Source organism: Streptomyces sp. NPDC043952 (genome assembly GCF_056435325.1).
In genome coordinates this window covers 134,199-191,137 of sequence record NZ_JBWKES010000009.1, presented here as the reverse complement: position 1 = coordinate 191,137, position 56,939 = coordinate 134,199, and the positions used below count along the sequence as shown (strand labels likewise).

The window sequence follows — 56,939 nt, the reverse complement described above, 5'->3', positions numbered from 1 at the left end:
AGGAAGGCCGGGTCGGCGTCGGCGAACACCAGCTGCTCGGCGCGGCCCGCACGGGTCCGGGCGACGCCGTCGGGGCCGGCGAGGACGGAGAGGCCGACGAACTCGAACTCCCCTTCCTGGCCGACCCGGTTGACGTACGCGACGTACATCTGGTTCTCGAAGGCGCGCACCGGGATCATCGACTCGGCGACGAACTGGTACGGGTGCATCTGGGCGGTCGGGACCAGCAGCAGGTCGGTGCCGGCCAGGGCGTGGGCCCGGACGTTCTCCGGGAACTCGACGTCGTAGCAGATCAGCAGGCCGACGGTGAGGCCGTTCAGCTCGGCCTGGACGACCTGGTGCTCGCCCGGCGTGAAGTGGTCGCGCTCGAAGCAGCCGAAGAGGTGGGTCTTGCGGTAGTTCGCGAGCCGGGTGCCGTCGGCGGAGATCAGCTGGGCGGAGTTGTAGACCGTGTCGCCGTCGCGCTCGGGGTAGCCGTAGGCGATGGCGAGGCCGTGCCGGACGGCACTCTCGCTGATCGCGGCGGCGCAGGCGCCGTCGGCGGGCTCGGCGAGGCGGCCGATGTCGTCGCCGATCGCGTAGCCGGTGAGGAACATCTCGGGCGCGGTCAGCAGTGCGGCGCCCGCGGCCGCGGCCCGGCCCGCGGCCTCGTCCAGAACCCGCAGGTTCTCGGCGACGGAGCCGGGGCGGCCGGAGCTCTGGAGCAGGGCGGTGCGCATGCGTCTACCTCACCGGTCACGGAGGGGGTTCGGGGTCAGATAGACGGTACGGTCGGCGCGCGCGGCGGGACAAGGAGCAGCCGTTGCGCGCCGGTGCGCGGTTCGTTGCGTGCGCGGGGGATGCGGCGGCGATTCGTTGCGTGCCCCCGGCGGGATGCGGTCCGGGGGCGCTGTGCGGGCGCCCCCGTGCGCGTCGGGGCCCGCGTTACTTGCCGGTGCCGACCGGGTCGACGGTGATGTCGGGGCCGCTCTCGGTGACGGGGACGTTGATCCCGGCGTTCAGGGTCGTGGAGTGGGTCTCGTTCGGCGGGGTGACGACGAGCTGGGTGAAGGTCTCGCCGGAGCCGCCGGAGTTGTTCGGCTGGTAGTGCAGGGTGAAGCGGGTCTCGGCGCCCGGCTGGAGGGTGACGGTGGGGGCGGCGAGCTTGCTGCGGGAGGCGCTGACCGTGCCGTCCTTGCTCTTCAGGTCGACGCCCGGGAAGCCGTGCAGGGTGCAGTTGGCCGAGCCGGTGTTCTTCATGTTGACGATCAGCTCGCCCTCGCCCATGCCCCCGGAGGTGCTGAAGGAGAGGTGGTCGGTGGTGCAGCCGGCACCGGAGGCGCGGCCGGAGCCGGTGGGGCCGTGCGCGGAGCTGGACTGGCCGCCGTTCTGGCCGGTCGAGCCGGAGCCGCTGGAGCCGGTGCCCGTGGAGCCGGTGGAGCCCGTCGAGCCGCCGCTGCCGCCGGAGCCCTGGGTGCCCGAGGTGTCCGAGGCGGTGCTGCCCGGCGAGGAGGAGTCGCTGCCGCCGGAATGGTTGTCGCTGCTCCCGCACGCGGTGAGCGACAGGCCCGCGGCGAGGGCGACGACGAGCAGCGAGATCTTCTGGACGCGCATGATTCCCCTTAGAGGTACGGCTGACGTGCTGTTCCCTGAGACAGGCGGGGTGGAACGGGGGTTCCGGCCTGCACCGGTCCCCTACATGGCTGTTACAAAGACTAGAAGTCGCGCAGCCGGTCGACGATCTCCCGCAGCAGTGCGGGATCGGCGGTGGGGCCGCCGGCCGGGTCCCGGCGGGGCGCGGTGATGCGGACCAGGCCCGCCTCGGCCAGGTCGCCGAGCAGCACGCGCACCACGGTCAGGGGCAGGTCGGCGTCGGCGGCCAGCTCGGCGACCGGGCGCGGGCCGCGTCGCACCAGGTCCAGCAGGGCGGCGCTCGCGTGATCGACGCCGGCCGCGGCGGCGTCCGCCGGCTCCAGGGCGGTGACCCGCGACATCAGGTCGATGGAATGCCGGTCCGAGGGCCGGGTACGGCCTCGGGTCACGGTGTACGGCCGCACCATCGACCCGGTCTCGTCCTCGTACCAGTGCTCGTCGCTCACGGCGGGATCATGGGGTGGCACGGGCTGCCGCGTCCAGGTGGCTGCCGAGGCGGCGGACCAGCAAAGCCATCTCGTGGGCGAGTTGGCCGACGTCGGTACCGGCCTCGCTGAGCACGGCGAGCCGGCTGCCGTGTCCGGCCGGGGTGATGAACAGGTAGGCCTCGTCCAGCATCACCATGGTCTGCCGCACCCGGCCGGCGGCGAACCGCTCCCCCGCGGAACGGGCGAGGCCGTGGAAGCCGGAGCAGACGGCGGCCAGGTGCTCGATGTCCTGCCGGGGCATGCCCTCGGAGCTGCTCAGTGCGAGGCCGTCGGCGGTGAGCAGCACGGCCTGGCGGACGTGGTCGGTGCGTGCCACGAGGTCGTCCAGCAGCCAGCCGAGGTCCGTGCCGGGGGTTCCGGCGGGTGCGGTGGGTGCGGCGGGCCGGTCAGGCATCTGGTCGTCACCGTGCATCGTCGGTGTCCGTCCCTTCGTCGACGTGGGTGTTCACGGTGTTCACGGTGTCGTCGGCATGGTCGCCGGGCCGCGTGGGCATTCCCTTGCGCCCCTGGTCGAGCCCCCGCTGAAAGGCCCCGAAGATCGCCCGCATCTCCTCGGCATCCACCTCCCGCCGCCCGCCCTCCGCCTGCTCCCGCGGCTCCTCCCGCAACTGCCGGGCGAGGGAGGCCTGACGGACGCGGGTGGGAAGGGCGGGGACGGAGCCGCCATGCGGGGCGCCGGTCTCGTGGGGGGTGCCGGTTTCGCGACTGGCGCCGGTCTCGTGCGGGGCGGCGGCCTCGCGCGGGGCCCCGGTCCCGTGCGGGGCGATGGCCTCATGCGGGGCGTTGCCCTCGCGGGTGGCGGGGCGCCTCGTCGGGAGGGGTGGGGGCTGGGAGATCGCGGGGGCGCCGGCGGGCGGAGGTACAGGGGTGCCGGGTACGGCGTGGGGGGTGCCGGGTACGGAGGTGGGCGCGGAAGCGTGCGGTGCTTGCCAGGGGGTGGCGGACTCGGACCGGCCGGGCCTCCGGGGAGGCAAGGGCTCGGGCCGCGCGGACCGGGAGAGACCGGCCTGCGCCGGGGCATCGGGCGGCGAGGGCGTGTGCGCGGGGTCGCCGGCTCGGGAGGACATCGGCCACGGGGTCCCGGCATCCGACGGAGCCTGCCGGGAGTCTTCGGCCTCGGACGACGACGCCCCCGGCCCGGCCCCGGACTCGGTCGTGCCCGGCCTTTTCCTCGACGGCAGGGACTCGGACGCCACGTCCCACGCGGCACCGGACCCATGCCTACCCGGCTGCTCGGACGGCTTCTGCCGGCCGGCGTCGGCCCCGGACGCACCGGACCCCCCGGTCGGCCGCGGGCCGGATGCCGCCGCGCTGCTTCCCGCAGGATCGTTCCTGCGCCGGGACGGCAGCGGTCGTACCTCGCCGTGCTCACTGTGCGGCAGCGACCGTACCTCACTGCGCGCCTCGGGCGGCAGCGGTCGTACCCCGCCGTGCTGCTCGGGCGGCAGCGGGACGCGGACTCCGCCGGGCCCGGACAGTGCCCCCGCCGGCGCGGCCGTCGGTTCGGGCGCCGGGCGCGGGTCCGTGCCGCCGGTCGCCGCCAGGATCGTGTCCGGCAGCAGCACCACCGCCGTCGTACCCCCGTACGGGGAGTCCCGGAGGCTGACGTCGATGCCGTGGCGGGCGGCGAGGCGGCCGACGACGTAGAGGCCGAGGCGGTCGTGGCGGGTGGGGTCGAAGGCGTCCGGGTCGGTGAGGGTGCGCTCGGCGTGGGCACGGGCCTCGGCGTCCAGGCCGAGCCCGCGGTCGTCGATCTCCAGCACGAAGCCGCCGCCGGCCCGCCCGGTGCGCAGCGTCACCTCGGTGTGCGGCGGCGAGAACACCGTGGCGTTCTCCAGGAGTTCGGCGAAGAGGTGGACGACGTCGGCGACCGCGTCCGCCGCGATCCCGGTGTCCGGCATCGGCGGCACCACCACCCGCGCGTAGTCCTCGATCTCGCCGACCGCCGAGGCGACGACCTGCGCGATGGGCACCGGGCGGCGCCAACGGCGGCCGGGCGCCGAGCCGGAGAGGATGATCAGACTCTCCGCGTGCCGCCGCATCCGGGTGGTGAGATGGTCGATGCGGAACAGCTCGCGCAGGATGTCGGGGTCCTCGGTGCGCCGCTCCAGCGTGTCCACGAGCTTCAACTGCCGGTGCACCAGCGCCTGGTTGCGGCGCGCGATGTTGAGCAGCACCGCGAACAGCCCCCGGCGGAGCGTCGCCTGCCGCACCGCGGCCTCGACCGCGGCCAGCCGCGCGGTGTTGAAGGACCGACCGACCTGCCCGATCTCGTCGTCGCGGCCCCCGGCGGCGGCGAGCGGCGGCGCCTCGGCCGCCGCGTCCACCTCCTCACCGGCGCTCAAGCGGCGCATCACGTCGGGGAGTTGCCGGGCGGCCAGCACATCGGCGGCGTCCCGCAGGGCCTCCAGGCGGCGCGAGATGCGCCGGGCGCCGCGCACCGCGAACCACAGCGACAGCCCCGCGACGACCAGTCCCGCGCCACCGGCGATCGCCGCGCGGGTCAGCTCCTGGTAGGCGAACGCCCGTCCGCGCGCGGCGGAGTCGTCGGCGGCCGCGACGCACAGGTCGCGGTACTGCCGCACGATCCGGTCCACGGTCGAGCGCCAGCTGTCCGCCGCGACCGCCTGCGCCGCCCCGCCCGCCCCGGCCCGCAGCAGCGCGTCCTCGCCCTGGTTCAGCGAGCGGTACAGGGCGCCCTGCTGGAACTTCTCGAACAGGGCGCGCGAGTCGGCGGGCAGGTCGGGCACATAGGTCTGCTGGAAGACCCGCCGGTCCTCGATGGTCTGGGTGAGCGCGGTGTACTGGCCGGGAGTCAGCGCGGTGCCCGCCGCCCGCGCCCCGGCGACCAGCGCGTCCTCGCGGGAGACGAACTCGCGCACCCGGACCAGCTCGACGACGGTCCCGGACTCGCGGGCGAGCTGTCCGGCCTGGAGCGCGGTCAGCGTGGTCTGCACATCGAAGGCGGGCTCCACCAGCGCGCTGTACTGCTCGACCGCCTGGTCCCAGCGGATCTGCCGGGTGAGCACGCGCTGGCGCAGCCCGTCCAGCCTGCCGGTGGCCGTCACCATGGCGTCCAGCGACTGCCGCTGGCGCGCCGTGAGCCGGCTCCGGTCGCCGCCGCGGATCGCCTGCCGCATGGCGTCGACCGCCTGATCGGTACGGCGCTGCTGGCCGAGCAGCCGGCCCGCCCCCGCGGCGTCCCGGCCGCCGGCGCCCAGGTAGGCGGCGGACAGCCGGCGTTCGATCTGGATCTGCCCGACGGCGGTGTCCACGGGGCTGCCGAAGTCGTGGTACACCCCCTGGACCCGGATCAGCGCGCGCAGCTCCGCGGTGTCGGACACCATGGCGAAGCCCCACAGGGCCAGCAGCGCGATGGCCGGTGCGAGCGCGAGCGCCACGATCCGGGTGCGGACGGTGGTGGGACGGCCAAGGGGCCAGCGCATGGGAGGACCTACCGGTATTACCAGTCAGTAGAGAGCCCGCACAACCTACGGGACGGTCACCACGCACCGCAACGGCGACCGCCGGTAACCCCAGGTCAGCTCACAGGAGACACAAAGCGCGCGAGGACCGCGGCATGGTCGGAGGGCCACTCGTTTCCGGCCACGTCCGGCCAGGGGCGGGGGTTCCCGGTGACGACGGTGCGCGCGTCCCGGACGGTCAGGCCCCGGTGCAGCACGTAATCGATCCGGTCCTGCGGCTCGGCCCGGCCGCTGCCGTCCTCGTGCACCGGGTGGATCGGCGACCAGGTGTGTCCGGGGGCCGCGACGGGATCGGGATGGGCCTGCCGGTAGGCGTCGGCGAACCCCGCCTCCTCGGCGGCCCTGGTCACCGGCCAGGCCACGTCGGGCCAGTCCAGGTGGGAGGGGCAGTTGAAGTCGCCGGTGAGGACGACCGGGACGCTCGCCTCGGACGCCTTCCCGATCCGCTCCAGCGCGTCCCGCAGCTGGGCGAGCCGCAGCTCCTCGTGGGCGATCAGCCCGGCCGCCGGCAGCCCGTCGAAGGCGGACTCGTAGGGCCCGTAGGGGGTGTAGTACAGATGCGCGGTCCATACGTCGACCGCGCGGCCGGGGGCGACCTGGACGCGGACGCCCGCGGCGCCGTAGAAGCCGACGTCCGGGTCGCCGAAGCGGGCGGTGATCGGGTGGCGGCTGATGATGCCGAGGTTCTCCCCGGCCCGGTGGTGGTGCCAGCCGAGGGCCTCGGCCAGCTCCCGAGCGGCGGTGCCGGCGGTCTCCTGGAGCCCGACGACGTCGGCGCCGCTGTCCCGGATCACCCTGACCTGCTTGGCCCGGTGGTCGTCCACCTTCGCGCCGCCGAGCCACAGGTTCCAGCTCAGGATGGTCAGCGCGGGCGCGGTCATGGCGCTCAGCTCCCCGACGGTGACCCCGGCGAGGCTGTCCCGCACGGTGCGGCCGGGCGCGGCGCCGATCGGGGCGAGGGAGGGCACGGCGAGCACCGCGCACCCGGCGGCCTCGGCGGAGGCCACTCCGGTCGCGGTGTCCTCGACGGCCACGCAGGCGGCCGGCTCGACGCCGAGGGCGCGGCAGGCGGCGAGGTACGGCTCGGGGTCGGGCTTGGTGCGGGCGGTGTCGTCGGCCGTGATGGAGAGGGCGAACCGGTACGCCCCGAGGGCCTCGATGACGAGGTCGGCGACCGCGCGCGGGGACGCGGTGACCAGCGCGGCCGGGACGCCCTCGGCGGCGAGGGCGTCCAGCAGGGCGAGGGCGCCGGGGCGGGGCACGATCTCGGTGCGGACCCGGTCGGCGAACGCGCGGTGGAGCCCGGCGGCGAGGTCCGCGGCCGGCCGCCCGGTGGTGCGGGCGAGCCAGTCGGCGGTGTGTTCCACCGGGCGGCCGAGGACGTCCGGCTGGTCGGCCTCGGTCAGCGGCCGGCCGGCGACCGCCGCGACCGCCTCCCACCACAGGTGCTCGGTGTCCACGAGCGTGCCGTCCATGTCGAACAGGACTGCCTGGAGCGGGAGTCGGGAGGTGTGGGGGGTGGTCACGTGGATGTCTGTCCTCAGTTCTCGGTGCGGGGGGCCACGAGCACGGGGCGTTCCGGCAGCGAGGCGGTGACGGCGGCGCCGGCGCCCAGGCCCGCGGCCTCGTGCGCGGGCAGGTCGGCCTTGGCCTCGGTGCCGTCGGCGAGCTGGACGGTGAGCCGGACGACCGCGCCGAGGAAGGCGGTGGCGACGACCCGGCCGCCGCCCTGCTCGTCGGCGCGTACCCGCAGGTTCTCGGGCCGTACCAGGACGTCCACCGTGCCGTCCGGCGCGTCGCCGTCGGCGGGCAGGCGCTGCCCGAGCACCTCGACGGTGCCGTCCTTCAGCTCGCCGGGGACGCGGCTCATGGTGCCGACGAACTCGGCGACGAAGGCGGTGGCGGGGCGGCCGTACAACTCGGCGGGCTCCGCGCACTGTTCGAGCCGGCCGGCGCGCATCACGGCGACCCGGTCGGCGATCGACAGGGCCTCCTCCTGGTCGTGGGTGACGAAGAGGGTGGTGATGCCGAGTTCCTGCTGGAGCCGGCGGATCTCCTCGCGCAGGCTCAGCCGGACCTTGGCGTCCAGGGCGGACAGCGGCTCGTCGAGCAGCAGCACGCGGGGGCGCAGGGCGAGGGCGCGGGCGAGCGCGATGCGCTGCTGCTGGCCGCCGGAGAGCTGGTGCGGGAACCGCTCCCCCTTGTCGCCGAGGCCGACCAGTTCCAGCAACTCGTCGGCCCTGGTCCGGCGTTCGGCCGTACGGACGCCCCGCATACGCAGCCCGAAGGCCACGTTGTCGACGGCGCTGAGATGCGGGAAGAGGCTGTACGACTGGAAGACCATCCCGGCGTCGCGGCGGTGGGCCGGCACATGGGTGATGTCCCGGCCGTCGACCAGTACCGCGCCGGAGTCGGGGTGTTCGAACCCGGCGAGCATGCGCAGGGCGGTGGTCTTGCCGCAGCCGGAGGGGCCGAGCAGGGCCAGGAACTCACCGGGGCGGACGGTGAGGTCGAGCCCGTCGAGGGCGACGGTGGCGCCGAACTCGCGGCGCAGGCCCCGGAATTCGACGGTCGCGGCCTGCTCGGTGGCGGGCTTCTCAAGTGTGGTGGCGGTCATGGTGTGTTGGTCATCCCCGGGAAGGAGCGGTTCGGTTGCGTCCGCCGCCGACGCCGGCGAGCGCGAGGAGCAGGGCCCAGGTGACGAGCAGGCTGAGCACGGACACGGCGACGGACATCTGGGCCTGGTCGCTGCCGACGTTGTAGATCCATACGGCGAAGGGCTGGTAGCCGAGCAGCTGGGCGACGGTGAACTCGCCGAGGACCAGCGCCAGCGTGAGGAAGGCGGCGTTCAGCAGCGCCCCGCGCAGATTGGGCAGGACGGCCCGCACCAGCGCCTTGGGCCAGGAGGCGCCGCAGCTGCGGGCGGCCTCCACCAGGGTGCGCACGTCGATGGCGCGCAGGCCCGCGTCCAGCGCCCGGTACACGAAGGGCAGCGCCATCACGACGTAGGCGAGGACCAGGACGACGGGGAAGCTGGGGTTCTGGATCGCCACGAAGGTCTGGAACAGCGGGGTCCGGGACAGATGGTCCGGGCCCCACTTGAGCACGGTGACGATGCCCGCGACGAACGCGATGGGCGGCACCACCAGCGGCAGCGAGCAGACCACCTCGACCACGGGCCGCAGCCGGGGCGCGCCGAGCCGCAGGGCGACCACGGCGGGCACCATCAGCAGCAGCACGACCACGATGGTGGCCACGGCCAGTTCCAGCGACAGCAGCAGGCTGGAGACGAAGCCGCCGGTGGAGAGGATCCTGGTGTAGGCGTCGAAGCTGATGCCGTCGGGGTCGTCCACCGTGAAGACCACGGAGGCGGCGAGCGGGACCAGGAAGTACAGGGCGGCGAGGCCGAGGACGGCCCACCGCCAGGGGGTCAGGCGTCGAGCCATCGGGCGCTCCGGCGTTGCAGGGGCAGGTACACGGCCATCACCAGGCCGGCCACCAGGACCATGTCGAGGCTGAGGGCGAGGGCGACGTTCTCCTGCCCGACCAGGACGTTGCCGGACAGGGCGTCGGCGATCTGGAGGGTGACCAGCGGTACCGCGCTGCCGACCATCGCGGCGGCGGTGGCGTAGGCGGCGAAGGCGCTGCCGAACAGCAGCACGAACCCGCCGAGCAGGGAGGGCGCGAGCACGGGCAGGGCCACGTGCCGCCAGTACTGCACGCCGGTGGCGCCGTTGTTCAGCGCGGCCTCCCGCCACTGGGCGCGCAGGCCGTCGAGGGCGGGGGTGATGGTGAGGACCATCAGCGGGATGAGGAAGTACAGGTAGACGAGGACCAGGCCCCAGAAGCTGTACAGGTCCCAGCCGCTGTCCTTGAGGCCGAGGTGCAGGGTGAGCACGCCCGCGTTGCCGAGGGTGGCGACGAAGGCGAAGGCGAGCGGGACGCCGCCGAAGTTGGCGAGCACCCCGGAGGCGGTCAGCACGGCCTCGCGCAGCGCGCGGGAGCGGGAGCTCGCCACGGCCTGGGCGAGCGGCAGCCCGAACAGGGCGCCGAGCACGGCGGAGACCGCGGACAGCTTGACGCTGCCGAGCAGGGCGGTGAGGTACGCGCCGTGCAGCGAGGCCGTCATGTTGGCGCCGGTGTAGGAAGTGGCGCCGGTGGTGGGGTCCTTCGTGGTGAAGGCGCCGTCGAGGATCGCGAGGGCGGGCAGGCCGAAGGCGATGGCGGTGAAGACCAGCAGCGGCAGCACGGCCAGCCAGCCGGGGGCGCGGCGCCGCCGCTTCGCCGAAGCGACGGGCACCACGTCCGTACGGGGCAGGGCGGTGGTCATCCGGAGACGGCCTTACCCCAGCCCTGGGCGATGACCGTCTTGGCCTTGCTCTGCTCGGCCTCGGTCGGGAAGGACGCCGTCCCGGTGACCTTGGGCAGCTTGGCGGCGGCCGTCTTGTCGAGGGTGCCGGCCGACTCCATGGAGGTCATCAGGGCCGGGCGCGCGTAGCCCTTGAGCCACAGGTTCTGGCCCTCGGTGCTGTACAGGAACTCCTGCCACAGGCGGGCGGCCGCGGGGTGCGGGGCGTCCTTGGTGATGGCCTGGGAGTAGTACTGGGCGTACTGGCCGTCGCTCGGGACGACGACCTTCCAGTCGAGGCCCTTGGACTTGAACTCGTCGGCGTAACCGGCGTTCAGGTAGTCCCAGTCGATGGAGATCGGGGTCTCGCCCTTCTCCACGGTGGCCGGGGTGGACTCGACCGGCGTGTAGTTGCCGTTCTTCTTCAGCTTGGCGAAGAAGTCCAGGCCGGGCTGGATGTCGTCGAAGGAGCCGCCGTTCGCGAGCGCCGCCGCGTAGACGCCGCCGAAGGCCGAGCCGGACTTGGTGGGGTTGCCGTTGAGCGCGACCTGGCCCTTGTACTGGGGCTTGAGCAGGTCCTTGAAGGTGGTCGGGCACACCTTGACGCGCCCCGCGTCGCAGCCGATGGAGATGTAGCCGCCGTAGTCGTTGTACCAGCGGGCCTGCGGGTCCTTCTGGCCGGCCGGGATGTCGCCGAAGGAGGTCACCTTGTAGGGGGCGAGCAGTCCCTGCTGGGCGGCGCTGAGGGCGAAGGAGCTGCCGAGGTCGAGGACGTCGGGGGCGCGGTCCTGGCCCTTGCGGGAGGTGACGGCGTTGATCTCGTCCTGGCTGGAGCCGTCGGGGCTCTCGTCCTGGATCTTGATGCCGTACTTCTTCTGGAAGGCGTCGATGATCGCGCCGTAGTTGGCCCAGTCGCGGGGCACCGCGATGATGTGCAGCGACCCTTCCTTCTTGGCCGCCTTGACCAGGGCGTCCATGCCGCCGAAGTCGGCCGCGGAGGCGGCGGTGGCGGCGCTCTTGCCGTCCTTGGTGGTGGTCGACGCGTTGTCGGGGGCGGCGCCGCAGGCGCTCAGCGCGAGCGCGGCGACGACGGCGAGGGAGCCGCCGAGCACGGCGTTTCTCGGCAGGGACAACTTCACGGTCTCTCCAGGGGAAGCACGGGGGTGAGGTGCTACGGGGGTTTGCGAACCCGCTCGACAAACTTGTCTGAACAAGTCGGCCTCAGTACGCCCGCCTTCGGTGTCCTGTCCGTGAACACGGAGGGAACAGAAGCCGCCGTTTCCCTGCACAGTTACGGCTCACCCGGAAGACTGTGAAACGTCGATTAGGCTGGTCACGCTGTGCACAGCCGCCTACGCAGAGGGGAAGCATGACGGCGCGACACGAGGAGATCGCCGACGAGCTGCGCCGCGCGATCGACCGCGAGCAGTACACGGTCGGCAGCCGGCTGCCCTCGGAGTCGGAGCTGGCCGCCCGCTACGGCGTCTCGCGCGGCACGGTCCGCCAGGCCGTCGCCGCGCTCACCGCGGAGGGGCTGATCGGCTCCCGTCAGGGCGCCCGCCGGGTGGTCCTCGCGAGCCGCCGCAGCCAGAGCTTCGAGGAGCTGCGCAGCTTCGCCCAGTGGGCCCGCGCGATGGGCCGCGAGGCGACCGGGCACGTGGTCGAGCAGACCTACCGCCCGGCCACCCACGAGGACGCCGTCCGCCTCCAACTCCCCTTGCGCACGCCGGTGTTGCACGTACTGCGGCTGCGCGGTCTGGACGGCGACCCGGTGCTGCTCGAACGCACGGTCTACGCCGACTGGATCTCCCCCGCCGTCGAGTCCATCGAGCCCGACTGCCCCTCCGTCACCCAGCGCCTGTACGACGACACCGGCCTGGTCTTCGCCTATGGCGAGCACATCATCGACGCGGTCGCCTGCGGCGCGCGCGACGCCGAACTGCTGCGGGTGCGCCGCACGAGCCCGCTGCTGCGGGTGCGCCGGGTGACGACGACGCGGGAGGGCCGGCCGGTGGAGTGGTCGGACGACCGGTACCGGCCGGATGCGGTGACGTTCAGTGTGCACAACTCGATCGGCAACAATGCGCTGGCGCGGAAGGCGGCGGGGTAGGTCTCGGGGGGGTCTGTGCGGGTGCCGGGTGCGGGTCCGTCCGTGGCCGGTCGCGCAGTTCCCCGCGCCCCTTTCGGGGCGTCGAACTGCAACCCCCTCAAGGGGCGCGGGGAACTGCGCGAGAAACCACGACGGACCCGCACCCGGCATCCGGACCGCACCCCCCGACCCGGCATCCGCTCTATCCCGGCGCCCCCGAGGAAAACCTCCGCAGCAGCGGCGACAGCACCAGCACGGACTTCGTCCGCTCCACGAACGGCTCCCCCGCGATCCGCTCCAGCACCCGCTCGAAGTGCCGCATGTCCGACGCGAAGACCTGCGCGATCGCGTCCGCGTCCCCGGTGACCGTCGACGCCGACACGACCTCCTGGTACCGCTCCAGACCCCGCAGGATCGTCTCCGGCGAGGTGTTGCTGCGGCAGTAGATCTCGATGTACCCCTCGGTCTCCCAGCCGAGCGCCGCCGGATCCACCCGCACGGTGAAACCGGTGATCGCCCCGGTGGCCCGCAACCGGTCGACGCGGCGTTTCACCGCGGGCGCGGACAGTCCGACCAGTTGCCCGATGTCCGCGAAGGAGCGGCGGGCGTCCTCGGCGAGGGCGTGCACGATGCGTTCGTCGAGATCGTTCAGCACAGCAGGTGGTTCACTTACTTCTTGGCGAGTACTTCTTCAGCGAGACGGGACCGGCGGAAGCCGTATACGAAGTAGAACACGAGCCCGACCGCCAGCCAGACACCGAACACCGTCCAGGTCACGGCGGACAGGCTGCCCATGAGCCAGACGCAGAAGAAGAAGCCGAGCGCGGGCAGCAGCGGCGACAGCGGCACCCGGAACGTGCGCCGCATCCCCGGCCGCGTCCGGCGCAGCACCACGACCGCCACATTGACGAGCGCGAAGGCGAACAGCGTGCCGATGCTGGTGGCGTCGGCCAGCTGCCCCAGCGGCACCGCCGCGGCGAGGAGGCCGCAGAACAGGGACACGATGACGGTGTTGGCCCGCGGGGTGCCGCTCCTCGGGTGCACCCGCTCGAAGATCCCCGGCATCAGGCCGTCGCGGGACATGGCGAACAGGATGCGCGTCTGGCCGTAGAGCACGGTCAGCACCACACTCGCGATGGCGATGACCGCGCAGAAGGCCAGCAGGGTCGCCCAGAAGCGCTGTCCGGTGACGTCCCGCATGATCTGGGCGAGCGCGGCCTCCGAGCCGCTGAAGGAGCGCCAGGGCCGGGCGCCGACCGCGACGGCCGCGACCAGCACGTACAGGGCCGTCACGATGACCAGCGACAGCATGATCGCGCGCGGCAGGTCACGCGGCGCGTCCTTCGCCTCCTCCCCCGCGGTGGAGGCCGCGTCGAAGCCGATGTACGAGAAGAACAGCGTGCCGCCCGCCGCGCTGACCCCGGCCATGCCGAGCGGCATGAAGGGCGTGTAGTTCCCGGCCCTGACGCCCATGAGGCCGACCGCGCAGAACAGGATCAGCGCGGCGATCTTCACGCACACCATCACGGTGTTGACCCGCGCGGACTCCCTGGCCCCGCCGAGCAGGAACACCATGGCGAGGAGTACGACGATCAGGGCGGGCAGATTGAAGACGCCGCCGTGGCCCGGCGGGGCGGACAGGGCGGCCGGGAACGCGAAGCCGACGGTGCCGTCCAGCAGCTCGTTCAGGTACTGGCCCCAGCCGACCGCCACCGCGGCGACCGAGACGCCGTACTCCAGCAGCAGGCACCAGCCGCAGACCCAGGCGATCAGCTCGCCCATCGTGGCGTAGGCGTACGAGTAGGAGGAGCCGGCGACCGGGATGGTGCCCGCGAGTTCGGCGTAGGACAGGGCCGAGAACAGCGCGGTGAGTCCGGCGAGCACGAAGGACAGGATGACGGCGGGGCCCGCCTTGGGGACGGCCTCGCCGAGGACCACGAAGATGCCGGTGCCGAGCGTGGCCCCGATGCTGATCATGGTCAGCTGCCAGAGCCCGAGGGAGCGCCGCAGCGCGCCGCCCTCGCCCTGACCGCCCTCGGCGACCAGGAGCTCCACGGGCTTGCGGCGCATCAGGCGCGCACCGGGGCCCGCGGGCGGCTGCTGACGTGTGATCATCGCCGTCCACGGTACGACACGTGACGGAACGCCGCGCTCCGGTCACCGGACGCCTTCGGCCCCCGCCGGTCGCGGCGGGGGCCGAAGGGCGCGGGATCAGCTCCAGCTGGCGTGCAGCGGCTTGCCCTCGGCGTATCCGGCCGCGCTCTGCACGCCGACGATGGCACGCTCGGCGAACTCCTCCAGCGAACCGGCACCCGCGTAGGTGCAGGAGGAGCGGACGCCCGCGATGATCGAGTCGATCAGGTCCTCCACACCCGGACGGGCCGGGTCGAGGAACATCCGCGAGGTGGAGATGCCCTCCTCGAACAGCGCCTTGCGGGCGCGGTCGTACGCCGACTCCTCCGACGTGCGGTTGCGCACCGCGCGGGCGGAGGCCATGCCGAACGACTCCTTGTACGGGCGGCCGTTGGCGTCGTGCTGGAGGTCGCCCGGAGACTCGTACGTACCGGCGAACCAGGAGCCCACCATCACGTTCGAGGCGCCGGCGGCGAGCGCCATGGCCACGTCGCGCGGGTGGCGGACACCGCCGTCGGCCCACACGTGCTTGCCGTACTTCTTCGCCTCGGCGGCGCACTCCAGCACGGCGGAGAACTGCGGCCGGCCCACGCCGGTCATCATCCGGGTGGTGCACATGGCGCCGGGGCCGACCCCGACCTTGATGATGTCCGCGCCCGCGTCGATCAGGTCCTTGACGCCCTCGGCGGAGACGATGTTGCCCGCGACGATGGGCACCTGCGGGTCGAGCGCGCGCACCACCTTGATCGCGCTGATCATCGACTCCTGGTGGCCGTGCGCGGTGTCGATGACGAGGGTGTCCACGCCCGCGTCGAGCAGTTCCTTGGCCTTGCCGGCCACATCGCCGTTGATGCCGACGGCGGCGGCGATGCGCAGCCTGCCCTTCGCGTCCACGGCCGGGGTGTACAGCGTGGCGCGCAGGGCGCCCTTGCGGGTGAGGATGCCGGCCAGCCTGCCGTCCTTGTCGACGGCGGGGGCGTAACGGCGGTTGTGCGCGTCGAGGGTGTTGAAGGCCTCGCGCGGGTCGATGTCCGCGTCCAGCAGGAGCAGGTCCTTGGACATGACCACTTCGAGCTGGGTGAAGCGGTCGACGCCGGTGAGGTCCGCGTCGGTGACGACACCGATGGGCCGCCGCTCGCCGTCCACCACCACGCCCGCGTTGTGCGACCGCTTGGGCAGCAGTGCGAGGGCGTCGGCGACGGTCTGGTGAGGGGCCAGCACGATGGGGGTGTCCAGCACCAGGTGGCGGCTCTTGACCCAGGAGACCACGTCGATGATCACATCGTTCGGGATGTCCTGCGGGATGACCACGAGGCCGCCGCGGCGGGCCACGGTCTCGGCCATGCGGCGCCCGGCGATGGCGGTCATGTTGGCGACGACGAGCGGGATGGTCGTTCCCGTGCCGTCCGGCGAGCTGAGGTCCACACCCTGCCGCGAGCCCACGGCGGAGCGGCTCGGCACCATGAACACGTCATCGTACGTCAGGTCGTACGTGGGCCGGATGTCATTGAGGAAACGCACGTGCCGCACATCCCAGTCGTTCAGAGGTGACCCCCCGACGGGTGCGCCAGGGGGAAAAGAGCACGTACTTCATTCTCCCATGCCCCGCCCCCGCCCGTCTCCGGGCGGAACCTCCAGCGCGGCCGCCCCGCCTTCGGATGATCCGCCGAAGGGGCTCCCGGTCAGTGCAGCGCGATGCGCGCCTCCCGCAGGAAAGCCTCGCGGGCCCTGTCCAGCGCGTCCGGGCGCCCGTCGCGCCGCACCTGCTCCAGGAGCGCCGTGGCGGCGGCCGCCACCTCGCCGGGGCCTTCCAGGAGTACCAGGTCGTGGGCGCGCTGGAGGTCCGCGCGGTCTCCGGGACGCCCCTCGCCGGTACGGCGGGTCTCGGTAACGGCGCCGACCGCCTCCAGGAACCGGACGTACGCCTGCCGCCGCTGGTCGTGGACGCGCGCCGCCCGCTGCTCGGCGGTGCTCAGCCGCAGCGCCTCCAGGGCGGCCGCCGCCTGGCGCTCTCCGGCCTCGCGGGTGGAGCGCGCCGAGATGACGTTGCCGCCGAGCGCGGCGCCGGCGCCGATGAGCGCGGCCAGCAGGGCGATGAGCCACTCGTTCATGGAGTGCATTCTGCATGGACACGGCAGTTCGCCGGGCCGGTTCGGCCGTCCTCGGTACGATCACCTGGCCGACCCGGCGCGTCCCGGCACCCCGCGCGGGAGGAGCACGCCAAGCAGACGGGAGAGTCAGGTGAAGGACGGGCGGGCGACGGGCGAGGAGCGCACCGTCCTCTTCGCCGCGCGGTCGCAGAACGCCCTGCACCGGCTGCTCGACACCCTCCCCGTCTTCGCGGGTGACGACCGGGTGCACCGCTCGTTCACCCTCATTCCGGGCTCCGCGTTCTCGCTGGACGCGCTCAGCGCCATCGACCGCGCGGGCGGCCGCACCCTCCCCTGGGCGGAAGCCCTCGACCAGACGTTCTCCCTGATCCTCGCCGCCAGCCCCAAGGGCGATCTGCACGCACTGCACGGACCCCGCGTCCTGCTCCCGCACGGCGCCGGGTTCAACAAGTCGGTGCCTGGTGAGGGCACCGAGGACTCCGCCTCCGGACTGGACCCCGCCCATCTGCTGCGGCCCGACGGCGCCCCACTCGCCACCCGGTACCTGTTCTCGCACCCCAGCCAGATCGCCCGGCTGATGCCGCTCAGCCCCGCGGTGGCGGCCCGTTCGACGGTCGTCGGCGACCCGCTGATGGAACGGTTCCTGGAATCCCAGGAGCGCCGCGACCGCTACCGCGCCGCACTGCGCACGGGCGCCCGCACCCTCGTCGTCCTGCTCTCCACCTGGGGCCCGGAGTCCCTGATCGGCCGCCGCCCGGACCTGCCTGCCGAACTCGCGGCGGCCCTCCCCCACGACGAGTACCAGCTCGCCCTGGTCCTGCACCCGAACGAGCGCGCCCGGCGCGGGACACTCGACCTCGCCGAGTACCTTGACCCCGCCCGCCAGGCCGGTCTGATCATGCCCGCGGTCCACGAGGAGTGGGCGTCGGTCGCCATCGCGGCGGACCTCCTCGTCACCGACCACGGCTCGGCGGCCCTCTACCCGGCGGCCCTCGACCGCCCGCTGCTCGGCGCCTACGACGGCGGCAGGGAACTGCTTCCCGGCAGCCCGATGGCCGACCTCCTCACCGGCGCCCCCCACCTCGCGCCGCACCTGCCCGGCCCGGACGCGGCAGCCCAGCTGGCCACGGCGCTGCGTGCACATCGACCGGGCAGCAGCCGCGCCCTCGCCGAGCCGGCCTTCGCCGAACAGGGCCGGGCGCTCGACCGACTGCGGGAGACCCTGTACGACCTGCTGGACCTCACCCCGCCCGACCGCCCCGTCCTGCCCCGCCTGCTCCCCGACCCGGCACCGGCACCGCTCGCACCCGCCGCCTTCGTGGTCCGCATCGAGTACGACGACCACGGCACTCCGCGGGTGCTGCGGCACCCCGCGCATCTCGTGCCGCCCGCGCCCGCGCACCACCTGGCCGCCGAAGTGGGCGCCGCGCACCGCCGGTTCACCCAGAGCGCGGCCCTGCTGCACCGCCGCGCGGGCGACCACCCCGGCGCACCGCCGGTGTCGGCCGACGAGTGGACGCTGCGCACCCTCGCCGACCATCCCAGCGGCCACCGCACCGCCGCGATCGTCCTCTCGGCCACCCACTGCCTGCTGCGCTACCGCTCAGGCCCGCTCCTCTCCGTACGGCTCGGCCCGTACGGAGCCGAACGCCGGCCCGCACCGGTCGACCCGGTGGCCGTCCTGTCGGCGGTACATGCCATGCTGCTCGCGGGACGGGATGACACGGCCACCCGCTTGGTCTGCGCGGTGGGCCCCCACAAGGTGACGGCCCACCTGTCCCCGGCCACCGCCGAGGAGTCCGCCCTACCGGTCTGACGCCACCGGGCCGAGTCCCAGCCGCTCCCACAACTCCCGCGCCGCCGTCCGGTGTTCCGCCGCCTCGGCCTCCTCGCCCAGGCTCGCGGCGAGTTCCGCGAGGGCGTCCAGGACCCTGGCCTCGTCCCGCACGCCCCGCACGGCGCGTGTCCGCTCCAGCGCCGCCCGGTAGCGCGCGCCCGCCTCGTCGCCCCGGCCGAGCCGGGCGTACACCCCGCCGAGGGCGAACTCCGCGCGCCCGGTGAGCCGGGTACGGCCGTCGGCGGCGAACTCGTCGCGGGCCCGCTCCAGCAGTTCGGCGGCTCGCTCCAGTTCGCCCAGGTGCGCGAGGGCCTCGCCCAGCCGGTACCGCTGGAGGGTGGCGCCGTACGCGTTGCCGATCTCCTCGTGCACCGCGCCGGACGCCTCGAACTTCCGTGCCGCGGCCGCCCAGTCGCCGCGGACCGAGCCGAGCATGCCCAGGAACTCCTGGGTGGAGGCGGCGAGTTTGCGCTCCCGCGCCGAGCTGCCGAAGGCGCCCTGGACCGTAGACCACGCCTGCGTCAGCTGCCGTTCCGCCTCCTCGAACTCGCCCTGCTCCCACAACGGCCGGGCCAGCTGGCAGCGCATCCGGACCAGCAGCGGGAGATCGCCGGCCTGCTGGGCGGCGGCCACGCCCCTGCGGAAGGCATCGATGTGGTCGCCGTAGTGCGGGTGGTGGAGGAAGTGGGTCCACAGGGGCTCACAGAGCGCGGCCGCTTCCGTGAGGCCCCAGTCCCCGCCCCCGGCGGTGCCGACGGTGTGGGCGACGCGGACGCAGCCGAACAGGGTGTGCCGTTCGGCCTCCAGCCAGTGGTAGGCGCGGGCCGCCGACCCGCCCTGGACGTCTCCGGGCTGTTCGAAGAGCACATCACGGGTGCCGGGCACCGGCGGCACCTCGGCCGCCACCCTCAGGCGCGGTCCGGCCGCGGCCAGGTCCGCGCGTTGGGCCTGGCGCAGACACCAGCGCACGAGCCGCCGTAGCGCCTCCTCGCGCTCGCCCTGGTCGCCGTACGTCTCCGCGCGGCGGCGGGCGTGGGCGCGCAGCAGCTCCGGAAGGCGCTCGCGGCCGTCGGCACCGCGGCCGTCCAGCAGTCCGGCGGCGCGCAGCTCGGCGAGCGCGTCCTCGGCGGTGTCGAGGTCCCGGCCGAGCAGGACGTCCACGGCGGCGAGGGTGAAGGAGGGGCCGGGGAAATGGCCCAGCAGCCGGTACAGGCGGGCCGCGTCGGAACCGAGGCTGTCGTAGGCCGCGTCCCACACCTGTTCCACCACGGGGATGCCCTTCTCCCTCAGTTCGGTGCCGAGCCGGTCGAGGAGCCGGGCCAGCGGCGGCTCCTGGTGGCGGCGCAGCCAGTTCCCCGCGGTGTGCAGCGCGGCCGGAAGCCCCGAGCACAGGTCGAGCAGCCGGCGCGTCTCCTCCGGCTCCACGGCGAGACGGGGGTCCTTGGTGACCCGCTCCAGCAGTTCCAGGGCGTCGGCGGGGTCGAGCGGCGCCAGCGGAAACTCGGTGGCCGCGCCGGCCTGGAGGTCGTACAGCGGCCCATGGCTGGTGACGATCACCAGGCTGTCGCCCGAGGCGGGCAGCAACGGTTCCACCTCGGCGCCGTAACGGGCATTGTCGATGACGAGCAGAAGCCGCTTGCCGTGGGTGAGCGACCAGTACTGGCGGGCCCGCTCCCGGAACACGGGCGCGACCCACTCCGTGCCGAGCGCGCGCAGCAGCTCGCCGAGGACGTCGGCGACCTCCACGGCACCGTCACGGCGTACCTCGTCCAGGTCGACGTAGAGCACGCCGTCCGGGTGGTGCTGCCGCAAAACGCGGGCGAGGCGGAAGGCCAGTTCGGTCTTTCCGGTGCCTGCGTGGCCGCGCAGCAGCAGGCACAGCGGACGGGTGCCGCCCTCGGCGGTCTGCCGATCCATGACCAACTGCCGGGCTCGCGCCTGTTCCCGCTCACGGTCCACAAAGTGCGCCGGCTCCGCCGGAACCTGATACACCACGTCTGACTGGCCCCCGTCCCGCATCGCTCGGCATCACCACGAGCCTATCGGCAAAGGGGAGTTGGCATGCCGTGATACGGGGGTGTCGGCAGGACGGGTGTGGGCCGGGGACGGCGCGCCGGCCGGTGCCGGGGCCGTCAGGCCAGTGCGAGGGCCACCGTGAGCGGGGCGGTGAGCGGGGCGGTGCGCTCGCTCGCCTCGGTGAAGATCTCGCGGGCCACCCGCCATTCGTCGGGCCATGCCCGCGCGTACGGCTCCCACTCCGTGACGACGAGCAGCAGCCCGCGCCCGGCCGCCTCGGCCGGCCAGACCGAGGGGTCGCAGAGGCTGTCGAGGAGTGCGTCCCAGTTCCGGCCGAACCAGTCGGGCAGGCCGAGGGCCCGCGCCACGGCGTCCATCAGGCCGGACTTGTCCGCCACCCCGGTGAGGTCCAGGGTGACGATCCGGCGGTCCGCGAGGTTCCCGGTCATCTCAGCACCGCCCGGAACGAGTTGTAGTGATCATCGGTGTAGTAGAACTCCCCGCCTTGTCCGGTGATGATGCGCCGGGCCCCGCGGTCGCGTGATCCCGGTGTCGGCACGGTGTACTCGTGGTAGTAGCCGCGCTGGTGCTCGGGCAGCTGCCGCTCGTAGTTCCCGAAGACGATCCCGTCCCGTGCGTAGGGATAGGGGCCGCCCCGGTCGATGAGCGCCAGCGTCCGCCGTGCCTCGGCCGGCAACCGCGACGCGGGCACGGTCGCCATGCCCCTGGCCCAGCCGGGCGTGGCGGCAGAGCTGGAGGCCGAGCCGGTACGCGTCCCCGTCGTGCCGTCACCCGTCGACGCCTTCGGCGAGCACCCGGCGAGCAGCACGGCGAGGACGACGAGCAGCCCCGCGAGCAGCCGGGACAGCGGGCGGCCGGACCGCCGGGTACGGGGCCGTTCGGACGCCGGGGCCGAGGGGCGGGACAAGGACAGCATGCGGATGATGCTGCCACGGCGGTCGCGGGTACGTCGCGGGTACGAGGACGCCACGAGCCGCCGCCGGGAGGGCCCGGCGGCGCGGGGCCGAGGGGAGGCGGCGGAGGGGCGGCGGCGGAGTCCGGACCGGGGCTCCGGGCCAGAACCTCGGGCCCAGAGGCTCCGGACCGGGGGCTTCAGGCCAGGGCTCCCCGTACCGCGCCGCGCGGTCAACGGTCGTAGCCGCCGGCCGATCCGTGGACTCCGGTCCGGCAGCCCTTCAGCCGCCCGCCCGTCGGCCGCCGTCGTCACCCCGGCGGCGGCGCGGGGGTCGAGGGGCGGCGGCGGAGTCCCGCCGGGGCTCCGGACCGGGACCTCGGACCCAGAGACTCCGGACCGGGGCTTCAGGCCAGGGCTCCCCGTACCGCGCCGCGCGGTCAACGGTCGTAGCCGCCGGCCGATCCGTGGAGTCCGGTCCGGCAGCCCTTCAGCCCCCGGCCGTCGGACCGCCGTCGTCACCCCGGCGGCGCCGCGGCCGTACCGCCGACAGCACGCTCCGCCGCGGACGGCCTCGCCCCGGTCCCCTCACTGCCCGTCGGGGTCCTGGCGGCTCAGGGCGGCCTTCGGCGTCGAGCCCGCCGTCATCAGGTAGTCCGCGGCCGAGGTGTCCGTGACCAGGCTGGTGACCAGCCCGGAGCGGAGCACCGCATCGATCGCGGCCGCCTTGCGCTGGCCGCCGGCGATCGCGACGACCTCCGGGATACGGCGCAGCTGGTCGGCCTTGACCGTGATGCACCGCTCCCCGAGGTCCCGCCCGATCCGGCGCCCCTCGGCGTCGAAGAGGTGCGCGGCCATCTCGGCGGCGACACCGAGCGAGGCGTAGTGCGCCCGCTCCTCGTCGCTGAGCATGTCGTGCACCGTCGAGATGCCCGGCTCCCAGGAACCGATGGAGACGCAGGCGACCGTGACCTTGTCGAAGTACTCGAAGGCGCGGGCGATCCCGGTCTGGTTGCGCAGGGCCGCCGCGGTGGCCACGTCCGGCAGCAGCATCGGCGCGTAGATCGGGTGGGCGTCGCCGCCCGACACCTGGGCGGCACGGCGCACGGCCTCGACCGAGCCGCGCTCGGAGGTACCGGCGTCGTACACCCCCGTCAGCTGCACCACCGTGCACGGCGGCAGCCGGTCCAGCGCCGCCGCCATGTGGATGGTGGAGCGGCCCCAGGCGAGGCCGAGCACGTCCCCCTCGTTGACCAGTTCGCCGAGCAGGTCCGCGGCGACCTCGCCGAGGTTCTCGGGGTCGGGGGTCTCCTCGGCCTCGGCCGGGGACTCGACCACGACGGCGTGCCGCAGGCCGTAGCGGGCGCGGAGCGCGTCGGAGCGCTCGGCGTCCAGCTCGGCCGGTACGCGGATCTCGATACGCACGAGATCCCGTTCGAGAGCGGTCTCCAGGACCCGTGCCACCTTGAAGCGGCTGACGCCGAACTCCTCCGCGATCTGGATCTTGGACTTGCCCTCAAGGTAGAAGCGGCGGGCCATGGCCGCCGCCTGGACCAGCTCAGCGGGTCCCATCCGCATGGCTGACCGGCCCGCCGACATACCCGACACGGCGATCTCCTCACTGCTGTTCACACTCTGGATTCGCCGTTCATCCTTGCAGATCCGGCGCAACTGATTAGCCCTGATGGGCGGCGTTCTCTCAACCGTTCACGTAGCCGTGGCTCAGTGGTCGCATGCCCAGGAGGCCTTGGCCGTGGCCGCCTCCGCACGGGCGCGCAGGGCACGCGCCGCCTCCGCCGGGTCCTTCGCCCCGTAGACCGCCGAGCCCGCCACGAACACGTCGGCGCCCGCCTCCGCGCACCGCTCGATCGTGGACTCCGAGACGCCGCCGTCGACCTGGAGCCAGAGCTGGAGGCCGTGCTTGGCGATCAGCTCACGGGTGCGGCGGATCTTCGGCAGCATGATGTCGAGGAAGGCCTGGCCGCCGAAGCCCGGCTCGACGGTCATGATCAGCAGCATGTCGAGTTCCGGCAGCAGGTCCTCGTACGGCTCGATCGGCGTCGCGGGCTTGAGCGCCATGGAGGCGCGCGCACCCTTGGCGCGGATCTCGCGGGCGAGGCGGACCGGGGCGGCGGCCGCCTCCACATGGAAGGTGACGGACGAGGCGCCCGCCTCCACGTACTGAGGAGCCCAGCGGTCGGGGTCCTCGATCATCAGATGGCAGTCCAGCGGGGTGTCCGTCGCGCGGGCCAGGGACTCCACCACCGGCACGCCGAGCGTGAGGTTGGGGACGAAGTGGTTGTCCATGACGTCGACGTGAAGGAAGTCGGCGCCCTGGACAGCCTTGGCCTCCTCCGCCAGGCGGGCGAAGTCGGCGGACAGGATGCTGGGGTTGATCTGCGCTGCCATGCCCCAAGACTGCCATGTCCGAGGCACTGATGTTCCCGTCCGTCCACAGGTGAGACCGTTCATCATACCGATCCGTTGTTTGTCGGATGGTGTTTCCGTCCCTGTGGATAACCGAGGGCGACGAAGCCGACGCATGCGGTGAAATGAGAACCGCGCAACCGATCCCCGCGACCGTCAGCCGGTCCTGCGGATCAGCGCGAGGTACATCGCGTCGGTGCCGTGCACATGCGGCCACAGCTGGATGTCCGGGCCGTCCCCGAGCGCGGGGACGCCGGGCAGCAGCGGCCGGGCGTCGACGAGTTCGGCGTCCGGGTACTGCTTGAGCACATCGGAGACGACCACCCGCGTCTCGGCGAGGTGCGGAGAGCAGGTGGCATAGCCGACCACGCCGCCGACGCGCACCGAGTCGAGCGCAGTGCGCAGCAGGGCGCGCTGGAGGGGAGCGAAATTGTCCAGGTCCTCGGGACGCCGGCGCCAGCGCGCCTCGGGCCGCCGGCGCAGCGCGCCGAGCCCGGTGCAGGGCACGTCCACCATCACCCGGTCGAAACTGCCGGGCCGCCACGGCGGCCGCGTGCCGTCCGCCGCGATGACCTGGTACGGCCCCGGATTGCCGGCCAGCGCCTTGGCCACCAGACCGGCCCGGTGCGGCTGCTTCTCCGACGCGAGGAGCACGGCACCCCGCTCGGCCGCGAGCGCCCCCAGCAGGGCCGCCTTGCCGCCGGGTCCGGCACAGCCGTCGAGCCACTTGGTGTCCGGCCCCTCCAGGGGCGCGTTGGCCAGCGCGAGGGCGACCAGCTGGCTGCCCTCGTCCTGTACCCCGGCGCGGCCCTCGCGCACGGCCTCGACCGCGCCCGGCTCGCCGCCCTCGGCCAGCCGTACGGCGTACGGCGACCAGCGCCCGGCCTCCGCGGCGTCCTCGCGCAGCAGTTCCCCGGTGGTGGCCCGGCCCGGCCGTGCGACCAGCGTCACCCGCGGCCGCTCGTTGTCGGCCGCGAGCAACTCCTCGATCCCGGCGCGCCCGCCGCCCAGGGAGTCCCACAGCGCGGAGACGATCCAGCGGGGGTGGGAGTGCACGACGGCGAGGTGGTCCTCGGGATCCTCGTCGTAGGGCGGCGCGACCTTGCCGATCCAGCCGTCCAGATCGTCCTGGGCGATCTTGCGCAGCACCGCGTTGACGAACTTGGCGCGTCCGTCGCCGAGGACGACACGGGCCAGCTCCACGGTGGCGGACACGGCGGCGTGCGTCGGAATCCGGGTGCCGAGCAACTGGTGCGCGCCGAGGCTCAGCACGTCCAGCACCGGCGGGTCGACCTCGCGCAGCGGGCGGTCCACGCAGGCAGCGATGACGGCGTCGTACGTCCCCTGGCGGCGCAGCGTCCCGTACACCAGCTCGGTCGCGAGCGCGGCGTCCCGCGCGTCGAAGTCGTCCTTCTCCCGCGCCTTGCGCAGCAGCGGGGGCAGCACCAGGTTGGCGTACGCGTCCCGCTCGTCCACCGCCCGCAGCGCCTCGAAGGCCAGGATGCGGACGGGGTCCTTCTTGGGACGCCGGTAGGGCTTGGCGGGCTTACGACCCCGCCGCGACTGCTCGCTCACGAAAAAGGTGCTCCGGTGGTGAAAAGGGGTATGTGGGCAAGCGTACGTCGAGGGGGGCGAGCGGGGGCGTGCGGGTATCGAGGACCGGGCTCGTCACCCGGCCGGCACCGGTCTCGGGCGCCGTTCGCACCCGGCGTACGTCGGTCCCGGACAACCAGCCGGGCCGGCGCCCGTCCTCTCACCGGCGTCCGCTCCCCGGACCGGCCGAGCGTGCCCGTGCGGACCCGGCCGGACAGGCATCCGGACTCACCCCGGAACTCATCCGCCCAGTGTCTCCCCCTCGCCGATCCGGGCGCCTCGGGCCCAGTCCGCGGCGCGCATCGGCTTCTTGCCCTGGGCCTGGACCCAGAGGAGTTCGACGGCGTGCGAGCCGGTGCCCACATGGACGCTGTTCTTGCCGACGGCGAGGTGGCCCGGCGCGAGGTCGGTGCGCTCGGGCACCGGGGCGACCTGGATGAGCTTGAGCCGTTCGCCGCGGAAGGTGGTCCAGGCGCCGGGCGCCGGGGTGCAGCCGCGCACGACCCGGTCGACGCGCAGCGCGGGCGCCGTCCAGTCCACCTCGGCGTCCTCGACGTTGATCTTCGGCGCGAGGGTGATGCCCTCGGCGGGCTGCGGTACGGCCTTCAGGGTGCCGTCCTCGATGCCGTCCATGGTGGCCGCGAGCAGCCCCGCCCCGGCGAAGGCCAGCCGGGTGAGCAGGTCGCCGCTGGTGTCGGTGGGCCGGATCTCCTCGGTCACCGTCCCGTACACCGGTCCCGAGTCCAGGCCCTCCTCGATGAGGAAGGTGGACGCGCCCGTGATCTCGTCGCCCGCCATCAGCGCGTGCTGCACGGGCGCCGCGCCGCGCCAGGCGGGCAGCAGCGAGAAGTGCAGGTTGACCCAGCCGTGGGCCGGGATGTCGAGGGCGGCGCGGGGCAGCAGGGCGCCGTAGGCGACGACCGGGCAGCAGTCCGGGGCGATCTCCGTGAGCCGCGCCAGGAACTCGGGGTCCCGCGGCTTGGCCGGCTTGAGCACCTCGATGCCGGCCTCCTCCGCACGCTCGGCCACGGGCGACGCGACCAGCCTGCGGCCCCGGCCCGCGGGGGCGTCGGGCCGGGTGACGACGGCGGCCACCTCATGCCGCCCGGAGGCGAGCAGGGCGTCCAGGGCGGGTACGGCGACCTCGGGGGTACCGGCGAAGACGAGCTTCATGGGCGGGATCGGGCCTCTCGGGCGGGGATCGGACGGGCAGCGCACCAGTCTATGACCGCCCGGCATCCGGCACCGCGCGGTGCACGGCCGCGGTCAACTCGCCCGGCGCGCGGGCCCGCTGGAAACGGGCGGCGCGCGGGTGGTGCGACGGCGTACGCATATGCCCGCACGCCCCCACCCCGTGACCAGCGGAGCGCAGACGCGTTGGTCAAGAGAGAGTTGACCACATAGGGCCGCTTCGGCCGCCCGATTCCTTTCAACGCCGGTTCGAGAGGCTTGTTCATGGCCGACCATGCAACCCACGACGCCCAGGCTCGGGCCAGCCTGCACTTGCTGGTGCGGGACATCGAGCGGGTCCGCCGGCAGGTGGACGCACTGCGCACGCTCACCGCCCAGTTGGGCAACGTCTACCGTCCGCGCCGCACCGGCCCGTCCACGGGCTTCGTCGTCTACGGACGCGCCCCCGCCCCGACCGTCCGCCTCGCCCAGGAGCTCCGGGACAGCGTCGAGACCCTGGTCACGGCCGCCGTGGACTTCGACCGCTCGCTGGGCTTCTCCTGGGACGCGGTGGGCTCGGCGCTCGGGGTCACCAAGCAGGCGGTGCACCGCCGTTACGGCGCCCGCCGCGCCGCCGCCCAGGCGGCGGCCGAGGCCGAGCGGACCCCGGAGCCGTCGGGCACCCGCACGCTCAATGTGAACTCCGGCCTGCCCGCGGTGCCGGTGCCGACGGTCCCCGCCGCCCGCTCCATGCCCACCCAGCCGACGGCGGGCAGCCCGACGCTCCGGGAGGACGCCCGCCCGACGGCCTTCCCCGGTCCGCGCAACGGCTGACCGCTCCCGCCCTCCCGGCAGCCTCGGGGAAATTCCGGGAGCGGGCCGGTCCTCCGGCACCGCTGGCTTCCCCGGCCTCACCCGATGTCCGGCGGATCGATCCGCACCCGCACCCGCGCCGCCTCACCGCTCCCCCGCGCCATCCGCGCGGCCTGTGCGGTCTTCAGCGCGGCGGCCAGTGCAGAGCCGCTGCCCGGCGGGACCCGCACCAGGGCCCGCTCCCAGTGCTCGCCGGGCGGCGGCGCCCCCGGCCTGCGGGGCCCGCCGGGCGGCGCGGGCGGCAGCGGCACCGGACCCAACACCTCGGCATCCGACGGCAGTTCGACCGCGGCGAGGAACTCGGCGACCGCCGCCGGTGTCCCGGACACGGCCGCCATCCGGGACACCGGCGGGAAGCCCAGCTCCGCCCGCTCGGACAGTTCCCGCAGCGCATGCCCGACGGGATCCCAGCGCACCAGCGCCTGTACGGGCCGCAGGGTCGGCTCGGCCACCACGACCACCGTGCCGCCCTCGCCCTGCGGCCGGACCAGCGCCCCCGCCGCGATCCACCGGCGCAGCGCGTCCTCACCGGCCCGCAGATCGGGTCGTACGAGCATGGCCCAGCCGTCGAGCAGCAGCGCCGCCGCGTAGCCGCCCTCGGCGACCGGTTCGGCGCCCGGCGTGCTCACCACCAGCGCGGGGGTGCCCGGCACTGTGTCCAGTACGTGTTCGCGGCCCGAGGTGCGCACCGGTACGGCGGGAAAGGCCCGGCCCAGTTCCTCGGCGGTGCGCCGGGCGCCCACCACCTGGGCGCGCAGCCGGAAGCCGCCGCACTCGGGGCAGTGCCAGGCGCCCTCCGCGCGCCCGCACCAGCCGCAGCGCAGCACGCCCGCGTCCTGACCCTGGAGCGGCCCGGAGCAGTGCGCGCAGCGCGCCGGGGCCCGGCACCGGTCGCAGGCCATGCGCGGGGCGTATCCGCGGCGCGGCACCTGGACCAGCACCGGCCCGTGCCGCAGCCCCTCACGGGCCGTCTGCCAGGCGAGGGTGGGCAGCCGGGCGGCGCGGGCGGCCTCGTCGCGGGCGAGGTCCTGGTCCCCTACGGTACGGACGAGGGGCGCGGACCGCCGTAGCTGCTCCCGGCCGGCGATCAGGGGGCGCGCCCAGCCGGTCTCGACCAGTTGGGCCGCTTCCACGGTGCAGGAGAAGTCGCCCAGCAGGAAGGCGCACTTGTCGAGGGTGGCGCGCAGCAGCAGGACGTCGCGGGCGTGCGGCTGGGGGGCGTGCTGTTCGCTGTGGCTGTCGTCGCCGTCGTCCCAGATCGCGACCAGGCCGAGGTTGCGCACCGGCGCGAACATGGCGGCGCGGGTGCCGACGACCGCGCGCACGGACCCGCGCCGTACCGCGAGCCACTGCGCGTACCGCTTCTCGGGCCCGGCGTCGGCGGTGAGCAGGGCATGGTGCCCCTGGCCGAGCAGGGCGGTCAGGGCGGCGTCGACGCGTGCGGCAGTCCGTCCGTCGGGTACGACGACGAGCGCGCCGCGCCCTGAGGCGAGCGTGGCGGCGACGGCGCGGGCCAGTTCCTCGCTCCACTGCGGGCCCGGCAGCGCGTGCCACACGGCGCGGGGGGCGCCGCCGTCGGCCAGGGTCCGCAGGAAGGCGCCGCCCTGTTCGTACCGCGTCCAGGGGCCGGGGTCGGGGGCCTCGGGGGGTGGCAGGGGCGCGGGCGAGGTGCGCTGTTCGGCGCGGGCGTTGCGGGGCGGTACGGCGAGCTGCAGGACGTCGGCGAGGCTGCCCGCGTACCGGTCGGCGACGGCGCGGGCGAGGCCGAGCAGTTCCTCGCCGAGCACGGGTTCGGGGGACACGACCTGGGCGAGCGCGGCGAGGGGGCCGGAGTAGTCGGACTCGGCCCGCCGTTCGATGAGGAAGCCGTCGATGAGGCCGCCGCCCTCGCGGCGGCCCTCGCGCACCCGGTGCCGTCCGGCGCCGAAGCGCACGCGCACCCTTACGCCGGGCTGTGCCTGTTCGTCCAGCTCGGCGGGGACCGCGTAGTCGAAGTACCGGTCGAGGTGCAGGACGCCCTTGTCGACCAGCACCCGCGCGACCGGCAGGTGTTCGGCGAGCGCGGCGCCCCGCCAGGTCCGCGGTTTGGCGCGGGGCGTCCTGGCCTTGCGCACGCTCTCCCGGATGAGCGCGAGCTGCTCCGGCGGCGCTCCTTCGGCGCCGCCCTCCCCGTCCGCTCGGGGCCCCCCGTTCTCGCTGCTCACGCCTGCATTCTTACCAAACCCGACTGACAACGGCCCGAGTCGCCGGTGCCCGTCCGAGATCAGCCCGGCCGCGGGCGCGCCGTACGGCGCTTCCGCCATAGACCCCTCGGCCACACCGCACCGTCCCCGGAGCGGCGGCGGGATTCGAACCCGCGAGGACGTCGAACGCCCAGAAGTAGCCGCGACCCGCACACCGGACGAGCACCGACACCCTCACCGTAACCACTCCCCGTCTCCGCACTCCACTCGATTCGTCACCGACCCGCCCGGCGCCCCGCCTACGCTCGCCCCCATGACCGAACCGACGCCGGACCCGCTGGACCGCCTGAGAAAATGCCTCGTCGCCCCCGGAGAGGTGCTGACCGGCACCGTCGCCGGGTTCGACGGGGGCGATGTGCTGGTGCTGCTGGACGGCGACGCGCCCGGACTCCCCTCCGGCCGTGTCCCCCAGCACGAACTGACCTGGCGCCGCGCCCGGCACCCGTCGGACGTGCTCACGGTGGGGCAGCGGGTCCGCGTGGAGGTGACGATGCGCGGCGGACCCGACGGCCGGACCCCGCTGTCCGCGCGGGCCTGCGAGGACGCGGCGCTGCACCGCTTCCTCCTCGGCCTCGGGCGCGGGGACGTCATCGAGGGGACTGTGTCCTCCGTGCACCGCTTCGGGGTCTTCGTACGGATCGACGGCGAGCCCGCGCATCCGGTCTACGCGGGAACCGGGTTCATCAATGTCCCGCAGCTTTCGTGGTCCCGGTTCGGGGATCCGGCGGATGTGGTGGCGCCGGGACAGCGGATCCGCGCGGAGGTGCTCGACCCGGACACCCGGCGGGGCCAGGTCGCGCTGTCCCTCAAGACGCTCCAGGACGACCCCTGGGACCAACTGACCGTTGGCGCCGGGGACGTCCTGGCCGGGCCGGTGACCAAGGTCGTCCCCTTCGGGGTCTTCGTCCGCGTGGACGCGTTCGTGGAGGGACTGGTGCACTGCGACGAGCTGGCCGGGCGGAGCGCCGCGGAGGGGCGGGAACTTCGGGTCAGGGTTCTGGAGGTCGACCGCGGGCGGCGGCGGGTCCGGTTGGGGCTCGCCGGCTGAGGCCCGGCACGGAAGGCGGCGAGGCCCGGCCCCCCCCCCGAAGGGAAGCCGGGCCTCGCCGTGCCGTGGGGGATCAGACGCCCGCGGCCTTGCGCAGGGCGTCCACGCGGTCCGTGCGCTCCCAGGTGAAGTCGGGAAGCTCGCGGCCGAAGTGGCCGTAGGCGGCCGTCTGGGCGTAGATCGGGCGGAGCAGGTCGAGGTCGCGGATGATCGCGGCCGGGCGGAGGTCGAAGACCTCGTCGATGGCCTTCTCGATCCGGTCGGTGTCGACCTTGTGGGTGCCGAAGGTCTCCACGAACAGACCCACCGGCTCGGCCTTGCCGATCGCGTACGCCACCTGCACCTCGCAGCGCGAGGCGAGGCCCGCGGCCACCACGTTCTTGGCGACCCAGCGCATGGCGTACGCGGCCGAGCGGTCCACCTTGGACGGGTCCTTGCCCGAGAACGCGCCGCCGCCGTGCCGGGCCATGCCGCCGTACGTGTCGATGATGATCTTGCGGCCGGTCAGGCCCGCGTCACCCATCGGGCCACCGATCTCGAACCGGCCCGTCGGGTTGACCAGGAGGCGGTAGTTCTCGGTGTCCAGCTTGATGCCGTCCTCCAGCAGCGCCTTCAGCTCCGGCTCCACCACGAACTCGCGGATGTCCGGGGCCAGCAGCGACTCCAGGTCGATGTCGGAGGCGTGCTGCGAGGAGACGACGACCGTGTCGAGGCGGACGGCCTTGTCGCCGTCGTACTCGATGGTCACCTGCGTCTTGCCGTCGGGGCGCAGGTACGGGATGGTGCCGTTCTTGCGCACGTCCGACAGCCGCTTCGACAGGCGGTGCGCCAGGAAGATGGGCAGCGGCATCAGGGTCGGCGTCTCGTCGGACGCGTAACCGAACATCAGGCCCTGGTCGCCCGCGCCCTGCTTGTCCAGCTCGTCCTCGTCGCCCTCGACACGGGACTCGTACGCCGTGTCGACGCCCTGCGCGATGTCCGGGGACTGCGCGCCGATGGACACCGACACGCCGCAGGAGGCGCCGTCGAAGCCCTTCTTCGAGGAGTCGTAGCCGATCTCCAGGATCTTTCCGCGGACCAGGGTCGCGATGTCCGCGTACGCCTTGGTGGTCACCTCGCCGGCCACGTGCACCAGGCCGGTGGTGATGAGCGTCTCCACGGCGACCCGCGAAGACGGGTCCTCGCGCAGAAGCGCGTCGAGAATGGTGTCGCTGATCTGGTCAGCGATCTTGTCGGGGTGACCCTCGGTCACGGACTCCGAGGTGAACAGGCGACGGGACACAACGCTCCCTGTGGTTGCAGCGGCTGCTGGCTGATCATTTGCAGTCGACGCGGGGCTGCGCCCGGTCGGCCTTCAACAGTTTATCGGTCGCGCTCGGCCGATGGGCCACTGTCTCGCCTCTCGGGAGCGCTGTGACCTGCGGCACGGGCATTGTGCACAATGCCCGGCGACCTTGGCCAGGGTATCGGTCCCCGATCCGAGCTTGGTCTGAACCGGTCACCGGGTTCGCCCGGCCGGCCGCGCCGGGGTCAGTCGAGGCGGTCCACGACGAGGTCCCAGACGATGTCGGCGAGGGCCTCCTTGGGCCCGTGCGGCACGGGGCTCTCGCTGCCGTCGGCGCCCAGCACGACGGCTTCGTTCTCCTCGGAGCCGAAGGTCTTGCGTTCCCCCACCTCGTTGACGACGAGCAGGTCGCAGCCCTTGCGGGCGAGCTTGGCGCGGCCGTTGGCGAGCACGTCGTCGGTCTCGGCGGCGAAGCCCACGATCACCTGTCCGGCCCTGGCCCGTTCGGCCGAGACCTCGGCCAGGATGTCCGGATTGCGCACCAGGACGATGGGCTCGGGCTCCTTGCCGTCCTTCTTCTTGATCTTGCCGGTGGCGTAGGCGGCGGGCCGGAAGTCGGCGACGGCCGCGGCCATGACGACGGCGTCGGCGTCCGCCGCGGCCTTCAGCACGGCCTCGCGCAGCTGGACCGCGGTGCCGACCTGTACGACGTCCACGCCCGCGGGGTCGGGCAGCTGGGTGTTGGCCGCGATCAGCGTCACCCGCGCGCCGCGGGCGGCCGCGGTGCGGGCGAGGGCGTAGCCCTGCTTGCCGGAGGAGCGGTTGCCGAGGAAGCGCACCGGGTCCAGGGGCTCGCGGGTGCCGCCCGCGGAGACCACCACATGGCGGCCGCGCAGATCGGGCTCCTGGACACCGCGGGCGAGCACCCGGCGGCAGACCTCGAAGATCTCGCCCGGATCGGGCAGCCGGCCCTTGCCGGTGTCGACGCCGGTGAGGCGGCCGACGGCGGGCTCGATGACGACGGCGCCGCGGCGGCGCAGCGTGGCCACGTTCTCCCGAGTGGCGGGGTGCTCCCACATCTCGGTGTGCATGGCCGGGGCGAAGACCACCGGGCAGCGGGCCGTCAGGAGGGTGTTGGTGAGCAGGTCGTCGGCGAGTCCGTGGGCGGCCTTGGCGAGCATGTCGGCGGTGGCGGGGGCGACCACGACGAGGTCGGCGTGCTGGCCGATGCGGACGTGCGGCACCTCGTGCACCGAGTCCCAGACATCGGTGGCGACGGGGTTGCCGGACAGGGCGGAGAAGGTGGCGGCGCCGACGAAGTTCAGCGCGGCGGCGGTCGGCACCACGCGCACGCCATGGCCCGACTCGGTGAACCTTCTCAGCAGCTCGCAGGCCTTGTAGGCGGCGATGCCACCGCTGACGCCCAGTACCACCCTCGGCTTGTCCACCATGTCTCCTCGGTCCGGAAAACGTGCAACACCCATGACACACCACAGGCCCGGCAGCGTGCTGCCGGGCCTGTGGATAAACCCATCTGCGATCTGAAAGTACTACTGCGCCGGGCCCTCGATGGCCTCGGAGGTCAGCAGACCGGCGTTGATCTCGCGCAGGGCGATCGAGAGCGGCTTCTCGTGGACGTGGGTGTCGACGAGCGGACCCACGTACTCGAGGAGGCCCTCGCCGAGCTGCGAGTAGTACGCGTTGATCTGGCGAGCACGCTTGGCCGCGTAGATCACGAGGCTGTACTTCGAGTCGGTTGCCTCGAGGAGCTCGTCGATCGGCGGGTTGATGATGCCCTCGGGCGCGGTGATGGAAGAGGACACGCTCTACCTTCCGATGGATGGAAAAGAATCAATGATCGTGATCACAGTCACGATTACACAACGTCCATCAAGGCTAGCAGCTCGCGGGCCACGTCCTCGACGGAGGTGTTGACCAGGGTCTCGTCGAACTCCGGCTCGGCCGCCAGCTCGGTCCTGGCCGCCTCCAGGCGGCGCTCGATGACCTCGGGCGACTCGGTGCCCCGGCCGGTGAGCCTGCGCACCAGCTCCTCCCAGGAGGGCGGAGCCAGGAACACCAGCCGTGCGTCGGACATGGACTCACGGACCTGGCGGGCGCCCTGGAGGTCGATCTCCAGCAGGACGGGCTCGCCCTTCTCCAGCCGTTCCAGGACGGCCGCGCGGGGCGTGCCGTACCGGTTGCCGGCGAACTCGGCCCATTCCAGCAGCTCGCCGTTGGCGATCAGCTTGTCCATCTCGTCGTCGGTGACGAAGAAGTAGTGGACTCCGTGCTGCTCACCGGGGCGCGGCTTGCGGGTCGTCGCCGACACCGAGAGCCAGACCTCGGGGTGTTCCTTGCGCATATGGGCGACGACCGTGCTCTTGCCGACCCCCGAGGGGCCGGAGAGCACGGTCAGCCGCGGACGTTCACTCATGCAGCGATTATTCCAGCAATCCCGGAGTGTCCGGGACTCCGGTCCGGTGCGGGGCCGGACTCAGGCGCCGGTGCTGCCGAACTCACGCTCCAGGGAGGCGATCTGGTTGGAGCCGAGGCCCCGCACACGGCGGCTCTCGGAGATGCCCAGACGCTCCATGATCTGCTTGGCGCGGACCTTGCCCACGCCCGGCATGGACTCCAGCAGCGCGGAGACCTTCATCTTGCCGATGACGTCGTTCTCCTGGCCCTGCTTGATCACCTCGTGCAGGGAGGCGCCGGAGTGCTTGAGTCGATTCTTGACCTCGGCCCGCTCCCGGCGAGCCGCGGCGGCCTTTTCGAGCGCGGCTGCGCGCTGTTCAGGGGTAAGGGGCGGTAGAGCCACGCCTACGTCACCTCGGATGTCGAACTGTCGGATACGGACCGGTGAGGAACCTAGTCGCCCCACACCTGGGGAGCCACGAGCAACACGCTTGCCCGTTCACCCTCGCTCGGAGACTAGCGGCCAACTCCGCCAGAGTCAGCGAGAACAGCGGAAAAGTCCTGGTCAGCCTCCGTCAGGCCGGACATTTCAGACATACTGCCCCCGATTTGAGGATGTATTCACACTCAATTCGGCGCCGGTCCGCTCAGGCGAGCGGACCGGCGGCGGGTCTCAGCCCCCGGCGACGGCCGCCCCGATCTCCTCCGCGAAGCGCCCGGCCGCCGCGCGCAGCGCCCCGACGTCGGGTCCGTGCCGCAGCACGCCCCGGCTGACGTTCGGCACGACATTGCGTACGGCCGCCCCGAAGACCCCCGGAAGGTCGGCCGGGGTCGCGCCCTGGGCGCCGATGCCGGGCGCGAGCAGCGGTCCGTTGATGTCCAGGTCGTACGAGGACAGGTCGCCGAGCGTGGCGCCGACGACCGCCCCGAAGGAGCCCAGCGGCTCCGCTCCCGCGTTCTCGGCCGCCAGGTGGGCCAGCATGGTCGCGCCCACGCCCCGGCCGTCGGCGCGCACCGCGTGCTGCACCTCGCCGCCCTCCGGGTTCGAGGTCAGCGCCAGCACGAACAGCCCGGCGCCGTGCTGCCTGGCCAGCTCCACGGCCGGGCTCAGCGAGCCGTAGCCGAGGTACGGCGAGACGGTCAGCGCGTCGGAGAACAGCGGCGCGTCCCGGTGCAGGAATGCCTCCGCGTAGGCGGCCATGGTGGAGCCGATGTCGCCGCGCTTGGCGTCCATCACGACCAGGGCGCCGGCCGCGCGCGCCTCCTGGACCGACTTCTCCAGGACGGCGACGCCGCGCGAACCGAACCGCTCGAAGAACGCGCTCTGCGGCTTCAGGACGGCCACCCGGCCAGCCATGGCCTCGACCACGGTGCGGCTGAACCGCTCCAGACCCGCCACGTCGTCGTTCAGACCCCACTCGGCGAGCAGGGAGGCGTGCGGGTCGATGCCGACGCACAGCGGGCCGCGCTCGTCCATGGCGCGGCGCAGCCGGGCGCCGAAGGGCTCGGGCGAAGTCATGCGGGCTTCCTCACATCGGCGCCGACCGCGTCGGCGAGGGTGGCGTAGGGGCTGGTGCGCAGGCGGGCGGCGAGGCCCTTGTGGATCGCGCGGCACCAGAAGGGGCCCTCGTAGATGAAGGCGCTGTAGCCCTGGACCAGCGTGGCACCGGCCAGGATGCGCTGCCAGGCGTCCTCGGCGGTCTCGATGCCGCCGACGCCCACCAGGGTGATCCGGTCGCCCACGCGCGCGTACAGGCGGCGCAGGACCTCCAGGGAGCGGGCCTTGAGGGGCGCGCCGGACAGGCCGCCGGTCTCCCCGGTCAGCGCGGCCGGGGACTTCAGGCCCAGGCCGTCGCGGGCGATGGTGGTGTTGGTGGCGATGATGCCGTCCAGGCCCAGTTCCACGGCCAGGTCGGCGACGGCGTCCACGTCCTCGTCGGCGAGGTCCGGGGCGATCTTCACCAGGAGCGGGACGCGGCGGCCGGCCACCACGCGGTCGGCGGCCTCGCGGACGGCGGTCAGCAGCGGGCGCAGGTGGTCGACGGCCTGGAGGTTGCGCAGTCCGGGCGTGTTCGGCGAGGAGACGTTGACGACCAGGTAGTCCGCGTACGGCGCGAGGCGCTCGGCGGACTTCACGTAGTCGGCGACGGCCTCCGCCTCCGGGACGACCTTGGTCTTGCCGATGTTGACGCCGACCACGGTCTTGAAGACGGGCTCGCGGGTGGCCAGGCGGGCCGCCACGGCCAGCGAGCCGTCGTTGTTGAAGCCCATGCGGTTGATCAGCGCGCGGTCCGCGACGAGCCGGAACAGCCGCTTCCGGGGGTTGCCGGGCTGCGGTTCGCCGGTGACCGTGCCGATCTCGACGTGGTCGAAGCCCAGCATCGACATGCCGTCGATCGCGACGGCGTTCTTGTCGAATCCGGCGGCGAGCCCGAACGGGCCGTGCATCCGCAGCCCGAACGCCTCGGTCCGCAGCTCCTTGTACCGGGGCGCGAGGGCCGCCGCGGCGAAGGTGCGCAGCACGGGCACGCGCACGGCGAGCCGGATCCAGCGGAAGGCGAGGTGGTGGGCCTTCTCGGGGTCCATCCGTTTGAAGACCAGACGGAAGAAGAGGTGATACATCACGTGTCCTCACACCGAGGGGGGACACCGTTTCCGGAGTCCCCCCTCTTGGGCGGCTGGGGTTGCGTGTCTCGCTAGTCGCGGGACGCGGTCAGGTGTTCCGCGTGCTCCTGGAGGGAGCGCACGCCCACGTCGCCGTGGTTGAGGGCGTCGATGCCCTGGACGGCCGCGGCGAGCGCCTGGACGGTCGTCAGGCACGGCACGGAGCGGGCTACGGCGGCCGTGCGGATGTCGTAGCCGTCGAGGCGGCCGCCGGTGCCGTACGGCGTGTTGACGATGAGGTCGACCTCGCCGTCGTGGATGAGCTGGACGATGGTCTTCTCGCCGTTCGGGCCGGTGCCCTCGGACTGCTTGCGCACCACGGTGGCGTTGATGCCGTTGCGCTTGAGGACCTCGGCGGTGCCGGAGGTGGCCAGCAGCTCGAAGCCGTGGGCGACCAGCTCGCGGGCCGGGAAGATCATCGAGCGCTTGTCGCGGTTGGCGACCGAGATGAACGCGCGGCCCTTGGTGGGCAGCGGTCCGTAGGCGCCCGCCTGCGACTTGGCGTAGGCCGTGCCGAAGACGGAGTCGATGCCCATGACCTCGCCGGTGGAGCGCATCTCCGGGCCGAGGACGGTGTCCACGCCGCGGCCCTGGATGTCGCGGAAGCGCGACCAGGGCATCACGGCCTCCTTGACGGAGATCGGCGCGTCCAGCGGCAGCTCGCCGCCGTCGCCGTTCTTCGGCAGCAGCCCCTCGGCGCGCAGCTCGGCGATGGTCGCGCCCAGCGAGATCCGGGCGGCGGCCTTGGCGAGCGGCACCGCGGTCGCCTTCGAGGTGAAGGGGACCGTACGGGAGGCGCGCGGGTTGGCCTCCAGGACGTAGAGGATGTCGCCGGCCATCGCGAACTGGATGTTGATCAGACCGCGCACGCCGACGCCCTTGGCGATGGCCTCGGTGGAGGCGCGCAGCCGCTTGATGTCGAAGCCGCCGAGGGTGATCGGGGGCAGCGCGCACGCCGAGTCGCCGGAGTGGATGCCGGCCTCCTCGATGTGCTCCATGACGCCGCCGAGGTACAGCTCCTCGCCGTCGTAGAGCGCGTCGACGTCGATCTCGATGGCGTCGTCCAGGAAGCGGTCGACGAGGACCGGCCGGGACGGGCTGATCTCGGTGGACTCGGCGATGTAGGCGGCGAGGCGGGTCTCGTCGTAGACGATCTCCATGCCGCGCCCGCCGAGCACGTACGAGGGCCGGACCAGGACCGGGTAGCCGATCTCGTCGGCGATGGCCTTGGCGCCCGCGAAGGTGGTGGCGGTGCCGTGCTTGGGCGCGGGCAGGCCGGCCTCCGCGAGGACCCGGCCGAAGGCGCCGCGGTCCTCGGCGGCGTGGATGGCCTCCGGGGAGGTGCCCACGACCGGCACGCCGTTGTCCTTGAGGGCCTGCGAGAGGCCGAGCGGGGTCTGGCCGCCGAGCTGGACGATCACACCGGCGACCGGGCCCGCCTGCTGCTCGGCGTGCACGATCTCCAGGACGTCCTCCAGGGTGAGCGGCTCGAAGTACAGCCGGTCGGAGGTGTCGTAGTCGGTGGAGACGGTCTCCGGGTTGCAGTTGACCATCACGGTCTCGTACCCGGCGTCGGACAGCGCGAAGGAGGCGTGGACGCAGGAGTAGTCGAACTCGATGCCCTGGCCGATGCGGTTGGGGCCGGAACCGAGGATGATGACGGCCGGCTTCTCGCGCGGGGCGACCTCGGACTCCTCGTCGTAGGAGGAGTAGAAGTACGGCGTCTTCGCCGCGAACTCGGCGGCGCAGGTGTCGACCGTCTTGTAGACCGGGCGGATGCCGAGGGCGTGCCGCACCTCGCGGACGACGTCCTCGCGCAGGCCGCGGATCTCGGCGATCTGCTGGTCGGAGAAGCCGTGCCGCTTGGCGTCGCCGAGCAGTTCGCCGGTCAGCTCGGGGGCCTCGGCCAGCTCGTCCGCGATCTCCTTGATGAGGAACAGCTGGTCCACGAACCAGGGGTCGATCTTCGTGTACGCGAAGACCTCCTCGGGGGTGGCGCCGGCCCGGATGGCCTGCATGACGGTGTTGATCCGGCCGTCGGTGGGCCGCACCGCCTCCCGCAGCAGCGCCTCCTTGTCGCCGGGCTCGCCGGTGAAGGCGAACTGGCTGCCCTTCTTCTCCAGCGAGCGCAGCGCCTTCTGGAAGGCCTCGGGGAAGTTGCGGCCGATGGCCATGGCCTCGCCGACCGACTTCATGGTGGTGGTCAGCGTGGAGTCGGCCTGCGGGAACTTCTCGAACGCGAATCGGGGCGCCTTGACGACCACGTAGTCGAGCGTGGGCTCGAAGGAGGCCGGGGTCTCCTGCGTGATGTCGTTCGGGATCTCGTCCAGGGTGTAGCCGACGGCCAGCTTCGCGGCGATCTTCGCGATCGGGAAGCCGGTCGCCTTGGACGCGAGGGCCGAGGAACGCGACACGCGCGGGTTCATCTCGATGACGATCACCCGGCCGTCCACGGGGTCGACCGCGAACTGGATGTTGCAGCCGCCGGTGTCGACGCCGACCTCGCGGATCACGGCGATGCCGACATCGCGCAGGATCTGGTACTCGCGGTCGGTGAGCGTCATCGCGGGCGCGACGGTGATGGAGTCACCGGTGTGCACGCCCATGGGGTCGAAGTTCTCGATGGAGCAGACGACCACGACGTTGTCGTTCTTGTCGCGCATCAGCTCCAGCTCGTACTCCTTCCAGCCGAGGATGGACTCCTCCAGGAGTACCTCGGTGGTCGGCGAGAGGGTGAGGCCCTGGCCGGCGATGCGGCGCAGCTCATCCTCGTCGTGCGCGAAGCCGGAGCCGGCGCCGCCCATGGTGAAGGAGGGGCGCACGACGACCGGGTAGCCGCCGAGCGTCTCGACGCCCTTGAGGACGTCGTCCATGGAGTGGCAGATCACCGAGCGGGCGGACTCGCCGTACCCGATCTTGCGGCGGACCTCCTCCACCACGCCCTTGAACAGGTCGCGGTCCTCGCCCTTGTGGATGGCCTCGGGCTTGGCGCCGATCAGCTCGACGCCGTACTTGGCCAGGACGCCGTTCTCGTGCAGCGAGATGGCGGTGTTCAGGGCCGTCTGGCCGCCCAGGGTGGGCAGCAGGGCGTCGGGGCGCTCCTTGGCGATGATCTTCTCGACGAACTCGGGGGTGATCGGCTCGACGTACGTGGCGTCGGCGATCTCCGGGTCGGTCATGATCGTCGCCGGGTTGGAGTTGACGAGGATGACGCGCAGGCCCTCGGCCTTGAGCACGCGGCACGCCTGGGTGCCGGAGTAGTCGAACTCGGCGGCCTGGCCGATGACGATCGGGCCGGAGCCGATGACCAGGACGGACTGGATATCGGTGCGCTTAGGCACGCTGGCCCTCCATCAGGGAAACGAAGCGGTCGAACAGGTAGGCGGCGTCGTGCGGACCGGCCGCCGCTTCGGGGTGGTACTGGACGGAGAAGGCGGGCTGGTCGAGCAGTTGGAGCCCCTCCACGACGTCGTCGTTCAGACAGACGTGCGAGACCTCGGCGCGGCCGAACGTGGTGTCGCTGACCTTGTCCAGGGGCGCGTCGACGGCGAAGCCGTGGTTGTGCGCGGTGACCTCGACCTTGCCGGTCGTACGGTCCTGGACCGGCTGGTTGATGCCCCGGTGGCCGTACTTCAGCTTGTAGGTGCCGAAGCCGAGGGCGCGGCCGAGGATCTGGTTGCCGAAGCAGATGCCGAACAGCGGCGTCCGGCGCTCCAGGACGGCGGTCATCAGGGCGACCGGGCCGTCTGCGGTGGCGGGGTCGCCGGGGCCGTTGGAGAAGAACACGCCGTCCGGGTCGACCGCGTAGATCTCGTCGGCGGTGGCGGTGGCGGGCAGGACGTGCACCTCGATGCCGCGCTCGGCCATGCGGTGCGGGGTCATGCCCTTGATGCCGAGGTCGATGGCGGCGACGGTGAACCTCTTCTCGCCGACCGCGGGGACGACGTACGCCTCCTTGGTCGCGACCTCCTCGTAGAGGCTCGCGCCCTTCATGTGCGGCTGGGCCTGCACACGGGCGAGGAGTTCGGCGTCCCCGGCGACGGCCTCGCCGGAGAAGATGCCGGCCCGCATGGAGCCGCGCTCGCGCAGGTGGCGGGTGAGGGCGCGGGTGTCGATGCCGGAGATCCCGACGACGCCCTGGCGCTCCAGCTCGTCGTCCAGGGAGCGCTTGGCCCGCCAGTTGGACGGCACGCGCGCGGGGTCGCGGACCACGTAGCCGGAGACCCAGATGCGGCCCGACTCGTCGTCCTCGTCGTTCCAGCCGGTGTTGCCGATCTGGGGGGCGGTGGCGACGACGATCTGGCGGTCGTACGACGGGTCGGTCAGGGTCTCCTGGTAGCCGGTCATACCGGTGGAGAACACGGCCTCGCCGAAGGTCTCCCCCACGGCCCCGTAGGCGCGGCCGCGGAAGGTGCGGCCGTCCTCCAGGACGAGTACGGCGGGAGTCTTCGCGGCTCCCCTGGTGGAGGTCGTCATCGTGCGCCTTCCGTGTCGTTGATCATGTGGTTGAGCGTGTCGACCCATTCGGGGTGCTCGGCCGCGTGGTCGGAGCGGAAGCCGGAGTCGATCAGCTTGTCGCCGTGCGCCCAGGTCACCACGAGCAATCCGCCCTCGGTGAGGACCTTGCCCGCGATGCCCTTGTCGAGCCGGGCCTCGCGCAGCGCGGCGGCGGGGATGAAGAAGTCGTCCGCGCCGGGGCGCTCGACCTGGAGACCCGCGTCGGTGAGGGTGAGCCGGGCCAGGCTGCGGGTGCCCAGGCCGTGCGCCACGATGCGGTCCAGCCACTGTCCCGCCGTGGTGGAGCCGTGGTAGCGGCCGCTCATGCTCAGTCTCACCGGGCCGGTCTCCTCGGGCACGCCGGGGAGTTCCGGGATGTCGCTCTGGAGCGTGGCTCGCCATTTCCAGCCCTCGCGCATCAGCCAGTAGACGAGCGCGATGAACAGCAGGAGTCCGGCGAGCCAGCCGATGCGGGCCGGCCAGTCGGTGACCGGGGCCGACTTCTCGGCCGCGGCCAGGAGGATTGCAGGTGTCACGTGAGCTTCCCGTCGACGAGCGTGGCCTTGCCCCGCAGCCAGGTGTGCGTCACACGGCCCGGCAGCTCGCGCCCCTCGTAGGGGGTGTTGCGGCTGCGCGAGGCGAAGCCCGCGGGGTCCACCCGGCCACGGTATGCCGTGTCGACCAGGGTGAGGTTGGCAGGCTCACCGGCCGAGACGGGACGGCCGTGTCCGGGGGCCTGTCCGATCCGCGCGGGCTTGACGGACATACGGTCGGCGACGCCGGCCCAGTCCAGCAGACCCGTGTCGACCATGGTCTCCTGCACCACCGACAGCGCGGTCTCCAGGCCCACCATGCCCATGGCGGCCGCGGCCCACTCGCAGTCCTTGTCCTCGTGCGGGTGCGGGGCGTGGTCGGTGGCGACGATGTCGATCGTGCCGTCGGCGAGGGCCTCGCGCAGCGCCATGACGTCGCGTTCGGTGCGCAGCGGCGGGTTGACCTTGTAGACGGGGTTGTAGGTGCGCACCAGTTCGTCGGTGAGCAGCAGGTGGTGCGGGGTGACCTCGGCGGTGACCTGGATGCCGCGGGACTTGGCCCAGCGGACGATCTCGACGGAGCCGGCGGTCGACAGGTGGCAGATGTGGACGCGGGAGCCGACGTGCTCGGCGAGCAGGACGTCGCGGGCGATGATCGACTCCTCGGCGACCGCCGGCCAGCCGCCGAGACCCAGTTCGGCGGAGACGACGCCCTCGTTCATCTGGGCGCCCTCGGTCAGCCGGGGCTCCTGGGCGTGCTGGGCGACGACGCCGCCGAACGCCTTCACGTACTCCAGGGCGCGACGCATGATCACCGCGTCGTCCACGCACTTGCCGTCGTCGGAGAAGACGGTGACCCCGGCGGCGGACTCGTGCATGGCGCCGAGTTCGGCGAGCTTCCTGCCCTCCAGGCCGACGGTGACGGCGCCGATGGGCTGGACGTCGCAGTAGCCGTGCTCCCTGCCGAGCCGCCAGACCTGCTCGACCACGCCGGCGGTGTCGGCCACGGGGAAGGTGTTGGCCATGGCGAACACGGCGGTGTAGCCGCCGCTCGCGGCCGCGCGGGTGCCGGTGAGGACGGTCTCGGAGTCCTCGCGGCCGGGCTCGCGCAGATGGGTGTGCAGGTCGACCAGGCCCGGCAGCAGCACCTTGCCGCCGGCCTCGATCACCTCGGCGCCCTCGGCGTCGAGGCCGGTACCCACCTCGGCGATGGTCTCGCCGTCGATCAGCACGTCCCGCTGCTCGCCGCCGAGCACCTTCGCACCGCGGATCAGGATCTTGCTCATGTTCTTACTTCTCCTCAGTGCGCAAGGGGGCGGCGGCGGGCTCGTTGCCGCCGAGCAGCAGGTACAGGACGGCCATCCGGATGGACACGCCGTTGGCGACCTGCTCGACGGCGGTGCAGCGGCCGGAGTCGGCGACCTCGGCGGTGATCTCCATGCCGCGCACCATCGGGCCGGGGTGCATCACGATGGCGTGCTCGGGCAGCCTGGCCATGCGGTCGCCGTCGAGGCCGTAGCGCCGGGAGTACTCGCGCTCGGTCGGGAAGAAGGCGGCGTTCATCCGCTCGCGCTGCACCCGCAGCATCATCACCGCGTCGCACTTGGGCAGCGTGCTGTCGAGGTCGTACGACACCTCGCAGGGCCAGGACTCGACGCCGACCGGCAGCAGGGTGGGCGGGGCGACCAGGGTGACCTCGGCGCCGAGGGTGTGCAGCAGGTCGACGTTGGAGCGGGCGACCCGGCTGTGCAGGACGTCGCCGACGAGGGTGATGCGCTTGCCGGCCAGGTCCTGGCCGATCCCGGCGTCGCGCCCGACCAGGCGGCGGCGCATGGTGAAGGCGTCCAGGAGGGCCTGGGTGGGGTGCTGGTGGGTGCCGTCGCCGGCGTTGATCACGGCGGCGTCGATCCAGCCGGAGGTGGCGAGCCGGTAGGGCGCGCCGGAGGCGCCGTGCCGGATGACGACGGCGTCGACGCCCATCGCCTCCAGGGTCTGGGCGGTGTCCTTCAGGGACTCGCCCTTGGACACGCTCGATCCCTTGGCGGTGAAGTTGATGACGTCCGCGGACAGGCGCTTCTCGGCGGCCTCGAAGGAGATCCGGGTGCGCGTGGAGTCCTCGAAGAAGAGGTTCACCACGGTACGGCCGCGCAGGGTCGGGAGTTTCTTGATCGGCCGGTCGGCGACCCGTGCCATCTCCTCGGCGGTGTCGAGGATCAGGACGGCATCGTCGCGGGAGAGGTCGGCGGCCGAGATGAGATGACGCTGCATCTGTCAGGCTCCGTAAGGCAGTTCGGGAGGATTGGGGCGAACTCGGGCGCGGGCGGGTACGCCGAAGCGACCTTGGTGCGCTGGGGTTCGCTACTGGCCGGCCGGCTTCACACCGAGCAGTACGGTGTCGCGACCGTCCTCCTCGGCGAGCTGGACCTTGACCGTCTCCCGCAGCGACGTGGGGAGGTTCTTGCCGACGTAGTCGGCGCGGATCGGCAGTTCCCGGTGGCCGCGGTCGACCAGGACCGCGAGCTGGACCGCGCGCGGGCGCCCGAGGTCGTTCAGGGCGTCAAGGGCGGCGCGGATGGTGCGGCCGGAGAACAGCACGTCGTCCACGAGGACGACCAGCCTGCCGTCGAGACCGTCACCGGGGATCTCGGTGCGGGCCAGCGCGCGCGGCGGGTGCATGCGCAGGTCGTCGCGGTACATGGTGATGTCGAGGGAACCGACCGGAACGGCGCGGTCGGTGATCTGCTCGAGCTTGGCGGCCAGCCGGCGGGCGAGGAAGACGCCCCGCGTGGGAATGCCGAGCAGCACCACGTCGTCGGCGCCCTTGGCGCGCTCGACGATCTCGTGGGCGATACGGGTCAGCACCCGCGCGATGTCGGGGCCCTCGAGAACGGGCCGGGCATCGGCTGCCTGCGGATGGGCGTGCGTGTCCATAGAAAACGGACCTCCTTCTCCGCCTCACGGGACGGACCTTAAAGGACGTCGGAATTGCGCCAACCACGGTAGCAGGTCGCGGGGACCGCTCGCGTTCACCCCCTTGGCGCAACGCGTCGGCACTACCACGGAAGCGTCGGGGTGGCCCATTCGGCTTGACGCAGAAGAATCACGCTGCGTAACCTCACAGTGAGTTACCAAAGCGCGCGGCGGGAAGACAGCCGGCCGCGTCGACACAGTGTCCGGGGAGCTATATGTCCAGCGAATACGCCAAACAGCTCGGGGCCAAGCTCCGGGCCATCCGCACCCAGCAGGGCCTTTCCCTCCACGGTGTCGAGGAGAAGTCCCAGGGTCGCTGGAAGGCCGTGGTGGTGGGCTCGTACGAGCGCGGCGACCGTGCCGTGACCGTACAGCGCCTTGCCGAGCTGGCCGATTTCTATGGCGTCCCGGTGCAGGAGCTTCTGCCGGGCACCACTCCTGGCGGCGCCGCCGAGCCGCCGCCGAAGCTGGTCCTCGACCTGGAGCGGCTGGCCACGGTGCCGGCCGAGAAGGCGGGCCCCCTCCAGCGCTACGCGGCGACGATCCAGTCCCAGCGCGGCGATTACAACGGCAAGGTGCTGTCCATCCGCCAGGACGACCTGCGCACACTCGCCGTCATCTACGACCAGTCCCCCTCGGTCCTCACCGAGCAGCTGATCAGCTGGGGCGTCCTGGACGCGGACGCGCGCCGCGCGGTGGCCACGCACGAAGAGGCGTGACGGCGTAGGGTTTTTGCAGAAACGTGACGCCGGGGTGGCTCGAACCAGCTGGTTCGGGCCACCCCGGCGGCGTTTTCGGTGCGGCTTTCCGGGCTGACTTCTCGGTGCCGCGGGCTGACTTCTCGGTGCCGGTGGCCGGGGGCATGCCTCAGGGGCGCGAGGCTCGTCGCCCGGCGCCCCTGAGGGCGGTCTTTCCGGTCAGGCCCGGCGGAGCGACGGCTTCAGCTCCTTGAGCCGCCCCAGCAGACCGTTGACGAACGAGGGCGACTCATCGGTCGAGAACTCCTTCGCCAGCTGCACCATCTCGTCCAGCACGACGGCGTCCGGGGTCTCGTCCACCCAGATCAGCTCGTACGCGCCCAGCCGCAGGATGTTGCGGTCCACGACCGGCATCCGGTCGAGCGTCCAGCCGACCGCGTACTGGGCGATCAGCTCGTCGATGCGCCGCGCGTGCTCGGCGTAGCCCTCGACCAGCTGCATCGTGTACTCGCTGACCGGCGGCTGCCGGGTGTCGGACCGGGACAGCCGGACCCAGTCGGCGAGAACCGTCAGGACGTCGGCGCCGCGCTGGTCGCCCTCGAAGAGGATCTGGAAGGCGCGCTTGCGGGCCGTGTTGCGGGCAGCCACGGTTAGCTGTTCACCCGGCCGAGGTAGTCGCTCGTACGGGTGTCGACCTTGATCTTCTCACCGGTGGTGATGAAAAGCGGGACCTGGATCTGGTGGCCGGTCTCCAGGATGGCGGGCTTGGTGCCGCCGGTGGAGCGGTCGCCCTGGACGCCCGGCTCGGTCTCCTGGATGGTCAGCTCGACGGCGGCGGGCAGCTCGACGAAGAGCACCTCGCCCTCGTGCGTGGCGACGGTGGCGGTGAAGCCCTCGACGAGGAAGTTGGCGGCGTCGCCGACGGCCTTGCGGTCGACCATCAGCTGGTCGTAGGTCTGCATGTCCATGAAGACGAAGTAGTCGCCGTCCATGTACGAGAACTGCATGTCGCGCTTGTCGACAGTGGCGGTCTCGACCTTGACACCGGCGTTGAAGGTCTTGTCGACGACCTTGCCGGAGAGCACGTTCTTGAGCTTGGTGCGCACGAAGGCCGGGCCCTTGCCGGGCTTGACGTGCTGGAACTCGACGACGGACCAGAGCTGGCCGCCTTCGAGCTTGAGCACCAGGCCGTTCTTGAGGTCGTTCGTGGAAGCCACGGTTGCGGAATCTCCTGGACTGACGTACGACCCCGGGTCACGCGCTACAGCGCGAGCAGCTCCTTGGTCGTGATGGTGAGTAGCTCGGGTCCGCCGTCCGCCTCGGGGCGCACGACGAGCGTGTCATCGATCCGGACACCGCCCCGGCCCGGAAGGTGGACCCCCGGTTCGACGGTGACCGGCACGCAAGCGTCCAGTTTACCCATGGCCGAGGGGGCGAGCTGCGGGTCCTCGTCGATTTCGAGTCCGACGCCGTGCCCGGTGAGCGGCGGCAGGGCCTCCGCGTAGCCCGCCGAGTCCAGCACCTGGCGTGCCGCGCGGTCCACGTCACGGCAGGCGGCGCCGGGGGCGAGGGCCTCGCGGCCGGCGCGCTGGGCGGAGAAGACCAGGTCGTACAGCTGGATCTGCCAGTCCGCCGGGGAGGTGCCGATGACGAACGTACGGCCGATCTCACAGCGGTAGCCGCGGTAGGTCGCGCCGAGGCAGACGGAGAGGAAGTCTCCCTCCTCCACCCGACGGTCGGTGGGCCGGTGGCCGCGGCGGCCGGAGTTCGGGCCGGTGGCGACGGAGGTCGGGAAGGCCGGGCCGTCGGCGCCGTGGTCGACCAGGCGGCGCTCCAGCTCCAGGGCGAGGTGCCGTTCGGTGCGGCCGACGAGGATGGACTCCAGCAGCTCGCCGAGGGCCTGGTCGGCGATCTCCGCGCCGATGCGCAGGCAGGAGATCTCCTCCTCGTCCTTGACGACCCTCAGCTGCTCCACGGCGCAGCCGACGTCGGCGAGGCGCAGGGCCGGGGCGACGGCGGCGATGGCCCGGTGCCGGGCGACCGTCAGATGGTGTTCCTCGACGGCGAGGGAGTCCGCGCCCTGGTTGTGGGCGAGGTCGGCGGCGGTGACGGCGGTGTCGCCGCCCCGCGCGGGCAGGACGTGCACCCGCAGGGCGTCGTCCGGCCGGCCCTCGAAGGGGCGCTCGTCGGGCGGGACGGCGCACACCAGGAGGTCCTCGCGGCTGCCGAGGAGCAGGACGGCGCCCTGCGGGGCGGCGGCCGCGAGGTAGCGCACGTTGGCGGGGCGGGTGACGAGCGCTGCCGCGGTGCCGGCCGCGTTGAAGTGGTCCCGGAGGCGGGATCGGCGGTTCGCGTACACCTCTGACATGAGATGAGCGTAGGAGTTTTATGCCGTTTGTGCCGATTTTTGGGGGCCGAGTGGGGTTCGGGGGGCCGGGCACCCCGTGATCACCAGTTCGGTGGGCTCGCTATCGCTCTCGCCAGGACCTCGTCCAGGACCCTCGCCGTGCCCGGTACGTCCAGTTGGGAGTTGTCGATGATCGGCAGGCCCGAGCCGTACCAGCCGGCCATGCGGCCGTGGATGCGGGCGACCTCCTCGTCGGTGAGGCGGCGGTTGCCGGTGCGCTTCGCGTTGCGCTCCAGGACGATGTCCAGGCCGGGCAGCAGGACGACCGGGAGCAGGCCGGGGCCGACATGGCGCTTCCAGCCGCCGAGGCCGACGACGGGGCGGTCCGGGAAGACCGCGTCGTCCAGGATGCAGGAGATGCCGTTGGCCAGGAAGTTGCGCGCGGCGAAGCCGCAGGTGCGGCGGGCCAGGCGGTACTGGGCCTCGGAATGGTCGTTCCAGCCGGACTGGGGGTCGGCGAAGCCGGAGCGGACCCACTCGCGGACGTCGTCCAGGCTGATGTGGGCCGTGGGCACGCGCCGGTGGTCCGCCCAGTACTTGGCCACGCTGGTCTTGCCCGCGCCGGCGGGACCGATCAGCAGGACGGCCAGCGTGGTGGTCGTCGGATCGGGCACCGCGGTGGCGGTGGGCGCCGGGGTCGGCACGCCGAAGGGGGCGCCCGGTGGCAGGTGCACATGACCGGTGCTCTCGGGGACCGGGGGCTGCGGGTGCGCCGGGGCGGCGGGAGGGGCGGGAGCCGGGGGCTGGGCAGGGGCCGGGGGCTGCGCGTGCGGGTGCGGGTGCGGACGCCCCGACGGCGACGGTGCGGGCGGAACCGGTGACGGCTGCCGGCCCGGAGGAACCGGCGGCTGTTGTCCCGCAGGGGCGGGCAGGGATGGCGGCGGCTGCCGGCCCGGAGGGACCTGCTGTCGGCTCGCCGGGATCCGTGGGGATGGGGGCGGGAAGGCCGGGGGCGGGGCGGCGGAGCCCTGCGCGGGGGGTTCGCCGGGGGGTTGCGCGGCCGATGGCCAGCCGGTGTCCGGCCGGTGCCCCGGCTGGTGGGGCGGCGGCAGCGGAGATCCCACTGCGTGCTGCATCCGTTGCCACTCCGTCTCGTACAGGCAGTTGGGGGTGCAGGCGGCGGGGGGCGGGCCCCGCTCCTGCGCGAACGGTACCGTCCCCGGCCGTCGTTCGGTGAAACGGCCGGGGGCGGCCCGAAGTGCCCGGTGCGCCGGGAAAGCCGGCGCGGCCTGCGAGAACGGCGGGGCTACTCGCCGACTTCCCCGTAGGCGGCCAGCAGGACGGCCGGGTCGGGGCCCTCCAGGACGGTCGGCTTGGCCAGCCCGTCCAGGACGATGAAGCGCAGCAGATCGCCGCGGGACTTCTTGTCGACCTTCATGTTCTCGACCAGCTTGGGCCACTGGTCGTAGCGGTAGTGCAGCGGCAGGCCGACGGATTCGAGGATCGCGCGGTGGCGGTCGGCCGTCGCGTCGTCCAACCGGCCCGCGAGACGGCCCAGTTCGGCGGCGAAGTGCATGCCGACCGCGACCGCGGCGCCGTGCCGCCACTTGTAGCGCTCGTTCTTCTCGATGGCGTGCCCGAGCGTGTGGCCGTAGTTGAGGATCTCCCGGCGGCCCGACTCCTTCAGGTCCGAGGAGACGACCTCGGCCTTCACCCGGATCGAGCGTTCGATCAGCTCGGCCGTGTGCGGGCCCCGCGGACCGCGCGCGGCTTCGGGGTCGGCCTCGATCAGATCGAGGATCACCGGGTCGGCGATGAAACCGGCCTTGATGATCTCGGCGAGCCCGGAGACGTAGTCGTTGACCGGCAGGGAGTCCAGCGCGGCCAGGTCGCACAGCACGCCGGCCGGCGGGTGGAAGGCGCCCACCAGGTTCTTGCCCTCGGCGGTGTTGATGCCGGTCTTGCCACCGACCGCCGCGTCCACCATGGCGAGCACGGTGGTCGGTACGGCGATCCAGCGCACCCCGCGCAGCCAGGTCGCGGCCACGAACCCGGCGAGGTCGGTGGTCGCGCCGCCGCCCACGCCGACGATGACATCGGTGCGGGTGAAGTGGGACTGGCCGAGCGCCTTCCAGCAGTAGGCGGCGACCTCGGCGGTCTTGGCCTCCTCGGCGTTGGGCACCTGGATGGCGATCGCCTCGTAGCCCTGCTCGGCCAGGTCGGCGCGGAGCGCGTCCCCGGTCTCGGCCAGCGCCTCGGGGTGGACCACGGCCACCCGCTTGGCCTTGGGGCCGATCAACCCCGCCAGTTCGCCCAGGAGTCGGCGGCCGACCAGCACCTCGTACGGGTCGGTGCCCGCGGTGCCCGCGACCTGGATCCGGGTGACTGCCTCGCTCATGCCTTCTTCAACTCCAGTGCGTCCAGCGCCGCTTGCGCGACCTCTTCGGGGGTGCGGCCGTCCGTCGGTACGACGGCGGTGGCGACCTCCTCGTACAAGTGGCGCCGCGCCTCCATCAGCTCGCGCCACTGCTTGCGCGGGTTGACCGCGAGCAGCGGGCGGGCCACGTTCAGACCGGTGCGCCGCGCCGCCTCCTCCACGTCCATGGAGAGGTAGACCACCGGGTGCCCGGCGAGCAGGGCGCGGGTGTCCGCGTCGAGGACCGCGCCGCCGCCGAGCGCGAGGACGCCCTCGTGATCGGCGAGCGCGGTGGCCACGGCCGCCTTCTCCAGCGCCCGGAAGTGCTCCTCGCCCTCGTCCACGAAGATCTCGGAGATCTCCCGGCCCTGGGCGGCCACGATGTCGTCGTCGGTGTCCCGGTAGCCGGTGCCCAGCCGCTCGGCCAGCAGCCGGCCCACGGTGGACTTGCCGACGCCCATCGGGCCGACGAGGACCAGACGCGGCCCGCTCATCGGATCCGCAGGTTGTCGAGGTACGACCGCACGTTCCGGCGCGTCTCGGCCACCGAGTCGCCGCCGAACTTCTCCGCGACCGCGTCGGCCAGCACCAGCGCGACCATCGCCTCGGCCACGATGCCCGCGGCCGGCACCGCGGAGACGTCGGAGCGCTGGTGGTGGGCCTGCGCGGCCTCGCCGGTGGTCACGTCCACGGTGCGCAGCGCGCGCGGCACCGTCGCGATCGGCTTCATCGCGGCCCGCACCCGCAGCAGCTCACCGGTGGACAGACCGCCCTCGGTGCCGCCCGCGCGGCCGGAGACCCGCCGGATGCCCTCCGGGGTGCCCACGATCTCGTCGTGCGCCTGCGAGCCCGGCACCCGCGCCAGCTCGAAGCCGTCACCGATCTCCACGCCCTTGATCGCCTGGATGCCCATCAGGGCACCGGCGAGTCGCGCGTCCAGCTTGCGGTCCCAGTGCACATGCGAGCCCAGACCGACCGGCACGCCGTAGGCCAGCACCTCGACCACACCGCCCAGCGTGTCGCCGTCCTTGTGGGCCCGGTCGACCTCCTCGACCATCGCCCTCGACGCGTCTGCGTCCAGGCAGCGCAGCGGGTCCGCGTCCAGCTTCTCCACATCGGCCGGCGTCGGGTACACCCCGGCCGGGGCCTTCACCGAGCACAGCTCGACCACATGGGAGACGATCTCGATCCCGGCCGTCTCCTTCAGGTACGACCGGGCCACCGCGCCCAGCGCCACCCGCGCTGCCGTCTCGCGGGCGGAGGCGCGCTCCAGGATCGGGCGGGCCTCGTCGAAGCCGTACTTCTGCATGCCCGCCAGGTCGGCGTGGCCGGGCCGGGGCCGGGTCAGCGGCGCGTTGCGGGCGAGCCCGTCGAGGATCTCGGCGTCGACCGGGTCGGCCGACATGACCTGCTCCCACTTCGGCCACTCGGTGTTGCCGACCATGATCGCGACGGGCGAGCCGAGGGTCAGTCCGTGCCGGACGCCGCCCAGAAAGGTGACCTCGTCCCGCTCGAACTTCATCCGCGCACCGCGGCCATAGCCGAGCCGCCGCCGCGCGAGGTGGTCCGCCACCATCTCCGTGGTGATCGGTACGCCGGCGGGAAGGCCCTCCAGCGTCGCCACAAGTGCGGGACCGTGGGACTCCCCCGCGGTCAGCCAACGCAGCCTGCTCAACGGTGCTCCTCAGTGTTCGCGCCCGGTACTGCCCGGCCCACGCGTTCGTGCGGGCGCCGACGACGTGACCGGATGCGCGACCCCGGCCCGCCATGTCCGATCCTCCCACGTCCGGGGCGGGTGTCCCGTGCCCGGTCCAGCAAGCGGACGGGACCGTGGACGACCGGCGGGCACGGCGCGGGCCGACCGGCGGGCGCGGCAGGCCCGGCCGGCGGTGGGGGCAGGCCCAGCCAGCGGACACCGCGCGGCCCGACCGACGGGCGGCGCAGGCCGATCGGCGGTGGGGGCAGGCCCGGCCGGCGGGCGCGGCGCGGGCCGACCGACGGCATCGGGGCGGGACGACCGGCGGACGCGGAGCGGGACGACCGGCGGACGCGGGGCGGGACGACCGGCGGGTGCGGCAGGCTTGGCCGGCGGGTGCCGGTACGGCGGGTCAGCGGGCGGCGAGCGCCGCTTCTCCGGCCCGGCGCATGGCCTCCAGCGGTGCCGGGGCGCGTCCCGTCATCTGCTCGACCTGGAGGACGGCCTGGTGGACCAGCAGGTCGAGCCCGCCGACCACGGCCCCGCCGTACATGGACCAGCGGGCCGCCAGCTCGGTGGGCCAGGGCTCGTAGAGCACGTCGAAGAGGGTGGCGGGACGCTCGGGCACGGCGGCGGCGAGGGCGTCGGTGGTGCCGGCCGGGGTGGTGGCGATCACCAGCGGGGCGCGCAGGGCCTCGGCGGCGTCCGACCAGTCCGCCGTACGGACGTCCACGTCCAGGCGGCGGCCCCACTGGCGCATCTCGGCGGCGCGGGGCTCGCTGCGCACATAGGCGACGACCTCCCCGGTGCAGACGCGGGACAGGGCGGCGAGGGCGGAGGAGGCGGTGGCGCCAGCGCCGAGGATCGCGGCGGACTCGACCTGTTCGATGCCGTGTTCGCGCAGCGCGGCCACCATGCCGGGGATGTCGGTGTTGTCCCCGCGTGTACGGCCGTCCGCGTCGAACACGACGGTGTTGACCGCGTCCACCGAGGCGGCGGTCTCGCTGACCTCGTCCAGCAGCTCGATGACCGCCCGCTTCAGCGGCATGGTCAGCGACAGCCCCGCCCACTCGGGCCCGAGCTTCTCGAAGAAGCCGGGCAGGCCCGCCTCGTCGACCTCGAACCGGTCGTACGACCAGCCGGTGAGCCCGAGTTCGGCGTAGGCGGCCCGGTGCAGCACCGGGGAGAGCGAGTGGGCGATGGGCTTTCCGAGCACGGCGGCCCGGCGGGCGTCAGTTGCCCGAGGTGGCATTGAACTTGTCCTTGAGCTGCTTGAATTCTTCGTAGGTCTTGGCGAATTCGGTATTCGTCGTACCGTCGGTCGCCACGAAATAGATCCAGCCGTCGTGGGTCGGATTCAGCGCCGCCTTGAGCGCGTCCTCGCCGGGGTTTCCGATCGGACCGGGCGGCAGGCCCTTGTGCGTGTACGTGTTGTACGGGCTCTGGTTGCTGTTGATCTCCTTCTCGGAGATATGGATGTTGCTGGTGCCCTTGGCGTAGTTGTACGTCGAGTCGAACTGGAGCAGCTGGTTCGTCTCGGTGTTGGTGGGCTTCAGGCGGTTGTAGACCACCTCGGCCATCTTGCGGAAGTCCTCGTGCGTCTTGCCCTCGGCCTGGACCAGGCTCGCGACCGTGACCAGCTCGAACGCGTCGTGCAGGCCGAGAGACTTGGCCTTCGCGTCCAGGCCGTAGGCGGCGTACCGCTCCTTGGCCTGGGCCACCATCTGCTTGAGAATCGCGTCCGGCTTCATGCCCTTGGCGGCCGCGTAGCTGCCCGGGAAGAGGAAGCCTTCCAGCGGGTCCTTGATATCGCTGTTCGTCGACACCCAGGCCGGCAGGCCGAAGGTCCGGTATTCCTTCGCGGCGACCTTCTGGGTCGTTCCGGAGGCCAGTTCGAGTTTCTTGTCGATGTCCTGGTAGACACCGGCATTGCGCTCGCCCGGCCGCACCATCACATTGTTCTGACTCTTCGGGTCCAGCATCATCCGCACCGCGCTCGCGGCGGACATCTCCTTTTTCAGGAGATAGGCGCCGGCCTGGATCGAGTCGCCGCCCGGTGTGGTGCCCTGGGCGTGTACGAAGGCCTCGGCGCTCTTGACGACGCCGGCCTCCTTCAGCCGCCGCCCGATGTCCCAGCCGCCGGCGCCCTTGGGGATCTCGACGGTCACCGTCTCGCCGGTGCCGTCGCCCGCGTAGTCCGGGGCCGGGGCGAAACGATTTTGGTAGAACTTGTAGCCGTAGTAGCCGACCCCGCCGAGGCCGCCGCCGAAGACCAGGACGACGACCATGCAGGCGCAGCCGGTGCGCCGTTTCTTGCTCTTGACGGGTTTTCGGCCCTTGCCGCCGCGCCGCTCCCGGCGGCCGGCCCGCTCGTACTCCTCGCCGTCCTCGTCGTCATCGCCGCCGCCCGCGAAGAAGGCGTGCTCCTCCTCGTCACCGGCGGGCGCGTCCGGCTCGGGTTCGGCCTCGGGCCGTCTGCGGCCGGGGGGCTCCGGCGGCGGGTAGGCGTCCTCGGTGCCGTAGAGGTCGGGCTGCTCGGCGCCGTACGCCACGGGCTGCTGCCCGTAGGGGTCGCCGGGGTCGGCCGCGTAGGGCACCTGGCCGTGGGTGCCGGTCGCGTCCCAGCCGCCCTGGTGGCCGGAGCCCTGGTGACCGGGGTGCTCCGGCTGCTGCGGGTACTGGCCCTGGTACTGGGGGTCGTACTGGGGATGACCCTGGTTGCCGTAGTCCGGGTACTGCTGACCGTCGTACCCGTGCTGCCGGTCCTGCGACCAGTCGCCGCCGTACTGCTGCGGCTGCTGCGGGTACTGCTGCTGCGACGGGCCGCCGTAGGCAGCCTGGTGCGCGGCGTACGCCTGCTGCCCTTCCCATCCGCCGTCCCCGTACAACGGGTCCTGCGGATGCCACGGTTCGGAGCCCGGGCCCCGGCCATACTCGGTCATCGATCCCCTAGAGCCGCGAGGCCGACGGTCACGCGGCCGGGGGCCGGCTTCCGCTCCGCCTCTTGCTGTGCGGCGGCTGTTCGAACGCCGCCGCATCGCGCGGAACGTTACCGTATCGCGATCAGATGACCACTTCGACGCCCTCGCCGGGTGGCTTACCTGACACCCGTTCGGATTCGAGTGCCTGCTGGAGGATGATCACAGCGGCGGCCTGATCGATGACGGCCCGGCCCTTCTTGGACTTCACACCCGAGGCCCGCAGGCCCTGGGTGGCCGTCACGGTCGTCATCCGCTCGTCCACGAGGCGGACCGGCACCGGCTTGATGCCCTTGGCGAGTTCCTGGGTGAACGCGCGGACCTTGACGGCGGCCGGGCCCTCGCCCCCCTTGAGGGAGCGAGGGAGACCGACGACTACCTCGATCGGCTCATACTCCGCCACCAGTTGACGCAACCGGCGGTGGGCGGCGGGGATGTCCCGGCCGGGGACCGTCTCCACCGGTGTGGCGAGGATCCCATCGGGGTCGCACGAGGCGACCCCGATCCGGGCGTCCCCGACGTCGATCGAAAGCCGACGTCCTCTGCGCATTTCCGACCGTTTCCTTACTCGGCTATCACTTGGCGGTCTCGGCCGCTGTCACTTGGCGGTCTCGGCGACAAGGCGCTCGACGGCCTCGACGGCCTCGCCGACGGCGGCCGGGTTCTGACCGCCGCCCTGGGCCACGTCCGGCTTGCCGCCACCGCCGCCGCCGAGGGTCTTGGCGGCCGTGCGCACCAGGTCACCGGCCTTCAGACCACGCTCGCGGGCGGCCTCGTTGGTGGCGATGACCGTCAGCGGCTTGCCGTTGTTCACCGTGAACAGGGCGACCACGGCGGGCCGGCCGCCCTGGATACGGCCGCGCACGTCGAGGACCAGCTTGCGCAGGTCGTCCGGCGTGGTGCCGTCCGGCACCTGCCCGGTGACCAGGGCGATGCCCCGCACGTCCTTGGCCGAGTCGGCGAGACCGCCGGCGGCCTGGAGCACCTTCTCGGCGCGGAACTTCTCGATCTCCTTCTCGGCGTCCTTCAGCTTGCCGAGCATCGCGGAGACCTTCTCCGGCAGCTCCTCGGAGCGGCCCTTGAGCAGTTCGGTCAGCTGGTTGACGACTGTGTGCTCACGGGCGAGGAAGTTGTAGGCGTCCACGCCGACCAGGGCCTCGATACGGCGCACACCGGAGCCGATGGAGGACTCGCCGAGCAGCTTCACCAGGCCCAGCTGGGCGGTGTTGTGCACATGGGTGCCGCCGCACAGCTCCTTGGAGAAGTCGCCGATGGTCACCACCCGGACCCGCTCGCCGTACTTCTCGCCGAACTCGGCGATGGCACCCTGCTTCTTGGCCTCGTCGATGCCCATGACCTCGGCGTGCACGTCGAGATCGCGGGCGAGGACCTCGTTGATCTTCTGCTCGACGTCGGTCATCACGGCCGTCGGCACGGCGGACGGCGAGCCGAAGTCGAAGCGGAAGCGGCCGGGCTGGTTCTCGGAACCGGCCTGGGCGGCCGTCGGGCCGAGGGCGTCGCGCAGGGCCTGGTGGGTGAGGTGGGTGGCCGAGTGGGCGCGGGCGATGGCCTTGCGGCGGCGGTTGTCGATGGCGGCGTGGGCCTTGGCGCCGACCGTCACCTCGCCGACCTGGACGACGCCCTTGTGCACATAGACACCCGGAACCGGCTTCTGGCAGTCGCGGATCTCGATCACGGCACCGGAGTCGACCCTGATCCGGCCGGTGTCGCCGATCTGGCCGCCGCCCTCGGCGTAGAACGGGGTGCGGTCCAGGACGACCTCGACCTCGTCGCCCTCGGAGGCGGCCGGGGAGGAGACGCCGTCGACCAGCAGGCCCACGATGGTGGACTCGCCCTCGGTGTCGGTGTAGCCGATGAAGTCGGTGGCACCGGCGCTGTCGGCGATCTCACGGTAGGCGCCGAGGTCGGCGTGGCCGGTCTTCTTGGCCTGGGCGTCGGCCTTGGCGCGCTCCCGCTGCTCCTTCATCAGGCGGCGGAAGCCCTCCTCGTCCACGGACAGGCCCTGCTCGGCGG

Annotated in this window: 51 protein-coding genes (2 of these 51 cut by a window edge); 5 read left to right on the top strand and 46 right to left on the bottom strand. The window is 72.7% G+C overall.

What is annotated here, in order from left to right:
- The 10 genes from AC069R_RS13730 to AC069R_RS13685 all read right to left on the bottom strand — a co-directional run.
- Positions 1 to 719, bottom strand: the 5' portion of a protein-coding gene (locus AC069R_RS13730; RefSeq protein WP_478767012.1) for a carbon-nitrogen hydrolase family protein. Its footprint begins 70 nt before the window's first position; only the first 719 of its 789 coding nucleotides appear in the window; its start codon is at positions 717 to 719; its stop codon lies beyond the left edge, outside the window.
- A gap of 205 nt (positions 720 to 924) precedes the next feature.
- Complete coding sequence (locus AC069R_RS13725; protein WP_478767011.1) at positions 925 to 1,593, bottom strand: DUF4232 domain-containing protein; 669 nt, start codon at positions 1,591 to 1,593, stop codon at positions 925 to 927.
- Between the two features lie 101 nt (positions 1,594 to 1,694).
- The gene (locus AC069R_RS13720; RefSeq protein ID WP_478767010.1) at positions 1,695 to 2,078 is read right to left on the bottom strand and encodes a DUF742 domain-containing protein; all 384 of its coding nucleotides are present in this window, start codon (positions 2,076 to 2,078) and stop codon (positions 1,695 to 1,697) included.
- A gap of 7 nt (positions 2,079 to 2,085) precedes the next feature.
- A complete protein-coding gene (locus tag AC069R_RS13715) occupies positions 2,086 to 2,514 on the bottom strand; it encodes a roadblock/LC7 domain-containing protein (protein ID WP_478767009.1) in 429 nt (142 codons plus the stop codon).
- Positions 2,515 to 2,521: 7 nt separating this feature from the next.
- Positions 2,522 to 5,566, bottom strand: a complete 3,045-nt coding sequence (locus tag AC069R_RS13710; RefSeq protein ID WP_478767008.1) for a sensor histidine kinase — start codon at positions 5,564 to 5,566, stop codon at positions 2,522 to 2,524.
- 95 nt (positions 5,567 to 5,661) lie between these two features.
- Positions 5,662 to 7,131: an HAD-IA family hydrolase gene (locus tag AC069R_RS13705; RefSeq protein ID WP_478767007.1), complete on the bottom strand. Its 1,470-nt coding sequence runs from the start codon at positions 7,129 to 7,131 to the stop codon at positions 5,662 to 5,664.
- A gap of 14 nt (positions 7,132 to 7,145) precedes the next feature.
- Entirely contained in the window at positions 7,146 to 8,222 is a 1,077-nt protein-coding gene (locus AC069R_RS13700) for an ABC transporter ATP-binding protein (RefSeq protein WP_478767006.1), read from the bottom strand.
- Positions 8,223 to 8,232: 10 nt separating this feature from the next.
- Positions 8,233 to 9,051, bottom strand: coding sequence for an ABC transporter permease (locus AC069R_RS13695; protein WP_478767005.1), 819 nt, complete (start codon positions 9,049 to 9,051; stop codon positions 8,233 to 8,235).
- Positions 9,036 to 9,935, bottom strand: a complete 900-nt coding sequence (locus tag AC069R_RS13690) for an ABC transporter permease (RefSeq protein ID WP_478767004.1) — start codon at positions 9,933 to 9,935, stop codon at positions 9,036 to 9,038. The genes AC069R_RS13695 and AC069R_RS13690 overlap by 16 nt, the downstream gene beginning before the upstream one ends.
- The gene (locus tag AC069R_RS13685) at positions 9,932 to 11,092 is read right to left on the bottom strand and encodes an ABC transporter substrate-binding protein (protein WP_478767003.1); all 1,161 of its coding nucleotides are present in this window, start codon (positions 11,090 to 11,092) and stop codon (positions 9,932 to 9,934) included. The genes AC069R_RS13690 and AC069R_RS13685 overlap by 4 nt, the downstream gene beginning before the upstream one ends.
- A 230-nt stretch (positions 11,093 to 11,322) precedes the next feature.
- Here AC069R_RS13685 and AC069R_RS13680 point away from each other — a divergent pair, with 230 nt between their 5' ends.
- Positions 11,323 to 12,063 carry a GntR family transcriptional regulator gene (locus tag AC069R_RS13680; protein ID WP_478767002.1) on the top strand — a complete coding sequence of 247 codons (741 nt, stop codon included), beginning with the start codon at positions 11,323 to 11,325 and terminating at the stop codon, positions 12,061 to 12,063.
- Positions 12,064 to 12,244: 181 nt separating this feature from the next.
- Here AC069R_RS13680 and AC069R_RS13675 read toward each other — a convergent pair whose 3' ends face one another.
- The 4 genes from AC069R_RS13675 to AC069R_RS13660 all read right to left on the bottom strand — a co-directional run bounded on the left by AC069R_RS13675 (position 12,245) and on the right by AC069R_RS13660 (position 16,286).
- Positions 12,245 to 12,697: an Lrp/AsnC family transcriptional regulator gene (locus tag AC069R_RS13675; RefSeq protein WP_397986937.1), complete on the bottom strand. Its 453-nt coding sequence runs from the start codon at positions 12,695 to 12,697 to the stop codon at positions 12,245 to 12,247.
- A 14-nt stretch (positions 12,698 to 12,711) separates the two neighbouring features.
- The gene (locus tag AC069R_RS13670; RefSeq protein WP_478767001.1) at positions 12,712 to 14,157 is read right to left on the bottom strand and encodes an amino acid permease; all 1,446 of its coding nucleotides are present in this window, start codon (positions 14,155 to 14,157) and stop codon (positions 12,712 to 12,714) included.
- A gap of 96 nt (positions 14,158 to 14,253) precedes the next feature.
- The gene (locus AC069R_RS13665) at positions 14,254 to 15,696 is read right to left on the bottom strand and encodes a GuaB1 family IMP dehydrogenase-related protein (protein WP_397986935.1); all 1,443 of its coding nucleotides are present in this window, start codon (positions 15,694 to 15,696) and stop codon (positions 14,254 to 14,256) included.
- Positions 15,697 to 15,857: 161 nt separating this feature from the next.
- Complete coding sequence (locus tag AC069R_RS13660; protein ID WP_478767000.1) at positions 15,858 to 16,286, bottom strand: hypothetical protein; 429 nt, start codon at positions 16,284 to 16,286, stop codon at positions 15,858 to 15,860.
- A 130-nt stretch (positions 16,287 to 16,416) separates the two neighbouring features.
- Between AC069R_RS13660 and AC069R_RS13655 the strand changes: the two genes are divergently transcribed.
- Positions 16,417 to 18,102, top strand: coding sequence for a translation initiation factor 2 (locus AC069R_RS13655; protein ID WP_478766999.1), 1,686 nt, complete (start codon positions 16,417 to 16,419; stop codon positions 18,100 to 18,102).
- On the opposite strand, the gene AC069R_RS13650 is transcribed toward AC069R_RS13655, so the two are convergent.
- From AC069R_RS13650 to fmt, 7 genes are all read right to left on the bottom strand, one after another.
- Positions 18,091 to 20,040 (bottom strand): hypothetical protein, encoded by a 1,950-nt coding sequence (locus AC069R_RS13650; protein WP_478766998.1) that lies wholly within the window; start codon positions 20,038 to 20,040, stop codon positions 18,091 to 18,093. The two genes, AC069R_RS13655 and AC069R_RS13650, sit on opposite strands and share 12 nt — an antisense overlap.
- 215 nt (positions 20,041 to 20,255) lie before the next feature.
- Positions 20,256 to 20,588 (bottom strand): barstar family protein, encoded by a 333-nt coding sequence (locus AC069R_RS13645; RefSeq protein ID WP_478766997.1) that lies wholly within the window; start codon positions 20,586 to 20,588, stop codon positions 20,256 to 20,258.
- A complete protein-coding gene (locus tag AC069R_RS13640) occupies positions 20,585 to 21,076 on the bottom strand; it encodes a guanyl-specific ribonuclease (protein WP_478766996.1) in 492 nt (163 codons plus the stop codon). The genes AC069R_RS13645 and AC069R_RS13640 overlap by 4 nt, the downstream gene beginning before the upstream one ends.
- A gap of 564 nt (positions 21,077 to 21,640) precedes the next feature.
- Positions 21,641 to 22,684, bottom strand: coding sequence for a sugar-binding transcriptional regulator (locus AC069R_RS13635; protein ID WP_478766995.1), 1,044 nt, complete (start codon positions 22,682 to 22,684; stop codon positions 21,641 to 21,643).
- A gap of 90 nt (positions 22,685 to 22,774) precedes the next feature.
- Entirely contained in the window at positions 22,775 to 23,461 is a 687-nt protein-coding gene (gene rpe / locus AC069R_RS13630; RefSeq protein ID WP_478766994.1) for a ribulose-phosphate 3-epimerase, read from the bottom strand.
- A gap of 174 nt (positions 23,462 to 23,635) precedes the next feature.
- Positions 23,636 to 25,054, bottom strand: a complete 1,419-nt coding sequence (locus tag AC069R_RS13625) for an RsmB/NOP family class I SAM-dependent RNA methyltransferase (RefSeq protein ID WP_478766993.1) — start codon at positions 25,052 to 25,054, stop codon at positions 23,636 to 23,638.
- A gap of 258 nt (positions 25,055 to 25,312) precedes the next feature.
- On the bottom strand, positions 25,313 to 26,245 hold the full coding sequence (fmt, locus tag AC069R_RS13620) for a methionyl-tRNA formyltransferase (RefSeq protein ID WP_478766992.1): 933 nt from the start codon (positions 26,243 to 26,245) through the stop codon (positions 25,313 to 25,315).
- Between the two features lie 282 nt (positions 26,246 to 26,527).
- Here fmt and AC069R_RS13615 point away from each other — a divergent pair, with 282 nt between their 5' ends.
- Positions 26,528 to 27,076, top strand: coding sequence for a hypothetical protein (locus tag AC069R_RS13615; RefSeq protein WP_397986928.1), 549 nt, complete (start codon positions 26,528 to 26,530; stop codon positions 27,074 to 27,076).
- A gap of 77 nt (positions 27,077 to 27,153) precedes the next feature.
- On the opposite strand, the gene AC069R_RS13610 is transcribed toward AC069R_RS13615, so the two are convergent.
- Complete coding sequence (locus AC069R_RS13610) at positions 27,154 to 29,319, bottom strand: primosomal protein N' (protein ID WP_478766991.1); 2,166 nt, start codon at positions 29,317 to 29,319, stop codon at positions 27,154 to 27,156.
- 292 nt (positions 29,320 to 29,611) lie between these two features.
- On the opposite strand from AC069R_RS13610, the gene AC069R_RS13605 reads away from it, so the two are divergent.
- Positions 29,612 to 30,406, top strand: coding sequence for a S1 RNA-binding domain-containing protein (locus tag AC069R_RS13605; RefSeq protein ID WP_478766990.1), 795 nt, complete (start codon positions 29,612 to 29,614; stop codon positions 30,404 to 30,406).
- A 73-nt stretch (positions 30,407 to 30,479) separates the two neighbouring features.
- Here the strand turns inward: AC069R_RS13605 and metK are convergent, their stop codons facing one another.
- The 13 genes from metK to pyrR all read right to left on the bottom strand — a co-directional run bounded on the left by metK (position 30,480) and on the right by pyrR (position 44,731).
- Complete coding sequence (gene metK / locus AC069R_RS13600; protein ID WP_136101961.1) at positions 30,480 to 31,688, bottom strand: methionine adenosyltransferase; 1,209 nt, start codon at positions 31,686 to 31,688, stop codon at positions 30,480 to 30,482.
- Between the two features lie 248 nt (positions 31,689 to 31,936).
- Positions 31,937 to 33,139 (bottom strand): bifunctional phosphopantothenoylcysteine decarboxylase/phosphopantothenate--cysteine ligase CoaBC, encoded by a 1,203-nt coding sequence (coaBC, locus tag AC069R_RS13595; RefSeq protein ID WP_478767077.1) that lies wholly within the window; start codon positions 33,137 to 33,139, stop codon positions 31,937 to 31,939.
- A gap of 102 nt (positions 33,140 to 33,241) precedes the next feature.
- Entirely contained in the window at positions 33,242 to 33,514 is a 273-nt protein-coding gene (gene rpoZ, locus AC069R_RS13590) for a DNA-directed RNA polymerase subunit omega (protein ID WP_005319902.1), read from the bottom strand.
- Between the two features lie 53 nt (positions 33,515 to 33,567).
- Entirely contained in the window at positions 33,568 to 34,125 is a 558-nt protein-coding gene (gene gmk, locus AC069R_RS13585; protein WP_471066056.1) for a guanylate kinase, read from the bottom strand.
- 60 nt (positions 34,126 to 34,185) lie between these two features.
- The gene (locus AC069R_RS13580) at positions 34,186 to 34,509 is read right to left on the bottom strand and encodes an integration host factor (RefSeq protein ID WP_037651003.1); all 324 of its coding nucleotides are present in this window, start codon (positions 34,507 to 34,509) and stop codon (positions 34,186 to 34,188) included.
- Between the two features lie 270 nt (positions 34,510 to 34,779).
- Entirely contained in the window at positions 34,780 to 35,625 is an 846-nt protein-coding gene (gene pyrF / locus AC069R_RS13575) for an orotidine-5'-phosphate decarboxylase (RefSeq protein ID WP_478766989.1), read from the bottom strand.
- Complete coding sequence (locus AC069R_RS13570; protein WP_478766988.1) at positions 35,622 to 36,728, bottom strand: quinone-dependent dihydroorotate dehydrogenase; 1,107 nt, start codon at positions 36,726 to 36,728, stop codon at positions 35,622 to 35,624. Before AC069R_RS13570 ends, pyrF begins: the two co-directional genes overlap by 4 nt.
- A gap of 74 nt (positions 36,729 to 36,802) precedes the next feature.
- Entirely contained in the window at positions 36,803 to 40,111 is a 3,309-nt protein-coding gene (carB, locus tag AC069R_RS13565) for a carbamoyl-phosphate synthase large subunit (RefSeq protein WP_478766987.1), read from the bottom strand.
- Positions 40,104 to 41,246, bottom strand: a complete 1,143-nt coding sequence (gene carA, locus AC069R_RS13560; RefSeq protein WP_478766986.1) for a glutamine-hydrolyzing carbamoyl-phosphate synthase small subunit — start codon at positions 41,244 to 41,246, stop codon at positions 40,104 to 40,106. The genes carB and carA overlap by 8 nt, the downstream gene beginning before the upstream one ends.
- Positions 41,243 to 41,803 (bottom strand): PH-like domain-containing protein, encoded by a 561-nt coding sequence (locus tag AC069R_RS13555; protein WP_478766985.1) that lies wholly within the window; start codon positions 41,801 to 41,803, stop codon positions 41,243 to 41,245. Before AC069R_RS13555 ends, carA begins: the two co-directional genes overlap by 4 nt.
- Positions 41,800 to 43,086 (bottom strand): dihydroorotase, encoded by a 1,287-nt coding sequence (locus tag AC069R_RS13550; RefSeq protein WP_478766984.1) that lies wholly within the window; start codon positions 43,084 to 43,086, stop codon positions 41,800 to 41,802. Before AC069R_RS13550 ends, AC069R_RS13555 begins: the two co-directional genes overlap by 4 nt.
- Positions 43,087 to 43,090: 4 nt before the next feature.
- Positions 43,091 to 44,068: an aspartate carbamoyltransferase catalytic subunit gene (locus AC069R_RS13545; RefSeq protein ID WP_478766983.1), complete on the bottom strand. Its 978-nt coding sequence runs from the start codon at positions 44,066 to 44,068 to the stop codon at positions 43,091 to 43,093.
- Positions 44,069 to 44,158: 90 nt separating this feature from the next.
- A complete protein-coding gene (gene pyrR / locus AC069R_RS13540) occupies positions 44,159 to 44,731 on the bottom strand; it encodes a bifunctional pyr operon transcriptional regulator/uracil phosphoribosyltransferase PyrR (RefSeq protein WP_397986917.1) in 573 nt (190 codons plus the stop codon).
- A gap of 254 nt (positions 44,732 to 44,985) precedes the next feature.
- Between pyrR and bldD the strand changes: the two genes are divergently transcribed.
- A complete protein-coding gene (gene bldD, locus AC069R_RS13535) occupies positions 44,986 to 45,489 on the top strand; it encodes a transcriptional regulator BldD (RefSeq protein ID WP_014671524.1) in 504 nt (167 codons plus the stop codon).
- Positions 45,490 to 45,687: 198 nt separating this feature from the next.
- Here the strand turns inward: bldD and nusB are convergent, their stop codons facing one another.
- The 11 genes from nusB to alaS all read right to left on the bottom strand — a co-directional run.
- Positions 45,688 to 46,116: a transcription antitermination factor NusB gene (gene nusB, locus AC069R_RS13530; protein WP_046423695.1), complete on the bottom strand. Its 429-nt coding sequence runs from the start codon at positions 46,114 to 46,116 to the stop codon at positions 45,688 to 45,690.
- A gap of 2 nt (positions 46,117 to 46,118) precedes the next feature.
- Positions 46,119 to 46,685 carry an elongation factor P gene (gene efp / locus AC069R_RS13525; RefSeq protein ID WP_478766982.1) on the bottom strand — a complete coding sequence of 189 codons (567 nt, stop codon included), beginning with the start codon at positions 46,683 to 46,685 and terminating at the stop codon, positions 46,119 to 46,121.
- 44 nt (positions 46,686 to 46,729) lie between these two features.
- Positions 46,730 to 47,836: an aminopeptidase P family protein gene (locus tag AC069R_RS13520; RefSeq protein WP_478766981.1), complete on the bottom strand. Its 1,107-nt coding sequence runs from the start codon at positions 47,834 to 47,836 to the stop codon at positions 46,730 to 46,732.
- 80 nt (positions 47,837 to 47,916) lie between these two features.
- Entirely contained in the window at positions 47,917 to 48,951 is a 1,035-nt protein-coding gene (locus AC069R_RS13515) for an AAA family ATPase (protein WP_478766980.1), read from the bottom strand.
- 170 nt (positions 48,952 to 49,121) lie between these two features.
- Positions 49,122 to 50,213, bottom strand: coding sequence for a 3-dehydroquinate synthase (aroB, locus tag AC069R_RS13510; protein WP_478766979.1), 1,092 nt, complete (start codon positions 50,211 to 50,213; stop codon positions 49,122 to 49,124).
- Complete coding sequence (locus AC069R_RS13505; protein ID WP_478766978.1) at positions 50,210 to 50,725, bottom strand: shikimate kinase; 516 nt, start codon at positions 50,723 to 50,725, stop codon at positions 50,210 to 50,212. The genes aroB and AC069R_RS13505 overlap by 4 nt, the downstream gene beginning before the upstream one ends.
- Positions 50,722 to 51,906, bottom strand: a complete 1,185-nt coding sequence (gene aroC / locus AC069R_RS13500) for a chorismate synthase (RefSeq protein ID WP_478766977.1) — start codon at positions 51,904 to 51,906, stop codon at positions 50,722 to 50,724. Before aroC ends, AC069R_RS13505 begins: the two co-directional genes overlap by 4 nt.
- Positions 51,907 to 52,339: 433 nt before the next feature.
- Entirely contained in the window at positions 52,340 to 53,179 is an 840-nt protein-coding gene (locus AC069R_RS13495; protein WP_478766976.1) for a shikimate dehydrogenase, read from the bottom strand.
- Positions 53,160 to 54,869, bottom strand: a complete 1,710-nt coding sequence (mltG, locus tag AC069R_RS13490; protein WP_478766975.1) for an endolytic transglycosylase MltG — start codon at positions 54,867 to 54,869, stop codon at positions 53,160 to 53,162. Before mltG ends, AC069R_RS13495 begins: the two co-directional genes overlap by 20 nt.
- A gap of 121 nt (positions 54,870 to 54,990) precedes the next feature.
- A complete protein-coding gene (gene ruvX / locus AC069R_RS13485) occupies positions 54,991 to 55,455 on the bottom strand; it encodes a Holliday junction resolvase RuvX (protein WP_397986908.1) in 465 nt (154 codons plus the stop codon).
- A 48-nt stretch (positions 55,456 to 55,503) separates the two neighbouring features.
- Positions 55,504 to 56,939: the 3' portion of an alanine--tRNA ligase gene (alaS, locus tag AC069R_RS13480; protein ID WP_478766974.1), read on the bottom strand. Its footprint extends 1,237 nt past the window's final position; only the last 1,436 of its 2,673 coding nucleotides appear in the window; the start codon falls outside the window, past its right edge; the stop codon is at positions 55,504 to 55,506.

Excerpts from the sequence above, each read along its gene's own strand:
- pyrR (WP_397986917.1), bottom strand. The coding sequence starts at position 44,731 with ATGGACACGCACGCCCATCCGCAGGCAGCCGATGCCCGGCCCGTTCTC.
- AC069R_RS13690 (WP_478767004.1), bottom strand. The coding sequence starts at position 9,935 with ATGACCACCGCCCTGCCCCGTACGGACGTGGTGCCCGTCGCTTCGGCG.
- carA (WP_478766986.1), bottom strand. The coding sequence starts at position 41,246 with ATGACGACCTCCACCAGGGGAGCCGCGAAGACTCCCGCCGTACTCGTC.
- AC069R_RS13495 (WP_478766976.1), bottom strand. The coding sequence starts at position 53,179 with ATGCCACCTCGGGCAACTGACGCCCGCCGGGCCGCCGTGCTCGGAAAG.
- rpe (WP_478766994.1), bottom strand. The coding sequence starts at position 23,461 with ATGGCAGCGCAGATCAACCCCAGCATCCTGTCCGCCGACTTCGCCCGC.
- ruvX (WP_397986908.1), bottom strand. The coding sequence starts at position 55,455 with ATGCGCAGAGGACGTCGGCTTTCGATCGACGTCGGGGACGCCCGGATC.
- mltG (WP_478766975.1), bottom strand. The coding sequence starts at position 54,869 with ATGACCGAGTATGGCCGGGGCCCGGGCTCCGAACCGTGGCATCCGCAG.
- AC069R_RS13640 (WP_478766996.1), bottom strand. The coding sequence starts at position 21,076 with ATGCTGTCCTTGTCCCGCCCCTCGGCCCCGGCGTCCGAACGGCCCCGT.
- AC069R_RS13505 (WP_478766978.1), bottom strand. The coding sequence starts at position 50,725 with ATGAGCGGGCCGCGTCTGGTCCTCGTCGGCCCGATGGGCGTCGGCAAG.
- AC069R_RS13695 (WP_478767005.1), bottom strand. The coding sequence starts at position 9,051 with ATGGCTCGACGCCTGACCCCCTGGCGGTGGGCCGTCCTCGGCCTCGCC.
- pyrF (WP_478766989.1), bottom strand. The coding sequence starts at position 35,625 with ATGACTTCGCCCGAGCCCTTCGGCGCCCGGCTGCGCCGCGCCATGGAC.
- AC069R_RS13515 (WP_478766980.1), bottom strand. The coding sequence starts at position 48,951 with ATGCAGCACGCAGTGGGATCTCCGCTGCCGCCGCCCCACCAGCCGGGG.
- AC069R_RS13700 (WP_478767006.1), bottom strand. The coding sequence starts at position 8,222 with ATGACCGCCACCACACTTGAGAAGCCCGCCACCGAGCAGGCCGCGACC.
- AC069R_RS13680 (WP_478767002.1), top strand. The coding sequence starts at position 11,323 with ATGACGGCGCGACACGAGGAGATCGCCGACGAGCTGCGCCGCGCGATC.
- AC069R_RS13520 (WP_478766981.1), bottom strand. The coding sequence starts at position 47,836 with ATGTCAGAGGTGTACGCGAACCGCCGATCCCGCCTCCGGGACCACTTC.
- AC069R_RS13645 (WP_478766997.1), bottom strand. The coding sequence starts at position 20,588 with ATGACCGGGAACCTCGCGGACCGCCGGATCGTCACCCTGGACCTCACC.
- AC069R_RS13710 (WP_478767008.1), bottom strand. The coding sequence starts at position 5,566 with ATGCGCTGGCCCCTTGGCCGTCCCACCACCGTCCGCACCCGGATCGTG.
- AC069R_RS13725 (WP_478767011.1), bottom strand. The coding sequence starts at position 1,593 with ATGCGCGTCCAGAAGATCTCGCTGCTCGTCGTCGCCCTCGCCGCGGGC.
- gmk (WP_471066056.1), bottom strand. The coding sequence starts at position 34,125 with ATGAGTGAACGTCCGCGGCTGACCGTGCTCTCCGGCCCCTCGGGGGTC.
- AC069R_RS13615 (WP_397986928.1), top strand. The coding sequence starts at position 26,528 with ATGGCCGACCATGCAACCCACGACGCCCAGGCTCGGGCCAGCCTGCAC.
- AC069R_RS13550 (WP_478766984.1), bottom strand. The coding sequence starts at position 43,086 with ATGAGCAAGATCCTGATCCGCGGTGCGAAGGTGCTCGGCGGCGAGCAG.
- AC069R_RS13650 (WP_478766998.1), bottom strand. The coding sequence starts at position 20,040 with ATGGATCGGCAGACCGCCGAGGGCGGCACCCGTCCGCTGTGCCTGCTG.
- bldD (WP_014671524.1), top strand. The coding sequence starts at position 44,986 with ATGTCCAGCGAATACGCCAAACAGCTCGGGGCCAAGCTCCGGGCCATC.
- AC069R_RS13545 (WP_478766983.1), bottom strand. The coding sequence starts at position 44,068 with ATGCAGCGTCATCTCATCTCGGCCGCCGACCTCTCCCGCGACGATGCC.
- aroB (WP_478766979.1), bottom strand. The coding sequence starts at position 50,213 with ATGAGCGAGGCAGTCACCCGGATCCAGGTCGCGGGCACCGCGGGCACC.
- AC069R_RS13570 (WP_478766988.1), bottom strand. The coding sequence starts at position 36,728 with ATGTATCACCTCTTCTTCCGTCTGGTCTTCAAACGGATGGACCCCGAG.
- AC069R_RS13660 (WP_478767000.1), bottom strand. The coding sequence starts at position 16,286 with ATGAACGAGTGGCTCATCGCCCTGCTGGCCGCGCTCATCGGCGCCGGC.
- fmt (WP_478766992.1), bottom strand. The coding sequence starts at position 26,245 with ATGAAGCTCGTCTTCGCCGGTACCCCCGAGGTCGCCGTACCCGCCCTG.
- AC069R_RS13715 (WP_478767009.1), bottom strand. The coding sequence starts at position 2,514 with ATGCCTGACCGGCCCGCCGCACCCACCGCACCCGCCGGAACCCCCGGC.
- AC069R_RS13605 (WP_478766990.1), top strand. The coding sequence starts at position 29,612 with ATGACCGAACCGACGCCGGACCCGCTGGACCGCCTGAGAAAATGCCTC.
- AC069R_RS13670 (WP_478767001.1), bottom strand. The coding sequence starts at position 14,157 with ATGATCACACGTCAGCAGCCGCCCGCGGGCCCCGGTGCGCGCCTGATG.